General features: G+C 38.3%; 51 protein-coding genes and 1 pseudogene (1 of these 52 running past the window's edge). 24 read left to right on the top strand and 28 right to left on the bottom strand.

Annotated elements, in window-relative coordinates:
* From I6F44_RS09410 to I6F44_RS09390, 5 genes are all read left to right on the top strand, one after another.
* Positions 1-529, top strand: the 3' end of a protein-coding gene (locus I6F44_RS09410; protein WP_165735776.1) for an SAM-dependent methyltransferase. 734 nt of this gene lie to the left of the window's left edge; only the last 529 of its 1,263 coding nucleotides appear in the window; its start codon lies off the left edge, out of view; its stop codon occupies positions 527-529.
* Positions 507-1,007, top strand: coding sequence for a DUF2878 domain-containing protein (locus I6F44_RS09405; protein ID WP_007580697.1), 501 nt, complete (start codon positions 507-509; stop codon positions 1,005-1,007). The genes I6F44_RS09410 and I6F44_RS09405 overlap by 23 nt, the downstream gene beginning before the upstream one ends.
* 54 nt (positions 1,008-1,061) lie before the next feature.
* Entirely contained in the window at positions 1,062-1,550 is a 489-nt protein-coding gene (locus I6F44_RS09400) for a chalcone isomerase family protein (protein WP_010552972.1), read from the top strand.
* A 1-nt stretch (position 1,551) separates the two neighbouring features.
* Positions 1,552-2,091: a DUF3833 domain-containing protein gene (locus I6F44_RS09395; RefSeq protein ID WP_024592211.1), complete on the top strand. Its 540-nt coding sequence runs from the start codon at positions 1,552-1,554 to the stop codon at positions 2,089-2,091.
* 210 nt (positions 2,092-2,301) lie between these two features.
* The gene (locus I6F44_RS09390; protein ID WP_002962474.1) at positions 2,302-2,577 is read left to right on the top strand and encodes an HU family DNA-binding protein; all 276 of its coding nucleotides are present in this window, start codon (positions 2,302-2,304) and stop codon (positions 2,575-2,577) included.
* A gap of 92 nt (positions 2,578-2,669) precedes the next feature.
* Here the strand turns inward: I6F44_RS09390 and ilvN are convergent, their stop codons facing one another.
* Complete coding sequence (gene ilvN / locus I6F44_RS09385; RefSeq protein WP_007580691.1) at positions 2,670-3,167, bottom strand: acetolactate synthase small subunit; 498 nt, start codon at positions 3,165-3,167, stop codon at positions 2,670-2,672.
* A complete protein-coding gene (locus I6F44_RS09380; RefSeq protein WP_010552970.1) occupies positions 3,167-4,891 on the bottom strand; it encodes an acetolactate synthase 3 large subunit in 1,725 nt (574 codons plus the stop codon). Before I6F44_RS09380 ends, ilvN begins: the two co-directional genes overlap by 1 nt.
* Positions 4,892-5,380: 489 nt before the next feature.
* Here I6F44_RS09380 and I6F44_RS09375 point away from each other — a divergent pair.
* Positions 5,381-8,400 (top strand): annotated as a pseudogene (locus tag I6F44_RS09375) (immune inhibitor A domain-containing protein).
* Between the two features lie 66 nt (positions 8,401-8,466).
* Here I6F44_RS09375 and I6F44_RS09370 read toward each other — a convergent pair.
* The 6 genes from I6F44_RS09370 to I6F44_RS09345 all read right to left on the bottom strand — a co-directional run bounded on the left by I6F44_RS09370 (position 8,467) and on the right by I6F44_RS09345 (position 15,562).
* Entirely contained in the window at positions 8,467-9,474 is a 1,008-nt protein-coding gene (locus tag I6F44_RS09370) for an isocitrate dehydrogenase (protein WP_007580684.1), read from the bottom strand.
* Between the two features lie 206 nt (positions 9,475-9,680).
* Positions 9,681-11,369 (bottom strand): hypothetical protein, encoded by a 1,689-nt coding sequence (locus I6F44_RS09365; RefSeq protein ID WP_197173654.1) that lies wholly within the window; start codon positions 11,367-11,369, stop codon positions 9,681-9,683.
* Between the two features lie 11 nt (positions 11,370-11,380).
* Positions 11,381-11,764 (bottom strand): DUF3192 domain-containing protein, encoded by a 384-nt coding sequence (locus tag I6F44_RS09360; protein WP_024591078.1) that lies wholly within the window; start codon positions 11,762-11,764, stop codon positions 11,381-11,383.
* Between the two features lie 69 nt (positions 11,765-11,833).
* On the bottom strand, positions 11,834-12,607 hold the full coding sequence (xni, locus tag I6F44_RS09355) for a flap endonuclease Xni (RefSeq protein WP_197173653.1): 774 nt from the start codon (positions 12,605-12,607) through the stop codon (positions 11,834-11,836).
* 10 nt (positions 12,608-12,617) lie between these two features.
* Positions 12,618-13,961: a nucleotide 5'-monophosphate nucleosidase PpnN gene (gene ppnN / locus I6F44_RS09350; protein ID WP_007580678.1), complete on the bottom strand. Its 1,344-nt coding sequence runs from the start codon at positions 13,959-13,961 to the stop codon at positions 12,618-12,620.
* Between the two features lie 65 nt (positions 13,962-14,026).
* Entirely contained in the window at positions 14,027-15,562 is a 1,536-nt protein-coding gene (locus tag I6F44_RS09345) for a GGDEF domain-containing protein (RefSeq protein ID WP_165741235.1), read from the bottom strand.
* Positions 15,563-15,766: 204 nt separating this feature from the next.
* Here I6F44_RS09345 and I6F44_RS09340 point away from each other — a divergent pair, with 204 nt between their 5' ends.
* The 3 genes from I6F44_RS09340 (at position 15,767) to I6F44_RS09330 (ending at position 22,095) form a co-directional block, all read left to right on the top strand.
* The gene (locus I6F44_RS09340) at positions 15,767-17,554 is read left to right on the top strand and encodes a M61 family metallopeptidase (protein WP_024609154.1); all 1,788 of its coding nucleotides are present in this window, start codon (positions 15,767-15,769) and stop codon (positions 17,552-17,554) included.
* 180 nt (positions 17,555-17,734) lie between these two features.
* The gene (locus tag I6F44_RS09335; RefSeq protein WP_197173652.1) at positions 17,735-19,825 is read left to right on the top strand and encodes a bifunctional diguanylate cyclase/phosphodiesterase; all 2,091 of its coding nucleotides are present in this window, start codon (positions 17,735-17,737) and stop codon (positions 19,823-19,825) included.
* Positions 19,826-19,923: 98 nt separating this feature from the next.
* A complete protein-coding gene (locus tag I6F44_RS09330) occupies positions 19,924-22,095 on the top strand; it encodes a S46 family peptidase (RefSeq protein ID WP_197173651.1) in 2,172 nt (723 codons plus the stop codon).
* Between the two features lie 130 nt (positions 22,096-22,225).
* Here the strand turns inward: I6F44_RS09330 and I6F44_RS09325 are convergent, their stop codons facing one another.
* Together I6F44_RS09325 and I6F44_RS09320 are read right to left on the bottom strand one after the other, a co-directional pair.
* On the bottom strand, positions 22,226-22,675 hold the full coding sequence (locus I6F44_RS09325; protein ID WP_197173650.1) for a hypothetical protein: 450 nt from the start codon (positions 22,673-22,675) through the stop codon (positions 22,226-22,228).
* Complete coding sequence (locus tag I6F44_RS09320) at positions 22,672-23,523, bottom strand: GTPase domain-containing protein (RefSeq protein WP_197173649.1); 852 nt, start codon at positions 23,521-23,523, stop codon at positions 22,672-22,674. The genes I6F44_RS09325 and I6F44_RS09320 overlap by 4 nt, the downstream gene beginning before the upstream one ends.
* Before the next feature lie 372 nt (positions 23,524-23,895).
* Between I6F44_RS09320 and I6F44_RS09315 the strand changes: the two genes are divergently transcribed.
* The 4 genes from I6F44_RS09315 (at position 23,896) to gntR (ending at position 28,648) form a co-directional block, all read left to right on the top strand.
* The gene (locus tag I6F44_RS09315) at positions 23,896-25,167 is read left to right on the top strand and encodes an O-acetylhomoserine aminocarboxypropyltransferase/cysteine synthase family protein (RefSeq protein WP_197173648.1); all 1,272 of its coding nucleotides are present in this window, start codon (positions 23,896-23,898) and stop codon (positions 25,165-25,167) included.
* A 256-nt stretch (positions 25,168-25,423) separates the two neighbouring features.
* The gene (locus I6F44_RS09310) at positions 25,424-25,804 is read left to right on the top strand and encodes a BlaI/MecI/CopY family transcriptional regulator (RefSeq protein WP_024594324.1); all 381 of its coding nucleotides are present in this window, start codon (positions 25,424-25,426) and stop codon (positions 25,802-25,804) included.
* 11 nt (positions 25,805-25,815) lie between these two features.
* Positions 25,816-27,432, top strand: a complete 1,617-nt coding sequence (locus tag I6F44_RS09305; protein ID WP_197173647.1) for a M56 family metallopeptidase — start codon at positions 25,816-25,818, stop codon at positions 27,430-27,432.
* A gap of 205 nt (positions 27,433-27,637) precedes the next feature.
* Positions 27,638-28,648: a gluconate operon transcriptional repressor GntR gene (gntR, locus tag I6F44_RS09300; protein WP_197173646.1), complete on the top strand. Its 1,011-nt coding sequence runs from the start codon at positions 27,638-27,640 to the stop codon at positions 28,646-28,648.
* A 110-nt stretch (positions 28,649-28,758) separates the two neighbouring features.
* Here gntR and gntU read toward each other — a convergent pair whose 3' ends face one another.
* Complete coding sequence (gntU, locus tag I6F44_RS09295) at positions 28,759-30,102, bottom strand: gluconate transporter (protein WP_010552956.1); 1,344 nt, start codon at positions 30,100-30,102, stop codon at positions 28,759-28,761.
* 150 nt (positions 30,103-30,252) lie between these two features.
* On the opposite strand from gntU, the gene I6F44_RS09290 reads away from it, so the two are divergent.
* Complete coding sequence (locus I6F44_RS09290; protein ID WP_076924707.1) at positions 30,253-30,786, top strand: gluconokinase; 534 nt, start codon at positions 30,253-30,255, stop codon at positions 30,784-30,786.
* 55 nt (positions 30,787-30,841) lie between these two features.
* On the opposite strand, the gene I6F44_RS09285 is transcribed toward I6F44_RS09290, so the two are convergent.
* From I6F44_RS09285 to hisG, 10 genes are all read right to left on the bottom strand, one after another.
* Positions 30,842-31,030, bottom strand: a complete 189-nt coding sequence (locus I6F44_RS09285) for a DUF1289 domain-containing protein (RefSeq protein ID WP_002960277.1) — start codon at positions 31,028-31,030, stop codon at positions 30,842-30,844.
* A 2-nt stretch (positions 31,031-31,032) separates the two neighbouring features.
* Positions 31,033-31,593, bottom strand: a complete 561-nt coding sequence (locus I6F44_RS09280) for a hypothetical protein (protein WP_197173645.1) — start codon at positions 31,591-31,593, stop codon at positions 31,033-31,035.
* Positions 31,594-31,703: 110 nt separating this feature from the next.
* Complete coding sequence (gene hisIE / locus I6F44_RS09275; RefSeq protein ID WP_197173644.1) at positions 31,704-32,318, bottom strand: bifunctional phosphoribosyl-AMP cyclohydrolase/phosphoribosyl-ATP diphosphatase HisIE; 615 nt, start codon at positions 32,316-32,318, stop codon at positions 31,704-31,706.
* Positions 32,309-33,088 carry an imidazole glycerol phosphate synthase subunit HisF gene (gene hisF / locus I6F44_RS09270; protein ID WP_007580654.1) on the bottom strand — a complete coding sequence of 260 codons (780 nt, stop codon included), beginning with the start codon at positions 33,086-33,088 and terminating at the stop codon, positions 32,309-32,311. The genes hisIE and hisF overlap by 10 nt, the downstream gene beginning before the upstream one ends.
* A complete protein-coding gene (locus I6F44_RS09265) occupies positions 33,070-33,804 on the bottom strand; it encodes a 1-(5-phosphoribosyl)-5-[(5-phosphoribosylamino)methylideneamino] imidazole-4-carboxamide isomerase (RefSeq protein ID WP_010552951.1) in 735 nt (244 codons plus the stop codon). The genes hisF and I6F44_RS09265 overlap by 19 nt, the downstream gene beginning before the upstream one ends.
* Before the next feature lie 33 nt (positions 33,805-33,837).
* Complete coding sequence (gene hisH, locus I6F44_RS09260) at positions 33,838-34,428, bottom strand: imidazole glycerol phosphate synthase subunit HisH (RefSeq protein ID WP_002960265.1); 591 nt, start codon at positions 34,426-34,428, stop codon at positions 33,838-33,840.
* Positions 34,425-35,486, bottom strand: coding sequence for a bifunctional histidinol-phosphatase/imidazoleglycerol-phosphate dehydratase HisB (hisB, locus tag I6F44_RS09255; RefSeq protein ID WP_007580650.1), 1,062 nt, complete (start codon positions 35,484-35,486; stop codon positions 34,425-34,427). Before hisB ends, hisH begins: the two co-directional genes overlap by 4 nt.
* Positions 35,483-36,592 (bottom strand): histidinol-phosphate transaminase, encoded by a 1,110-nt coding sequence (gene hisC / locus I6F44_RS09250; protein WP_197173643.1) that lies wholly within the window; start codon positions 36,590-36,592, stop codon positions 35,483-35,485. The genes hisB and hisC overlap by 4 nt, the downstream gene beginning before the upstream one ends.
* Positions 36,582-37,883 carry a histidinol dehydrogenase gene (hisD, locus tag I6F44_RS09245; protein ID WP_007580646.1) on the bottom strand — a complete coding sequence of 434 codons (1,302 nt, stop codon included), beginning with the start codon at positions 37,881-37,883 and terminating at the stop codon, positions 36,582-36,584. The genes hisC and hisD overlap by 11 nt, the downstream gene beginning before the upstream one ends.
* 5 nt (positions 37,884-37,888) lie before the next feature.
* Positions 37,889-38,788: an ATP phosphoribosyltransferase gene (hisG, locus tag I6F44_RS09240; protein ID WP_007580644.1), complete on the bottom strand. Its 900-nt coding sequence runs from the start codon at positions 38,786-38,788 to the stop codon at positions 37,889-37,891.
* Positions 38,789-39,207: 419 nt separating this feature from the next.
* On the opposite strand from hisG, the gene I6F44_RS09235 reads away from it, so the two are divergent.
* Positions 39,208-39,444: a hypothetical protein gene (locus I6F44_RS09235; protein ID WP_007580641.1), complete on the top strand. Its 237-nt coding sequence runs from the start codon at positions 39,208-39,210 to the stop codon at positions 39,442-39,444.
* A gap of 112 nt (positions 39,445-39,556) precedes the next feature.
* Here I6F44_RS09235 and I6F44_RS09230 read toward each other — a convergent pair whose 3' ends face one another.
* Both I6F44_RS09230 and I6F44_RS09225 read right to left on the bottom strand, forming a co-directional pair.
* Positions 39,557-41,413 (bottom strand): cytochrome c/FTR1 family iron permease, encoded by a 1,857-nt coding sequence (locus tag I6F44_RS09230; RefSeq protein WP_197173684.1) that lies wholly within the window; start codon positions 41,411-41,413, stop codon positions 39,557-39,559.
* A gap of 283 nt (positions 41,414-41,696) precedes the next feature.
* Positions 41,697-42,980 (bottom strand): cation:proton antiporter, encoded by a 1,284-nt coding sequence (locus I6F44_RS09225; RefSeq protein WP_010552946.1) that lies wholly within the window; start codon positions 42,978-42,980, stop codon positions 41,697-41,699.
* A gap of 332 nt (positions 42,981-43,312) precedes the next feature.
* Between I6F44_RS09225 and I6F44_RS09220 the strand changes: the two genes are divergently transcribed.
* The 3 genes from I6F44_RS09220 to I6F44_RS09210 all read left to right on the top strand — a co-directional run bounded on the left by I6F44_RS09220 (position 43,313) and on the right by I6F44_RS09210 (position 46,338).
* Entirely contained in the window at positions 43,313-45,229 is a 1,917-nt protein-coding gene (locus tag I6F44_RS09220) for an ATP-dependent DNA helicase (RefSeq protein ID WP_101163490.1), read from the top strand.
* Positions 45,230-45,238: 9 nt separating this feature from the next.
* Positions 45,239-45,940, top strand: coding sequence for a tRNA (adenosine(37)-N6)-threonylcarbamoyltransferase complex dimerization subunit type 1 TsaB (gene tsaB / locus I6F44_RS09215; protein ID WP_197173642.1), 702 nt, complete (start codon positions 45,239-45,241; stop codon positions 45,938-45,940).
* 68 nt (positions 45,941-46,008) lie between these two features.
* A complete protein-coding gene (locus tag I6F44_RS09210; protein WP_007580633.1) occupies positions 46,009-46,338 on the top strand; it encodes a hypothetical protein in 330 nt (109 codons plus the stop codon).
* Positions 46,339-46,595: 257 nt separating this feature from the next.
* Here I6F44_RS09210 and I6F44_RS09205 read toward each other — a convergent pair whose 3' ends face one another.
* Complete coding sequence (locus I6F44_RS09205) at positions 46,596-47,885, bottom strand: alkaline phosphatase (protein ID WP_007580632.1); 1,290 nt, start codon at positions 47,883-47,885, stop codon at positions 46,596-46,598.
* Between the two features lie 414 nt (positions 47,886-48,299).
* Here I6F44_RS09205 and I6F44_RS09200 point away from each other — a divergent pair, with 414 nt between their 5' ends.
* From I6F44_RS09200 to rnd, 3 genes are all read left to right on the top strand, one after another.
* Positions 48,300-49,151, top strand: a complete 852-nt coding sequence (locus tag I6F44_RS09200; RefSeq protein WP_197173641.1) for an alpha/beta hydrolase — start codon at positions 48,300-48,302, stop codon at positions 49,149-49,151.
* Between the two features lie 115 nt (positions 49,152-49,266).
* On the top strand, positions 49,267-50,919 hold the full coding sequence (gene fadD / locus I6F44_RS09195) for a long-chain-fatty-acid--CoA ligase FadD (protein ID WP_007580629.1): 1,653 nt from the start codon (positions 49,267-49,269) through the stop codon (positions 50,917-50,919).
* Positions 50,920-50,970: 51 nt separating this feature from the next.
* A complete protein-coding gene (gene rnd / locus I6F44_RS09190) occupies positions 50,971-52,101 on the top strand; it encodes a ribonuclease D (protein ID WP_197173640.1) in 1,131 nt (376 codons plus the stop codon).
* A 152-nt stretch (positions 52,102-52,253) separates the two neighbouring features.
* On the opposite strand, the gene minE is transcribed toward rnd, so the two are convergent.
* From minE to minC, 3 genes are read right to left on the bottom strand one after another with little or no spacing between them, the layout of a single operon-like run.
* Positions 52,254-52,517 (bottom strand): cell division topological specificity factor MinE, encoded by a 264-nt coding sequence (gene minE, locus I6F44_RS09185; protein ID WP_004334706.1) that lies wholly within the window; start codon positions 52,515-52,517, stop codon positions 52,254-52,256.
* 1 nt (position 52,518) lies between these two features.
* Positions 52,519-53,328, bottom strand: coding sequence for a septum site-determining protein MinD (minD, locus tag I6F44_RS09180; protein WP_007583272.1), 810 nt, complete (start codon positions 53,326-53,328; stop codon positions 52,519-52,521).
* Between the two features lie 5 nt (positions 53,329-53,333).
* Entirely contained in the window at positions 53,334-54,038 is a 705-nt protein-coding gene (gene minC, locus I6F44_RS09175; RefSeq protein ID WP_007583271.1) for a septum site-determining protein MinC, read from the bottom strand.
* A gap of 155 nt (positions 54,039-54,193) precedes the next feature.
* On the opposite strand from minC, the gene I6F44_RS09170 reads away from it, so the two are divergent.
* Both I6F44_RS09170 and I6F44_RS09165 read left to right on the top strand, forming a co-directional pair.
* On the top strand, positions 54,194-54,475 hold the full coding sequence (locus tag I6F44_RS09170; protein ID WP_007583270.1) for a YcgL domain-containing protein: 282 nt from the start codon (positions 54,194-54,196) through the stop codon (positions 54,473-54,475).
* Entirely contained in the window at positions 54,468-55,484 is a 1,017-nt protein-coding gene (locus tag I6F44_RS09165) for a lytic murein transglycosylase (protein WP_197173639.1), read from the top strand. The genes I6F44_RS09170 and I6F44_RS09165 overlap by 8 nt, the downstream gene beginning before the upstream one ends.
* 40 nt (positions 55,485-55,524) lie before the next feature.
* On the opposite strand, the gene I6F44_RS09160 is transcribed toward I6F44_RS09165, so the two are convergent.
* The gene (locus I6F44_RS09160; RefSeq protein WP_010552940.1) at positions 55,525-56,070 is read right to left on the bottom strand and encodes a GbsR/MarR family transcriptional regulator; all 546 of its coding nucleotides are present in this window, start codon (positions 56,068-56,070) and stop codon (positions 55,525-55,527) included.
* Between the two features lie 228 nt (positions 56,071-56,298).
* Here I6F44_RS09160 and adhP point away from each other — a divergent pair, with 228 nt between their 5' ends.
* The gene (gene adhP / locus I6F44_RS09155; RefSeq protein ID WP_197173638.1) at positions 56,299-57,309 is read left to right on the top strand and encodes an alcohol dehydrogenase AdhP; all 1,011 of its coding nucleotides are present in this window, start codon (positions 56,299-56,301) and stop codon (positions 57,307-57,309) included.
* The last annotated feature ends 362 nt before the right edge of the window (positions 57,310-57,671 follow it).

Here is a 57,671-nt window from a genome sequence, read left to right as displayed (position 1 = left end):
TAAGCTCGACTACAGACTACTAAAAGGTAAATACGACAAGCTTGTTTCTATTGAAATGATAGAAGCGGTTGGTCATGATTATTTGCCGAGCTTTTTCACTCAGTGTGGTGAGCTCCTAAAAGACGATGGTGCCATGCTTATTCAAGCAATTACTATTGGCGATCAGCGTTATAAGCATTATTTAAAAAACTCTGACTTTATCCAGCAGTATATTTTTCCGGGCGGATGTTTGCCATCGCTTAACGAAATGAGTGAGCAGATTAAAAATAATACCGATATGGTTATTCATACTGTTAATGATATTGGTGCTCACTACGCACGAACATTAGCAGATTGGCGAACTCGTTTTATAAAAAGCTGGCCTGATTTAGACCGCTCTAAATTTGATGAACGCTTTTATCGTTTATGGTTATTTTATTTTGCTTATTGTGAAGGTGCGTTTAGAGCCAGAGCAACAAGTACGGTACATTTAATGGCGCGTAAACCTCGTTTTACTAGTGATAACGATGATATTGCGCTCGGTTACTAATTTTGTTTTATTTCAAGCAGTGTGGTTTTTATCATTGCTGCTTGAAGCCAATTCGCTACTTTTTAGTGGCTTGATTATTGTTTTAATGTTTTGTTTGTCAAAGCAGAAAAAACAAGACTCCTTACTATTAATTAAAGCCCTACCTTTAGCACTATTGTTAGAATTTATAGCGGTAAAGTTAGGCTTGTTAGAATTTAAAGTTTATCCCTTCCCTCTATGGCTCGTCTTTTTATGGGCTGCATTATTACTTTCTTTGAATACCTCTATGGTTTTTTTGAGTAAATTAAAGCTTTGGCAGGCCTTTTTGGTATGTATGGCATTTGCGCCAGCAAGTTATTGGGCTGGAGCGCGCTTTGAAGTAATAAGTTTAGGTTTACCTTTATGGCAATTCTGGCTCGTTTACGGGGCGCTTTGGTCTACAGTGTTTACTGTTATTCTTTTCATAAACCAAAAAATCAAGTTATTCATCAATCGCTGATCTTCCACAATTTCTATTTCGTAACATTACCCATTGACTCAAAGGGAGCTTATTTTGAAATTTTTACTAAAGGCAGTTACTTTTTATTTGCTTACCACTTCAATTGTTTTAGCTAACACACAATTTAATAAAGTAGGCGAAGCACGAATGGAGTATTTATTTTGGGATGTATATGACGCTGTGCTATTTACCCCTTCAGGTAATTACAGCGCAGGAACACATCCTGTTAAGTTTAAGCTTACCTATTTGCGTGACTTTGACGCTAAAGAAATAGTAAAAGCAACAAATGAGCAGTGGGAACATCTTGGAAAAACAGGGCTGGCAGACAAATACGACAGTAAATTGTTGTCTATTTGGCCTGATATAAAAAAGGGTGACTCACTAACATTAGTGACAAATGAGCAAGGTATGAGCACTTTTTATCATAATGATGAAAAAATGGGTGAAATTGATGAACCTCAATTTTCGAGTGACTTTTTAGCTATTTGGCTTGATGAAAAAACCTCTGAGCCAAAATTACGAAAGCAATTATTAGGGAATTAATATGAACATATTAAACACGTTAAAAGCAGCTGTTATGAGCCTCTCGGCTCTACTTTTAATTAGCTGTTCGGCACCAAATGTTGAACATTATAAAAATACATCGCCAAATTTTGACTTTAAAACCTTTTTTAGCGGAAATTTGAAAGCCTATGGTGTTGTACAAGACTTTAAAGGCGAATTGACCCGAAAGCTTGTCGTAGATATGAATGCGACTTGGGACGGTAACCAGGGCGTTATTGAAGAAGACTTTATTTATGATGATGGCGAAACCCAAAAGCGAATCTGGAAAATAACGTTAAATGAAGACAATAGTTTAACGGGGACAGCAGCTGATGTTATAGGTACAGCAAAAGGCAAAAGTGACGGCAGCGTATTTCATTGGAATTATGATGTAGAGCTTCCATACGATGGCAGTACTTTAGAAGTGAATTTTGACGATTGGATGTACCTGGTTACACAATCGCGCTTGATAAACCGCACATCTATTGTTAAGTTTGGAGTCGAGGTCGGGGAAGTGACCTTAGTTATCGAAAAAATATAGCTTATTTACCCAGTTGTTTAACTTGCGCCAAAATTGTACTCAAATTAAGTCTTTGTTAACCCAACACGCTGTATTCTACCGAGAATTATTTAAATTTTACTCATTTTTTAAGAATTTAAGCAAAAAATGCAATTTGCTGTTGCTAACTCTTTAAAAATGCATAAAGATAGGTTTTGCGAAGGCAAAATAATAACGAATAGGAATCTAACAATGAATAAAGCTCAATTAGTTGAAAAAATTGCTACTGATGCAGAAATCTCTAAAGCCGCTGCTACTCGTGCTCTTGACGCGTTTACAGGTGCTGTAACTTCTTCTTTAAAAGAAGGTGATTCAGTAGCATTAGTTGGTTTTGGTACTTTCTCAGTAAAAGAACGTGCAGCTCGCACTGGCCGCAACCCACAAACGGGTGCTGAGATCCAAATCGCAGCGGCAACTATCCCAAGCTTTAAAGCAGGTAAAGGTCTTAAAGACCAAGTAAACCCTTAATAGGTTTAACGAATTAAAATAAAAAAAGAGCTATTTAGCTCTTTTTTTTTATGTTTAATAAAGACATCAATTGATGCCTTTATATTATAAATTTATGCTTTTAAGGCTTTATCGCCTCGGCCAATGCCAACAGCACCAGAACGTACAACTTCAATAATATCGGTTTCATGGCGAAGTGTGTCTAAAAACGATTCTATTTTGTCTGTACTGCTCACTAGTTGCAGGCTATAGCTTTGTCGGCCCATATCTAAAATAACACCCTGAAACACATCAACTACGCGGGTAACCGCTGCACGAGTCGTCTCGTCTTGAGCAAATACCTTAACAAGCAATAACTCTCGCTCAATGTGACTCATTTCTGTTAAATCGATAATTTTAAGCACGTCGACTAATTTGTTAACTTGTTTTGTGATCTGTTCAACCACTCTGTCATCACCCATGGTGGTAATGGTAATACGTGATAACGACTGATCATCAGTTGTGCCAACAGTTAGGCTGTCAATGTTGTATGCACGTTGTGAAAAAAGCCCAACAATACGCGACAGTGCACCTGGTTCGTTTTCCAATAGAATAGATAAAATACGACGCATTATGCTTTTACTCCTTTACGTAACCACATCTCATCAATGCCACCTAACTTGATTTGCATTGGGTATACATGTTCTTTCTCGTCTACAAGAATATCTAAAAAGACTAAACGATCGTTTATGCTCATAGCTTTATCGATTGCAGGTTGTAACTCATCAAGTGTGTTTACTTTAATACCCACATGCCCGTAGCTTTCAACCAACTTAACAAAATCAGGCAGCGAGTCCATGTAAGATGATGAATGACGACCGCCGTAAACCATATCTTGCCATTGGCGTACCATACCTAAAGAGCGGTTATTGAGTGATACAACTTTTACAGCTAGGTTGTACTGCAAGCAGGTAGATAGCTCTTGAATATTCATTTGAATAGAGCCATCACCCGTAATACATACAGATTCTTTATCAGGAAAGGCTAATTTTACGCCCATAGCAGCAGGTAAGCCAAAGCCCATAGTGCCTAGGCCGCCTGAATTTATCCACTGACGAGGATGCTTAAATGGGTAATATTGCGCTGCAAACATTTGGTGCTGACCAACGTCAGAACTTACGTAAGCATCGCCATTAGTGGCTTTATAAACAGCTTCAATTACGGCTTGTGGCTTAATTTTGTCGCCATCTGTGTTGTAGCTTAAACATTTTTGTTCACGCCAGCTGATAATTTGGCGCCACCAATCTTCTTGCGCGCTGCGATCTATTTTAATTGGGCTTTTATCAATACCCGTTTGTAGTTGTTCTAGTACTGTTGCTAAGCAACCTACAACCGGTATATGCGCTTTGATTGTTTTTGAAATTGAAGTTGGATCTACATCTACATGTACAATTGTGGCATTTGGACAAAACTTTTTAACGTTATTAGTTACTCGATCATCAAAACGAGCACCAAGCGCTAAAATCACATCGGCGTTTGCCATTGCTTTGTTGGCCTCAAGCGTACCGTGCATGCCTAGCATACCTACAAAGTTTGGATGTACACCTGATATGCCGCCAAGCCCCATTAGTGTATTGGTAATGGGCGCATTTAACGACTCAACTAAATGCGTTAATTGCTCTGACGTATTTGAAATAACAATACCACCGCCAGAATAGATAACCAGTTTTTTGGCCTCTAGAATAGTTGTTACCGCTTTACGAATTTGTTTTGAATGCCCTTTAGTATTAGGGCTGTATGTTCTTAGCTCTGTTGTTTTAGGAAATTCGTATTCAAACTTTATAGCAGGGTTAAGCATATCTTTAGGAAGCTCAACTACAACAGGTCCAGGACGACCTGTACTGGCTATATAAAAGGCTTTAGCTAAGATTGTTGGGATTTCTTTAGCACTTCTACAGTTAAAGCTGTGTTTAACTATAGGGCGAGAACAGCCAACAATATCAGTTTCTTGGAATGCATCGTCGCCAATTAAACTTGTAGGCACTTGGCCTGACAATACAACCATAGGAATTGAATCCATGTAGGCCGTTGCAATACCCGTTATACAGTTTGTAGCGCCAGGGCCTGAGGTTGCAAGTACAACACCAACGTCTCCAGTAGCACGAGCATAACCATCAGCCATATGTGTGGCAGCTTGTTCATGACGTACTAATATATGCTCAATATCATCTTGCTGAAAAAGTGCATCATATAAGTCTAAAACCGAACCACCGGGGTAGCCAAATATGTATTTTACCTTTAACTCTTTTAATGCCTGAACTACTAGTTCAGAGCCATTATATTCTTGTTTGCTCATCCTCATTCCTCTGTGCGCTTTTTTATGCATAAAAAAACCCCCGCGTAGTGCGAGGGTTTTTAAAAAGCAGTATCACCTTTTAATACATCCCCGCTGGGCTTATAACTAAGACCAGTACGAGTACGACTAAAAGGTTAATTTGTGTGTTCATAGTTTTTACTCTACTTAGCAAAACACTGCTTTTAAATTAAAAATTCTGTATATGTTTATTTTTAAGGGTTTTGAACCCTTATGTCAACCTTGAAAGTGGTTTTTTGCATTTTAAATTCGTTTTGTAGCTTTCTTTAATTTAAATCTGCAGAAATGCTGTATTTAACTGAGTTAACCAGCAGAAATTATGCGTTTTAGGTTGTGTGTTTGATTTTAGTTATAAAAGAGTGCGAAAGACCATTAACTTTTATTGCACATGTTAACTATATGTTTTTATCGCATGTTTAAATTTCTATTATTAGGTATGATTACTACATAATTATGTTTGAGGAAAACACAGTGAAAAAAGTGACGTTAATTGCGCTTTAACTACGCTATTAAGCCCTATAGTAGCGGCTAATAATTTAAGCCCGCATGATGTTGGTATAACTAACGAAGAACGTATTTTATATTGGCTTAAAAAAAGAGACCAAATATCCTCTAGTGAGTTAGATAGTTCATTTAAGTCATATATGAGTAACAAAGAAGTTGCCAATCACTCAATTAAAAATGGCTTTAGGCAATTTAAATCCTCCTCTACGGATTTTTCAAACACAAATAAACAACAAGCCGCTTTTTCAACGTCGCTAGTGCCTGATCAAAGCGTTAATGATGTAAAAGTGTTAGCTATCTTAATTGATTTTCCTGACCTCAAACATGACGATAATCGACTTGTAGAGCAAGACACAGACATGTTTTACGCTGATTATTCAACTGAACACTATCAGCAAATGCTTTTTAATACTCAAGGTTATGCGGGCCCTGATGGACAAAGCTTATCAACGGCTGCAGATTATTATAAAGCAGCATCTGGTAATAGCTTAAACTTTAACGGGCAGGTATATGGCTGGGTAACCGCTGATAGCAATGCAAAAATATATGGTGAACGCCAAGGCAGTACACGTGATAAAAATGCGCCCGCTTTAGTCAAAGAGGCTGTGGAGAAGGCGGTTGCAAAGTTTAATATTAATTTAGCGGACTATGATTTAACTGATTTAGATGATGTTGATGGCGATGGCATCCTCAACGAGCCTAATGGAATTATTGATCATGTAATGATTTTTCATTCAAGTATTGGTGAGGAGTCAGGTGGCGGTTACCTAAGCACCGACGCTATTTGGTCGCACCGCTACTATGTATTTGATGAAAATAGCGGGCCGAGCGAGATTGCAGGCAGCAGTATTAAGCTCTCTGGTTACACAATTAATCCAATTGATGCTGGGATTGGCGTGGTGGTGCATGAGTTTGGGCATGACTTGGGATTATTAGATGAATACGACTTACAATCTAACACGGTAGGTGAGCCTGTCGCGTCTTGGTCAGTTATGTTGACAGGAAGTTGGGCAGGTTCTCCACGAGGCTCTGAGCCTGTTATGTTTAGCCCTTATGCGCTTGAATATTTACAAAATCGATACCAGGGTAATTGGGTTAATCAGCTCACGCTTGATATGGATGCGATAGATGCTAACGCACAGCAAACATTAATTAATACTGCGAGTACTTCACAACTGCAAAGCCAAATAAAAATAACACTGCCATCTCGACTCGAAAAATTTAAAACGCCAGTAGAAGGCGATTTTCAATACTATTCAAATACGGGCGACAATATTAGTAATAGCTTAGTTAATACAGTAACGCTACCAAACACGACTGAGGCACTTACTTTAAGCTTTATTGCTTATTACAGTATTGAGCGCGACTATGATTTAGTACAGGTAAAAGTAAATGGGGAGCCTATTGCTAGTAATTATACGCAAGCAATAAACCCATACTATGGTGACATTGGTCCGTATATATCAGGTGATTCATTTTTTAATAGTGATGCTAAGCAACCTAACGGCTATTTAACCCATAAGTTTGATTTATCAGCTTATGCTGGGCAAATGATTGATCTAAAAATTGAATACATAACAGATGCGAACACACATTATTATGGTTTTGTTGTGGATGATATGCGTATTGAGCAAAGTGATACCTTAATTTGGCAAAATAATGCACAAGATCAAATTAACACTGAGTTTAATGGCTTTGAAAAAATAGGTAGTTACACATATGCATCGCCATCACATTACTATTTACAATTGCGTTCATACACTGGCGTTGACAGTAGTTTGCAAGCAGAGCAGTACTCACCGGGGTTATTATTGTGGTACAGCAATGAATCTCAAGCAGATAATAACACTACCGAGCATCCAGGTAGTGGTTTTGCATTAGTGGTAGATGCTGATCAGCGCTCGATAAATAAAGGCAGTACGCAAACTCCGGCTGCTTCAGCAATTCAAATTCGTGATGCTGCTTTTAGTTTATATCCACAGCGAGCTGGGTTAGGTGATGATGATTTATCAGCTATTACAGAGTTTACTGATAAAACCGACTATAGTTTTTCAGCGCAACAGCCATCGGGCGTTGCCCTTCCACAGGTTGGCTTTGGGTTTAATATTATAAGCCAGTCAGCTGATAGTGAAGATATAGAAGTAGAGCTTAATTACGATGTTACTAAGGGTATTAATTTTACCAAAACAGGTTTAATCGTTAATTTTAATGTAGAAGGTTTTGCACTCACGCCTGCGGATAAATTCACGTGGAATTTTGACGATGGTAGCTCAAGCACAGAGTTAACGCCTACTCATGAATATCAAGACTATGGCACCTATAGCGTTGAGTTTATGGCAAGTAATGATACTTCACAGCAAGTAGCTGTAGCTCAAGTTACATTAGTTGAGCCATTATCTGTAAATGAAATTGAATATGAAATAAACCAAGGAATATTAACAGCTCAAGCTTCGTTTACAGGTGGAGTCGCACCGTATACTTATAATTGGCAGCTAGGGGATGGAAGTACTTTAACGACGCAATCGCTCACTTATAATTATTTATACTCTGGTGATTACCAAGTAACGCTTACAGTGACAGATAACGAAGGCACGGAGCAAACTAAAGCGGTTGATGTAACGGCAACTGTTCCGCTTAGCATAGACGCAAACGTTACAGTAAATGATTTAAGCGCTCAATTTAATGCGCAAGTAACCGGCGGCTTTAATAGTTATAATTACAGTTGGGATTTTGGTGATGGCAGTGCGGTATCAAACTTACAAAACCCAAGGCATACTTATCAGACTGGCGGTGCATTTAGTGTAACGTTGAATGTTACTGATACTCAAACAAATGATACTTTTACTAAAGAGTTATCTCTTACAGTGCAAAAGCAACAAAGTAGTTCGGGTTCAAGTGGCGGATCATTGGCAGGTTTATTAGGATTACTACTGTTAAGTTTATTTAGGTTTAATACTAACCTGCATAAATACACCAGGTTGGTATAAGCTTAATTAACAAATAAAAAAAGCCCGCTAAATTAGCGGGCTATTTAAATTAATAACAAATATTAATTATAAACGGTCAATTACTGATTGAGTGAAATCAGTTGTACCGTGGCTGCCGCCTAAATCGCGAGTTGTACGGTCGCCTGATTTAATTACATCAGCAACAGCACTACGAATACGCTCTGCTGTATCGCCCATATCTAAATGCTCAAGCATTTGGATAGACGCTAAAATTACAGATGTTGGGTTAGCTAGGTTTTTGCCAGCAATATCTGGTGCACTACCGTGTACAGCTTCAAAAATTGCTGCATCTTCACCAATGTTAGCACCTGGAGCCATACCTAAACCGCCAACTAAACCAGCACAAAGGTCAGATAAAATATCACCAAATAAGTTAGTCGTAACAATTACGTCAAACTCTTCAGGTGTCATTACCAGTTTCATACACGTTGCATCAACAATCATTTCATTTGATTCAATTTGTGGGTAACGCTCAGCTACTTCACGTGCTACTTTTAAAAACAAACCAGATGTTGATTTTAAAATGTTAGCTTTATGAACAGCAGTTACTTTTTTACGACCTTCACGTACCGCTAGCTCATATGCAAAAGTTACGATTTTTTCTGCGCCTTCACGCGTAATTATCGATTTTGCTTCTGCTTCATTACCGTCTTCACTTACTATTTGGCCTGCACCTGAGTACATACCTTGCGTATTTTCACGAATAGTAATGATATCAATATCGTCGTAACGTGCTTTAGTGCCAACAAATGATTTAACAGGGCGTACGTTAGCGTATAAACCAAATTGCTTACGAAGTGTTACGTTAATAGACGTAAAACCTTCACCTACAGGCGTTGTTAATGGGCCTTTAAGAGTGATTTTGTTTCTAGCTATTGTATCAACCGTGTCTTGTGGAAGTAACTCACCTGTTTTTTCAAGTGCAGCTAGGCCAGCATCAACAAATTCATAATCAAAGTCGCAACCTGCGGCTTTTAATATTTCAAGTGCTGAGTCGATAATGCTCGGACCGATGCCGTCGCCTTTGATCACTGTGATGGTTTGTTTGGCCATTGACTTTTCCTTTAAAGAGTTTGATTTGCACATAAATTATTACCCTGAGAGAGTAATCGCTTGTTAGATCATTTATGTGAACGTGCTTGAAAATTTAAGGGCGCATTTATATCAACTTATCACCCATTTTGCTAGTTTATACAAGAAATACCGGGTATACACCAAAGTTATAATGGGTATAAAGACGTTAAATAGGGTCCCATAAATTAAATACTATTAAATAACGCGAGAGATTCTAATTTTTGATTAAAATCAGTTGGGTTTTGCCAATTTAGTATTTTCAGCTGTTCGTTTAATGTTTGCAGTTGCCACGCTGTTAGCGCAAGTTCTGGTTTAAAAACACTCTGTGCAACAATTTTAAGTGTGATCCAGAGTTTATGAGAATCAGTTAAGTGTTTTTTAGGTGTTTGCTCTGCTTCTAAAAGTGCCGTTGTCCATGGGTTGTCACTTAATAAATGAGTAAGCTGTTGCGTTAGTTGCTCGTTATTAATTGAATCCACACCAAAAAATGAGCAAATAGGGGCACTCAATGTTTTATTTGGTGTGTCGTCAATCAGCGTTTTACGAGAAAGCTGTGTACTGCATTGCGTTAATAAAAAATGAGCATAAGCATATAAAGGTAATGTAATGTGTTCAAACTGGTCATGTTTATTTTTACTGACTAATAAGGCCATTATTTTCACTAAACCATTTAATCTGTTAGTAACGTAGGCTTGCAGAGGGTGTGGGGTAACATTAACTAATTGCTCAAAAACAACTCTTTGAATTATCGCAGGCGCATTATAATAACCGACCATCGATAAACTATGCTTTAAGTCTTTAGCGGCCTGATGCTCCTTATTATAAGGTTTTACTGCCTCACATAAATTAGCAACTACCTGAGGGTGAGCCGCCATTAGCTGGCTTAGTCCTTTATAGCTATATTCGTGCTGTGACTTAATATTACTTATTAGTTCAAGTAAAGACTGTGCTTTATCAACGTCAACCACACTTTTTGACTTAACATGTTCACTGTTAAATACTTTAAAGCTAATGGTTTTATCAGCGCAATGCCATTGTTTTGGGTTGTCGTTAAGCGTTGCTTTAACGCTAAACCAAGCCAATTTATTTGGATTAGCGGTACTAATTAAAATATGTTTTTGCTGCGCATCAGTCGCTAAATAAATCATGGTTTGCTCGGCATAAAAAACGCGGCTTCCCGGTAACAGTGGCCCCAAATGAGCTATAAGTGATTTGATTAGCTGCAGTGCAAACAAATTTGGTGTGCGAATATACAAGTCAGTAAGTGCTTTAAATAAACTCATGTGTTTATTAGCCGTATTACTAGTAATGTTCATACTAATAATATTTGCTAAAGCAATTAGTGTTATGCCCCCATCGTAAAGCATTATTTTAGGAGCACTTACCAATGCTTGTTTATATTTACTTAACTTAGCTAATAATTGCGTAACGGGTTTGGCAGAATCGCCACTGGATAACATTACTTTTGCAGCTAACTGATGACGCATTTTCCATATGTTTTTATCAGAGTCTTGAAAAGGTGTTTGCTCACAGAGCTTGTTTAATTGCGCTCCAACACATAAATGCTCAATGAGTGAAGCCGTTATGTATAGCTCGCTTAGGGCATTGTTATAGTGTTGAGATTTACAAAGTGCAGCGGTTATTACACTCTGACTAACAACTAAGTTGGTGGCATAAGAATAATTAGGATTATAAAGTGTTAAACGAGCTTGTAATGCGAATGGCTGTTCACTATAGAGCACTCTATATTGCTCAGCTAGCTTACTTGCCATGGGGTATAAGGCTGTCCATTTTTGTTTATTGTTATAATAGCTTAAAAACAGCTGCGTATTATTAAGCAGCTGCTCTAAAGTAGTTGAAACAGCTTCATCCATTAAACCTTCACCTAATTTTGTTCTTGATATTTATTATATGCACTAGGACCCCATAAAAATAGCTGCCCATTTTTAAATAATAACCCAGTACATTCATCCATAGTGGTTATACCGTCAGATGTTTTATGCTGTGTGCGGTAAAAAACAATCTGAAATACCTGTTCACCATCTCGTTTGGCATAAGTAAGGTCGGGGCTGCCTAAATAATCAAGCACAGTATTTAGTGTTGTTGGCTGCTCAAGTGATAGTTTTTCGATATAACGTTTATTAAAAGCTTCTCGGTCTTGCCAGATCATAGCCTGAGGATCGTCTTTATAAAAAGTGATCACCAACGCTGCTATCAGTGCATATAGCCCTAAACCTAAGATTAAATATCGGATAAATTTTTTCAATATGGTTTACTCTGACTCCGGTAACTAATAATAGTATACGTTTTGTAATGTTTAGAGGCTATTAACTTGCGACTAATTAAGTCTTAACTGCTTTAAACTAAAGCCTAAATTTATATCGGTGCGTAAACTAACCAAGTGCTTTGAGATTACGTACATATCCATATTAGCGGCTAACTTTGCTTTAATACTCGGGCTTAGAGACTCATCTTCGGCCGCATGCTCAATTGAATTATAGTTATTAACTATTTGCTGCGCAGACTTAGTACCTATTCCTTTTACTCCCGGAATATCATTTGTTTTATCACCAGCCAAAGCCCAAAAATCAACGAGCTTATTTTGCTCAACACCAAAACGCTCTTTTATACTTGTCTCATCTAAATAGAGTTTTTTAAAGTAATCATAAACTGTAATGTAGGGGCCTAAATAGGGTAAAAAACCTTTATCAGTAGAAACAACAGTATTAGCTATTTGATTATTTGATGCCTTAAATGCAAGCGTTGCAATAATGTCATCGGCTTCATCGTTAATAGGCTCAAATACAACAATACCAGTTTCTTCTATTGCGGTTTTAAAGTGCTCTAAGGCATCTTTTAGCACTTGAGGCATTGGGGCACGGGAGTGTTTGTAGTCTTTATAAAAATGATAACGCCAGCTTTTGTCACCATCAAATACCGCAATCGCATGGGTTGCATTACTTGTATCTAAAAGCTTTTTACACGCATGAGCTATACGTGCACAGCACGTTTGTATCATTTGCTCATCACTGTGATGTTTTTGATTAGCGTCAACGGCGTAAATGCGCCTAATTAAATTAAGCGCATCAATAAGAAGTAAATGGGGTTTCAAACTATAAAACTCATGCTTTTATTTTGTAACACGGAATGTATTTGCTGCCAGGGAGTTTCATACGGCCTTGATCAACAAATGCTTGTAATAACGTATCCATATTTTCCATAAGGGCAGGCTCGCCACTTAAAATGTATGGACCGTTTTGCTTAATGGCTTTAACGCCTTCGTCTTTTACATTTCCAGCTACAATACCTGAAAAAGCTCTGCGTAAATTAGCCGCTAATAACTGCTTTGGTTGATCAAGATGTAAATCAAGACTTGCCATATTTTCGTGTGTTGGTGCAAAAGGTTGTTGAAAATCGTTATCGATTTTTAACGTCCAGTTAAAGTAGTAGGCATCGCCTTCACTTTTACGGTAATCACGAACATTGGCCATAGCCGATCTTAGCTTTTGCCCAACTAACTCAGGATTATCAATAATAACTTCAAACTTATCTAATGCTTCTTTACCAAGCGTCATTTCAACAAATTCACACAGCTCTTTAAAGTACGCTTCACTTTCTTTAGGGCCAGTTAAAATAACAGGCAAACATTGTTTGGTGTTATCTGGATGAAGTAATATCCCTAATAAATATAGCAATTCTTCAGCAGTACCTGCGCCTCCAGGAAAAATGATAATAGCGTGAGCTGTTCTTATAAAAGCTTCAAGGCGCTTTTCAATGTCAGGTAAAATAACTAATTCGTTAACAATAGGGTTTGGTGGCTCTGCAGCAATAATGCTTGGCTCTGTTAGGCCTAAGTAACGGTTATTGGTATTGCGCTGTTTTGCATGGCCAATAGTGGCACCTTTCATTGGGCCTTTCATGGCACCAGGGCCACAACCAGTACAAATATTTAATCCACGTAAGCCCAGTTCGTAACCTACTTGTTTTGTGTATTTATATTCAACTTCGTTTATTGAGTGTCCGCCCCAGCAAACAACCATACTTGGTTCGCTATTAACACGCAAAGCACCTGCATTTCTGAGCATATCGAACACCATATGAGTAATGGCTTTTTGCTCTTTTAAATCTTTTTCGTATTTTTGACAAATAAACAAAATATCGCGAATAACAGAAAATATATGCTCGTGAATTCCGGTAATTATTTCGCCATCAACAAATGCGGTTTCGGGTGGGTTTTCAAGCTCAATTTTAATACCTCGTTCGCGGCTTACTAAACGAATATCAAAATCTTTGTATTTGTCGTATATATCGCTACTTTCGTCGGTATGGCTACCTACATTAAGCACTGCTAGTACGCAGTTTCTAAATAACTTATAACGCTCACTAGCAGAAGATTGCTCTAATAAATCAACTTCTAATTGCGACAGTAAATCTAAAACCCCAGTTGGGTTTAACTGTATTAACATAGACGTTCTCCTTACTGCTAAATCGTAAAAAACTACTTGTCATAAAATTTATAATGGCTATGACATTATTTACTGGTACAAAGTCTATCTCGTCCTGAATTTTTGGCCTCGTAAAGAGCATCATCTGCTCGATCAAATGCCTTTAACAGAGTATCGCCTTTTTTAAACTGAGTTGCACCTACCGAGATAGTGATCTCAATTTGTTTTTCTCTAAATTTAAAAGGTATATTTTTAATTACCTTTCTTACTTTATCCAGAGGTAATGTTGCGTTTTCAAGCGACACACCTGGCATTAACAATACAAATTCTTCACCGCCGTAACGCGCTATAAAATCGGACTTTCTTACCGATTTTTGCAACGCTTTTGATATAACCTGTAAGGTAATGTCACCTGCGGTATGGCCAAATCTATCATTGATAGATTTAAAGTGGTCAACATCAATAACCGCAAGCGTAACATCTGATGGCTGCACATTAAACAAATGCATTTCGTGATTGTAACGTTCATCAAATGCAGCTCGGTTAGGCAGTTTTGTAAGCCCATCAAGTAAACTTTTAAAGCGCTGTTCGTTTAAGCGTTTTTTATACGTTGTTAACTTATCTTCTAAAGTAACAATTCGTTTGTTTATTTCACTAAAGCTAGTGCTAAGCATTTCTCTATCTTTTCGTTCTAACTTTTCTTTTGCTAGAAAATCTTCGCTTAGTGATTTTAATTCGTTATCTACGAGTTCTTTTAAAGATGAGATTGACGTTGCTTTTTGTGTTTGTTCGTTGAGGTTTTTAATTTTTAGTTCAATGCTTTTATTCAACGAATCAAACTCAATACTCATCGATTTTGAGTGTCTACTAGTAGAGACAATAGAATTATGTAGATCTTCGAGGGTTTGATTTAATGAAACTAAAAAGCTTTGTGCAGATTTACGCTCTTTGCTAATGTTTTTTACTACAACTTCAATTATGTTAATCGCAACATCGAGTAATGCGTCGATTGTGTCACTTTCTGTAATATTATTTTTTATACTATTAATTTGTAGTGTAGCTTCTTCTTCAAGTATAAGTTCGTTAGCCAGCTCAAGTAGTTTTTTTGCACGAGCCTGTTTTACAGGGCGCTGATTATCGGCTTGAGGGTCTTGCTTAGTTAGCAATGCTTCATGATAAAAGAGAATAAGTTGATCAAGTAGCGGAATATAGCCATGGGTTGATTGAACGTTATTAATCTCTTGATCGAGTAAATTTCTCAGGGCTCTGCGAGTATCGTCTGGTAAACCTTTAGTTTTTTGTAACTGTTTACCTGCATTTTGTACACTGTTGAATAAATCACGTTGCTGAGCTTGCTGAATCGATTCTTGATTTTTAAGTAATATCAAAGTTTCACTAACAAGAGGAGAGAGGTCTTCAAAGCTCATACCTTTATTGAGTGCACTTCTAAATTTAGCAAGGCGATTATCTAACTCAATATCAAGCCCTTTACAGCTTAGCGAAAGTTTAGCTGCAAAGTCGCACAAAATATCCACTTGATGTTTGCGTGCACTCTCAATAGCCATACGAGCATCAATTGCTTGTTTGAGTTTTTTATCTGTTGGATTAGATCTTTCAGACACCTAAGCGTACCGCCATCAAATTAATTTTATTATCTTCAGTTTACAACAAATTTTTATTATGTGTAGTTATCTAGTAAAAAACTTAGAAATTTTAATAAGCTACTACGTATAAACTCGTATACGGGGCAATTTGTCGTATTTAATTCACTTTTAAATAGGGGCTTGCTAGTCTTGCAGGCAATTAAGTTTCCACTAAGAGTCTCTATGAAAAAGTTATTAGCCCTATCTATTTTAGCTGCATGTTCAGCACCTGTATTTGCCGATGTAAATTATTCTTTAGAAATTTCGCAACCACAACATCATTTAGGCGATGTAAGTGTTGAGTTTCCAAAAACAGCGCAAGCACATCTTGATATAAAACTTCCTGCATGGCGAACGGGTCGCTATGAAATGCTAAACCTTGCCAATGGCATTCGTTACTTCAAAGCTAAAGATGAAGATGGTAAAGAATTAAAATGGGAAAAAATTGACCATAGTACATGGCGTGTACACCTTAATGAGCCAACCGAAGTTAATGTTGACTACCAGGTGTATGCAAATGAGCTTGGTAAGCGCGCTCGCCACATTGACGACAGCCATGCATTTATAGATGCATCAGGCTTTTTTATGTTTAGTGAATCATTTCGCCAAGAGCCAGTAACCGTTAATTTAGAGGTGCCTAAAAAGTGGCGCTCTGTATCGGGTATGGATAATTTAAAAGGCAAAAATTCATTTAAAGCAGCAGATTACGACGTGCTTGTTGATTCACCAATTGAAACGGGTATTAACCAACTACACACATTTGAAGTAGATGGCCGTGAATACGATTTAGTTATATGGGGCGACGGTAACTACGATGTAGAGCAAATGCTTACCGATCTTAAAAAATTAGTTGCTACTGGTAATGTAATTTGGGATGGCTATCCATATGAACGTTATGTATTTATGGTTCATGCTACGTCGGGCGCAGGTGGAGCAACAGAGCATTTAAACTCAACAATTATTCAACGTCCACGCGATAGATTTGGTAGCCGCGAAGATTACCTAGCCTTTATTAGCACCGCTGCGCATGAGTTTGTTCATACGTGGAATGTTAAAGCATACCGCCCTCAAGGTTTAGTGCCGTACGATTACACTAATATGAATTACTCTAAACTGCTTTGGATTGCAGAGGGTTCAACAAGTTATTTTGAAGATCATTTAATGGTTCGCTCTGGTATTGAAACCACAGATGAATTTTTTAAAGTGATGAGTAAAACCATTAATCGTCATTTACAAACACCGGGCCGTGAAGTGCAAAGCGCAAGCGAAACAAGCTTTGATAAATGGATTAACCAAGGTGGCGATCATGCACGTAACTACAGCACTAATATTTATTCAGAAGGTTCGTTACTTTCATTAGTTTTAGATATCGACTTGCTAGAAAAAAGCCAAGGTAAAATAAGCTATCGCGACGTACACAAAGCACTTTATAACAATCATAAAATGCCAGCTGGTTTTACAGATATAGATGTACTTAATATCTTAAAAGATTTAACAGGGCGTGATTACTCAAGCTGGTGGCAAGAAAATGTTGAGTCGCCTGCAAGTATTAACTTTGACGACTTACTTACTAAAGTAGGCTTGAAATTTGAACGTCCTGAAAAAGCAAAAGCGCTTGCAAGCATTGATGCTACCGCTAAAAACACAGGTGAGCTACTTACATTAAGTTACGTTCGCCGTGGTGGCAGTGCGTGGAAAGCAGGTTTAACTACCGATGATAAAATTGTCGCTATAAACAAACATCACGTAGGTAAAGATTTAAAAACCAGCTTAGAAACGTTTAAAAAAGGCGATAAAGTAACCATTGACTATCTTCGTCGCGATGCTCTTGAAAGCTTAACATTAGTATTATCAGAAGATTTTGATAAGCCTAAAAAAGTAGTTGCTGATAAAGAGGCAACGCCTGAGCAAAAAGCACTATTCAAAGCATGGATTGGCGTGGAACATCCAAATGATGTGACAAAAAAATAAATTCAGTTTTTATAGCGTTTAAATATAGTTAACAATTATTAAAAAAGAGCTTCGGCTCTTTTTTTGTTTTGCATAATGACGTATATAATGTACATGGAAATTTAATATTAAAATTAAATTTAATTATTATTTAGTATTTCTCTATTATTAAATAAAATTATTTATGGATATAGCCTCAAAATGAAATTAGATAACCCGACCTCAAACTTAACCCATCAATTTGTAATTAACGACTATTTGCATCAATTATTTGATGCGGTAAATGTTATTTCTGTTCAAGGTTATGACAATGAACGTCGTGTTATTTATTGGAATGAAGGCAGTGAGCGACTTTATGGATATACCAAAGAAGAAGCCATAGGACAAAAAATAGAAGACCTTATAATTCCAGAGCCAATGTGTGAGTTAGTTATTAACGCACATAGTGATTGGGTAAAAAAAGATATAGAAATTCCAGCATCTGAAATTATCTTACAAGACAAAGATGGAAACAACGTATCGGTTTTTTCCAGCCACGTTATGTTTATAAATCAATACAATACAAAACAAATGTACTGTATTGATATCGATTTGTCGGATGTGAAAAAAGCACAAGCAGAGGCTTCATTTAATGAGGATATGCTAAAAACTATTTTTGGGGCAATCCCTGATTTATTTTTCCTGATGGAAAATGATGGAACTATCCTAGAGTATCATGCGAGCAATGAAACCGATCTTTATACCAAGCCAATGCAGTTTATTGGTAAAAAGATGGGAGATGTATTACCTGAGGAAGTAGCCAAAAAATTTGAAACTTATATCAGCCTTGTATTAGAAAAAGAGCAGATGATGAGCTTTAAATACGAGCTAGCTTTGCCCCATGGGCTCGTTTTTTTTGAAGCAAGAATAAATAAAATAACAGAACATAACCAGTTAATGGTTATTATTCGAGATATTACAGAACAGCATAAATCAGATGAAGTAATTAGACATCAAGCGTATTACGATAGTCTAACTTTACTCCCAAATCGTTTTTTAGCACTTGATCGTTTGTCGCAATTACTTATTGAAGCACAAAGAAATAACGAGAAAGCGGCAGTACTGTTTTTGGATTTAGATGATTTTAAAAAAATAAATGACTCTTTAGGCCATGAAACAGGAGACAAACTTTTAATTGAATCAGCGCAAAGGCTGCAAGAGGCACTGCGAAAAGACGACACGGTAGGGCGCCTAGGTGGAGATGAGTTTATCGTATTACTACGAGGTATAACTGATCACCATGCAGCGCTAAAAATCACTGAAAAACTGGTCAATAACTTTAGAGCCCCTTTTAAGATTGAGGGCCGGGAACACATACTAACAGCGAGTATTGGTGTAGCCATATACCCAGAAAATGGTACAACCGTTGCTGATTTATTACGAAATGCTGACACTGCAATGTATCAAGCAAAATCATATGGTCGTAATACTTATTCATTTTTTACTAAAAAGATGAACGTAATTATTCAGCGCCGACTAGTAATAGAAGAGCAGATGCGTGGCGCCCTTGAGCGTAATGAATTTGAGTTATTCTACCAGCCCCAATTTGACGCCAAAAATAAACACATCATTGGTGCAGAAGCGTTATTACGCTGGCATAACCCTGTGCTAGGTAATGTAACACCCGATGAGTTTATACCTATTGCCGAAAATACAGGATTAATTGTACCTATTGGCAAGTTTGTAATTAGCCAAGCATTACACTTTTTAAACACATGGCAAAGTACCTGTAAACGCCAACAAAAATATACAATGGCTGTTAACTTATCTCCTCGCCAATTTAGAGACGTAGGGTTGCTCAGTTTCATTCAAAACTCATTGAGTGAAGCAAACGTAAATCCCGAAAGTTTAGAGCTTGAAATAACTGAAGGTGTATTGATGAGTTGCCACACTAATGTTGTAGATATACTGACTGAAATTACTGCATTAGGCATTAACTTATCAATGGATGACTTTGGTACAGGTTATTCATCATTAAGTTATTTGAGAGAATACCCTTTTAATGTACTCAAAATAGATAGAAGTTTTATTGATGGCATTGTGCTAAACAATGAAGACTGTAATCTCGTAAAGGCAATTATTGCTATGTCGCACAGCTTAGGACTGACAGTGGTAGCCGAAGGTGTAGAAACAAAAGAGCAGCATACTTTATTGAACGAGTTGGGTTGTGATTTTATGCAAGGCTTCTATTTTAGTAAACCAATACCAGCAAAACAGTTTCTTGATTTTTCGATGAATTTTGATAAAAAGTAAGATTAAACACTCGATTGTAACAATTCATTGCACGGCTATTGACCTTATTGTCCCATCGCGAGTAACCTGTTATAGAAACAAATAAAAAGGATTCTATAATGCGTTTAAAACCTCTTGTAGCTACATTAGTAGCCACATTTTCTTTATCACTTTCAAGTAGTGCCATAGCCGACGAAGGCATGTGGCAACCACACCAACTTCCAGAGTTAGAATCAATTTTAAAAGCCAAAGGGCTTGAAATTGATGTTGAATCTATTTCTAAATTAACCGAATTCCCAATGAATGCGGTAATTAGCCTAGGTGGCTGTACAGCATCGTTTGTATCGCCTAAGGGTTTAGTTGTGTCAAACCATCACTGTGTTTATGGCTCGGTACAATACAACTCAACACCTGAAAACAATATTTTAGAAAATGGCTTTTTAGCTAAAAGTCCTACAGAAGATTTACCTGCAGCGCCGGGCTCACGCGTATATGTAACAAAAACGGTTACCAATGTAACAGATGAAGTAATTAAAGGTACTAACGAGCTAACAGCAAAAGCACGCTACGACGCACTCGAAAAAAATGAAAAAGCGCTAGTAGCCCAGTGTGAAGCCGACGAAAGCTATCGTTGTAACGTGTATTCGTTTCATGGTGGTTTAGAATTTTACCTAATTAAGTCACTTGAAATTAAAGACGTACGCTTAACTTATGCACCGGCAATGGGCGTAGGTAAATACGGCGGCGATATAGATAACTGGATGTGGCCGCGCCACACAGGCGACTTTGGTTTTTACCGCGCTTATGTAGGCAAAGATGGAAAACCTGCAGAGTACAGCGAAGACAACGTACCTTACGTACCTGACTCTTACCTAAAAGTAAGTGCCAAAGGCGTGCAAGAAGGCGACTTTGTAATGGTTACAGGCTACCCAGGGCGTACTAACCGCTACCGTATAGCAACAGAGGTAGATAACGTATTTAACGACAGCTACCCTAAAGCACGCGTTCATAACTCAAAATACGTGTCGCTTATTGAAGAAAACTCAGAAGACGGCAGTAAAGCGCGTATTGCTTACGAAAGCACCATTGCAGGTTATAACAACTATATTAAAAACTATGGTTCGATGATCGAAAGCTTCAAAAAAGGCACTATGCTTGAGCGCAAAAAACAGTTTGAGCAAGAGCTAACACAATGGATCAATAGTGATGGTGAGCGTAAAGAACAATACGGAAGCGTATTAGGTGAGCTATCTGAGCTAATTGCGCAATCACAAGAGCACAGTGAACGCGACCGAATGTTAGGTTATGTACATCGCTCACAAATGATCAGCACAGCACGACGTTTATACCGCCTAGCTTATGAAAAGCAAAAGCCAAATAGCGAACGTGAATCTGGTTATCAAGAACGTGACTTACCTCGCATTAAAGCAGGGCTTGAGCGCATGACGCGCCGTTATGATAGCAAAGTAGACAAAGCTATTTTACTGCACTTTTTAGAACTGTATGCAGCACTTCCAAAAGAAGATCGTTTTAGCGACGTTGATAACGTATTTAAAGTACAAAATGGGTTTGATAAAGCAACTCAAAGCGCGTTACTTGATAGCATGTATGAGCAGTCAAGACTCGATAATGCCACTGTTCGTAGTTCATTGTTTGAACAATCGTTTAGCCAGCTAAATCAAAGCCAAGACCCATTTGTGCAGTACGCTAAAGCAATCTTTAAAGTAATGAAAGCACAGGAAGATAAATCAAAGGCACTGGCAGGTAAATTACAAGCCGCTCGCCCAGAGCTAATGAGCGCAATCATTGCGTTTAACAAAGCTAAAAACAAACCGGTATACGCCGATGCTAACAGCACATTACGAGTAACCTATGGCACTGTAGGTGGCTATTCACCTCAAGATGGCTTGGTAGCAACACCGTTTACATCGCTTGAAGGATTACTTGCTAAAAACACCGATGTTGACCCATTTAATGCACCTGAAAAGTTACAAGAGCAAATTAAAGCCAAGCTTTACGGTGATTACACGGGTGGCATGAATACAGTACCCGTTAACTTTTTATCAAATGTAGACACTACCGGTGGTAACTCAGGTTCGCCAACACTTAACGGTAAAGCAGAGCTTGTTGGTTTACTGTTTGACGGTGTTTACGAAAGTATTATTGGTGATTGGGATTACAACCCTGAGCTTAATCGCTCAATCCACGTTGATTCACGCTACATGCTGTGGGTAATGGATAAAGTAGATAATGCACAAAACTTGTTAGACGAAATGACAATCGTAAAATAAGTAATTAGTGAGATAAGAGAAGGGCGCTTACCGTAAAGGAAGCGCCTTTTTTGTTGGTGTTTGATTCGGTTTCTTTACTTGCTCACAGGATTTCAAGCGCTGGCGCAGTTTACACTGCCCAAGAGGTTTGTTACCACTTGTTAGAGTATCTTATTCTCTGTAACCTCAGATCTAATATGGCTCTTTCGACATAGCTCATTTCTTCATTAAATATATTTTCTTGGTACTCGTGAACCATATCCAATAACCTGAGAAGGATCTTAACTTCAGCAGCTAGATTTCTCCTATATGTACGAATATTTATAGAGTATTTATATATATAAAAGGAGGAGCCAACGCAAAGAAATATTGCTAGTACTATCAAGCTTAAATAAAAAGCCATTGGAAGGTTTATTAACCAATCAGGTCTATTGAAAATAAAGTAGCTAGAGCCTATTGCAGCATATAAACCAATAGTAGAAATCATAAACATAACTCGTAAATTCGCGATTTTAGCGTGAAATGAATTTACAGTTTCAGATACTTCCTCAGCCATATTTACAAGCTTTTCTAATTCGCTTGATCCACGTTTATCCATCATTTAACACCATTTTGTACCAGTGAAACTTTATCAATGAAAACACGAAGATAGTTTCGTTGCTTAGTTATGCTATCAACCTGAGGTGCAACAATTTCTCCATTCCATTCAAAAGGCTCTGGCATTGGGCAAACTGGTAGGTGGATTATTTTTATATTATTTGCACCCACAGTCTTTAAAAATGAGTTGATTTTATTTGTAAATGGGCTCTTACATGAAGGATTGTAGTAGCGCTCGGCATCTAAAAGATCTTTCTCAAACAAGTCAACTTTATTAACCGCTATCACAAGCCATTTAGGGCCTCTGCCATTAGCTTTTGACATCGCCAATTTATCAAGCATTGATTCAAAATCATTTAGCTCTAGAGATAGATGATGCTGCCTAATTTTATAAATAGTATCTATCCCTCTGCTTTCAACCATTTCTTTTTTTACAGCAGCTTCACGAATAGAAGTAAATCCCCAATCTACTACATGAATTACGCCATCTAGTTCATCTGTTTTATTCAATGCTTCATCGAGTGATCTAGCTCGTTCTTGGCTATTTTGTCCTGGAATTACAGCTACAACTTTCGTCCAATCTCCAATTGTGATTGGTTTTATTTCAACATCTGTGCTCGTGCCTGGTTCATTCCAATCCTGCGTATTTGCTTCACCGTGATAATGGGAAGCAAGAACACTTTTTCCAACACCGGCTCTACCTGTAACGATTACGCTAGGCTTACCCATACCTACTTTAACCTGTGCTTTCTTCCAATACTCTTGAATAAACTTTCTATATTTATAGGCGTAAACAACTGGTTTTGCTATGGTCGGCACTAAATCAGTCCATGATTCATTTTCATTTGTCATAATTAATTAAACCTTACTTCATAAATCTAAATGGCACATAACAGCTTTATCAAAGTACATATTCTCTGTTTTAATGTGAAAACGCCCTTATTTTGCTAGTGTCTATTAATAGCAAATTACGTAAGCTATTGCCAATTATAAATTTTATGTTCGGAGTAGGCTATATTACTATGTAAGAAAGAGAAAATTCCTCATCATATTACTCAGTTAGTGATTATTTAATTTAAGTAGGGTTCTGGTATGAATGAGTCTATACTTTTTTTAGCCACCTTAACTTGTAACTAATCACCTCAACACCCTTAAATATATTTCATGTGCATTTTATAGCCAAGAAGTGCTAGCTTAGTGGTAAATTAATTGAAGGAAATAATTATGAAATTAGAGTCATTAGCACTGCACCACGGTTACGAATCTGAGCCTACGACCAAATCGGCAGCCGTACCTATCTATCACACTTCTTCTTATACATTTGATAACACGCAGCATGGTGCTGATTTATTCGATTTAAAAGTACCTGGGAATATTTACACCCGCATAATGAACCCAACCAATGCCGTACTTGAACAACGTATTGCCGCGATGGAAGGGGGCATTGGTGGGCTGGCTGTTGCCTCTGGGATGGCTGCTATTACGTATGCTATTCAATGTTTGTGTGAAGTCGGTACTAATATTGTAAGCACCAGCCAAGTATATGGTGGCACGTATAACTTATTTGCACATACACTACCTAGGCAAGGTATTGAAGCACGCATGATTAAAGCCGATGACTTTACCGCGTTTGAGAATGCAATTGACGACAACACCCGCGCTGTTTTTTGTGAATCTATTGGTAATCCTGCAGGTAATATTGTTGATATTGAACGTTTAGCACGTATTGCACACAGCAAAGGTGTGCCGCTTATTGTTGATAATACCGTGGCTACGCCGTATTTATGCCGCCCATTTGAGCTGGGCGCCGATATAGTGGTTCACTCACTTACAAAGTATATAAACGGGCACGGTACTGCTATTGGCGGCATGATTGTCGACTCAGGAAAATTTGATTGGAAAGCGAATGCTACACGTTTTGCAATGATGAACGAGCCCGATCCGTCGTATCACAATGTGGTTTATACCGAAGCCTTTGCTGAAGCTGCATTTATTGGGCGTTGTAGAGTAGTGCCACTTAGAAATACCGGCGCAGCGCTTGCGCCTAAAAACGCATCTGACATTTTAATCGGCCTTGAAACTTTAGGCTTAAGAATGGATCGCCACTGCGAAAATGCACAGCACCTGGCTGAGTATTTAGAAAATCATCCAAAAGTGCTTTGGGTTAATTACGCAGGATTAAAATCAAGCCCGTATAACGAAATGAGTCAAAAAATTACCAGTGGTAAAGCATCGGGTATTTTAAGCTTTGGTATTGCTGGTGGTCTAGAAGCAGGCACGCGGTTTATTGATTCGCTAAACATGATTTTACGCTTAGTTAATATTGGCGATGCAAAGTCGCTTGCGTGTCATCCTGCATCAACTACACATCGTCAATTAAACGATGATGAATTAGCAAATGCCGGTGTAAGTCGCGATTTAATTCGTTTGTCGGTTGGTATTGAAAACATTGCAGACATAATTGCCGATGTAAGCCAAGCGCTCGATAAAGCATAGTTACCTCACTACCTTTCATAAAAAACTTTAAAGCATAAAAAGCGTTAGTTGAAAATAAACTATCGTTTTTTATGTTTTTCTAAAATCGATTAATAAGTATATCTCTGTTTTATATGCCTTTTTTATAAAACCTTCCTAAGGCTTTTATATTTTTACCGCTTGTTTTTTATTCACATGTAAATTTTGTATTGACACTAAGATTACTTACTACTACATTTGTAACAGTATCACTACAAGTGTAGTAATAGGAGCGACAATGAAACTTAGTGATTTCGAAATGGATATTATGCAGCTGCTCTGGCAGGAAGAACCCTGTACCGCGAGTCAACTACATAAGGTGCTTTTAGCTGATAAGCAAAAAGATAAAAAAGTAGCCTATACAACTGTTAAAACTATTGTAGATAGGTTAGAACATAAAGGAGCGATTGAGCGTTGTGGACATGAAGGGCGAGCTATTGTTTTTAAAACAATAGTTACTCAAGACACATTATCGGAGCAAGCTATGCCTAGTTTTATGCAACGATTTTTTAAAGGTAATTCTCGTAGTTTAATTGCCCACTTTATCAAAGAAGAAAAGCTAAATGATGAAGATATAGAATATTTACAAACGCTTTTAAAAAATAAGAAGTTAGATTAAAGGAGAGGGTAATGACGGATTATTTACTAACTTGCACACTTATTAGCTTATGTATTTTGCTTACAGTAAAAGGGCTTAAAAATGCCCCAGCACGATTAAACTTTTACATTTTAATGATTGCCTTGGCATGTTGGTTTGTCCCTTGGCAATATTTTTCCCAGTTATCCTTATTTGAAGGGGCAAATCGTTACACATTTAACGTGGCGCAATTGATTCCCGATGTTAAAGCACTAATACCAAATGCTGAACAAGTAGCAATTAAGGACGAATTACAAAGCGATATGGGTATATGGGACTTATTGCCATCACTTAGTAATGTTTTTATAGTTTTAGTTTTAGCTGGTTTTGGATTGTTTTTATTACGCGTGGGCTTATATGTAAAGCTTATAAAAAATTTATACATTAACTCAAAGCCAAGTCCTGAACTTAACCACATCAACAATCAGTATCCAATTAGACTAACAACCCATACAGAGCCTGCTTTTGCTACCGGGTTAATAAAGCCTGTTATTTGGTTAGAGTCGACGATGACACACCGTAAAGAATTAGATTCAGTCATTCAACACGAGGTAACTCATTTACAACAAGGTGATATTTATTGGACGTGGGTTATTTGTTTTATAGAAAGCGTTTTTTGGTGGAATCCTATTTGCTTAAAGTTAACTGGTTTAGCAAGAGAGCAACTCGAACTTAGCTGTGATGAGTTGTGTATGCAAAAGCTAAAAGGTAAATACCAATTGGATTTAGCAAGTTTATTGCTACAAGAGCAAAGTGCTAAAAGCTCGCCTAACTTTTTTACCCCCCCACTTTTGAATATTGCTCATTCTAAGAGTTTTAATGTTCAGAGGATCAAAATGTTAAACAAGGAAAAAACAATGAAAAGTAAATATTTGGTTATGGTTGCGGCGGCAATGTCTTTTAGTGCTTTAGCTGCAGCGCAAATTGTAGATGGTAGTTCAGATAACAAGCAGCAAAGTAATAATACGTCTCAGGCTCCTGTTAAAAGTGAAGAATATAAACAACAACTTGCACAGCTTCTAAAAAGTGCTGCTGGGGCAAAAAGTGATACCCCTGAACTTTTAAACCAAGCTGCGCAAGGCATTCAAGATTGGCACTTGAATAGAGACAAACTTACTGGTTTTGAAGAAGCTGAAATCAAACTACAAAGCTTTAGGCTGCTAAATCACGTTTACTCTAAACTTGAGCAATATGAAGACATATTGAGTGCTTACGAAAAATGGTACGAGCCGGGCAGTAACCCACCTTACTTTTTAAAAAATTCACTAGCAACGGCCTATATACAGCTAGGGCGTTATGAGCTTGCTGTTGCAGAGCTTGAAGATTTAGCAAAACAGCTTGAAGGTAAGCTACATGTTGGCTCTGCTGATAACTTAGCACTGGCATACATTTACCTTGCTGATTACGATAAAGCATTAAAAACCCTAGAGCAGGTTGATGCAAAAGACAATGTATACGGAAATATCCTTAAATATTATGTTTATGATAAACAAAATAACCGTAAAAAGATGGATGAAATTAAAAGTAAAATTCCAGAAGTATTTGCAGTTACCCCCGCGTTATTACCACAAAGCGGCGTACCTGGTTCGCAATTGTTGAGATTGCTATAAGTTTTCAATTACGATGAGGCTCGGAGTATCTGAGCCTCTGTTTAATGTTATTGGTACAAATACAGTTTTATTCATTAAAATAGATCTAGGTTATTTAAATCTCTTGGGTAATCGCTTAGCGATAACCTAAATAAAAATGGCTAAAAGTAGTGATTTTTCGCAATAGTTGGTATGTTACAAGTAACATTTTATTTAATTGTGTGTGATGAAAAAAAACAAACGTTCTTCTCTTCAAGATATTGCCGATGCGGTTGGTGTAACCAAAATGACGGTGAGTCGTTATTTACGTAATCCCGAAAAAGTATCAGAGTCTACTCGCACTAAAATTAGTGCAGCTATTGATACGCTAGGCTACATTGCAAATAAAGCCCCTGATTTACTCTCTAATGCTAAAAGCTATTCTATTGGTGTACTAGTCCCATCGTTAACGAATCACGTGTTTGCTCAAGTTATAAGAGGGATTGAAGATGTGACAGGGCCTGCAGGATACCAAACAATGTTGGCCCATTATGGTTACAACCCTGAAATTGAAGAAAAACGGGTTGAGTATTTATTGTCGTACCACGTTGATGGTTTAATTTTATCAGAAACCTCACACACAGACAGAACGCTAAAAATGATTGAAATGTCAGGCGTACCTGTGATTGAAATAATGGATACTCATCACTCTCCTATGCAGCAAGCGGTTGGTTTTGATAACGTTAAAGCAGCTTTTGATATGACGACAGCACTTTTAAATAAAGGCTATCGCAATATTGTTTATATTGGAGCAAGGCTCGATGTACGAACACGCCTAAAATTTCAAGGCTATTCAGATGCTATGTTAGCTAAAGGCTTTACGCCTAAAAGTGTGATGACTGATCAAGCTTCATCTTACAGTTTAGGCGCTGAACTTTTACAAAAAGCGCGTACTGACTACCCAAATACTGACTGTTTGTTTTGTACTAATGATGATTTAGCAATTGGGGCTATTTTTGAGTGCCAGCGAAACAATATTTTAGTGCCTAGCCAAATGGGGGTTGTGGGTTTTCATGGTCATGATATTGGCCAAGCAATGGTGCCTCAATTAGCAAGTGTGATCACCCCTCGTTATCAGATAGGTAATGTTGCGGGAAGAGAGTTGTTGAGCCGGATTAATTCCGATTTGGATACTAGCATGGATTATAAGCAAGTAATTGATACTGGTTATATAGTTCATCTAGGTGAGAGTGTTTAAATACTCTAATTATATGAGCCTAATTACCTGAGCTTAATTACCTGAGCCTAAATAACAAAAGGCTCAGGTAAATTTTTATATGTGTGATGATTGCTCTACGCACTGTAAATTTACAAAAACAGAGAAATAATCATAGCGACAAGTGCGCCAACAGTACCAATAATGGTTTCCATTACTGTCCATGTTTTAAGAGTTTGCATTTCGCTCAAACCGAGATAGCGACTCGCTAACCAAAATCCTGAGTCGTTTACATGAGAGAGCACAATAGAGCCCCCACCAATAGCGATGGTAACAGCGGCAAGCTGCGCTCCATCAAGGCCTAAAGGCTGAAGCATTGGAATAATTAAGCCACACGCTGTAAGCATAGCTACTGTCGCTGAGCCTTGAATAACCCGCACAGCGGCTGATAATACAAAAGCGAGTATTACAATCGGTAAGCCTGATCCAGCTAAGTAATTACCCAGTGCCGTACCTACTCCTGAATCAACTAATACTTGTTTAAATACCCCACCGGCACCAGTGACAAGAATAATAATTCCTGCAGGTTGTAAGGCACTACCACAAATTTCCATGATTCTAGCATTAGGGACACCGCGCCTTGCGCCGAGCAAATAAAATGCCATTAGGCAGGCAACTAAAATTGCTGTAAATGGATGACCTATAAAAGCTAACCAATTATATAAATCAGAGTCTTTTTCAACAAAGCGACTACCAATAGTATTTAAACTAATCATAATTAATGGCAAAGCAATCAAACCTAATGCTAATCCAAAACTAGGTGTGCCTTTACCAACTCTTTGGTTATCGTCGATTTGTTCGTGCTGTGGGAGTTCTACATGAATAGATTTAGAAATAATAGAGCCCCAAATTGGACCTCCTATAATCATTGCCGGTATGGCAGCAATAAGGCCAAATAAAATCATATAACCATAGTCAGCGCCTAATTGAGAGGCAACCAAAATCGGCCCTGGCGCAGGAATAAGAAACGCCTGACAAGACGCTATCCCAGCAAGTAGCCCAATACCAATTTTAACAACGCTGCCACCGCCTTTTCGTACCACAGCAAAAACAATACCGATTAAAAGTACAACGGCTACATCAAAAAACAGGGGGAGGGCACAAATAAAGCCCGTAAAGGTAAGCGCCCAATTAGCGTTTTTTTCTCCAAAACGGTGTAAAAGTGTGTGGGCAATACGATCCAGCGCGCCGGTTTCTTCCATTACTTTGCCAAACATGGCACCTAAAGCGACCACAACAGCTACAAAGCCTAGTGTTCCGGCCATTCCCTTTTGAATTGTAGCGGCAATTATTTCAGGGCTCATTCCTGAGAATAATCCTGCAATCATAGAAACAAGGATTAAAGAGACGACAGCATGTAGTCGCACTTTCATTACTAAGAAAAGCAATAAAAATATGGAGCCTGCCGCTGTTAGTATTAAAGATAGATCTGACATTTTTCCCTACTTATATTCAGTGTGAATTATGATGTTTAGTGTGTGTTTAACTTCACTTTCGTATTTGTTACGGGTAACATGTTACCCGTAACTCAATATAATATATACATTGAAAATAATTAATTATTAAATTAAGGCGAGGGTAAATACATGAGTAACACAAATGTAGGTCGTGTTTATATTGTAATGGGGGTTTCAAGCACAGGAAAGTCAAGTGTGGGTGATGCATTAGCAAAGCGCATTGGCGCTAAATTTATCGACGGAGACGACTTACATCCCAAGGCTAATATATTAAAAATGTCATCTGGGCAGCCTTTAAACGATGCTGATCGTGTGCCTTGGCTAGAAAGAATACGTGATGCTGCATTTAGCATTGAAAAGAAAAATGAAATTGCGGTAATAGTCTGCTCTGCATTAAAAAAGAAATACCGAGAACAAATATGTGACGGAAATATAGGTATTACCTTTTTACATCTTTATGGTGATTTTGAACTGGTTAAAAGCCGTATGCAGGACAGAAAAGGGCATTTTATGCCTGTTGATTTACTCAAAAGCCAATTTGAAGCGCTAGAAGTACCAAAAGAAGATGAGCCCAATGTTATAAATATAGATATTAATAACTCATTTGAGCAAGTAGTCGAAAGTTGTATTAGCGCAACTAAAATGAATAGCCACAACAAGTAAAAAGTTTTTAGTTAATCAGTTAACTGTTACTTTTAACCTTTAGGGGCTTTATTTGTTATGAGTTAGCATCTGCTCGTGGTGTTTCTAAAATCGCTTTTTTTTCATCTTCAGATAATATTATCCAATCAAAAATTTCTTCGTTGGTACGCCCACACCCGGTGCAGTAACCGCTGCGCCTTTCGCATATTCCTAGGCAATCGGTTTTAAATTTAGATGGTTTTTTGTTTTGATTTAATTGGCGCATTATTAAAGTCCTAACGGTGGAGCAATTTCAAAGCGAGTAGAAAACCCATTACCTTCTTGATTGGTAGAGAGTGTAATTACAGGGGTTTTAGTATCAAGTACAAAGGTGCTGTAAATTGAACTTGCTGTTTCTTTTTGGCTTTCAAACCAACCTGTTTTGGTTAAGCATTGGCGTAATTGCTTAGCCAGTTTTTGATGAGACTTTACGGTTTGCGTTTGTGTATTAATAGGTGTTTGGCATTGGTAGCTTGTTTGCTCTGACTTATTAAAAGTAACTGTACAGGTTGCCTCAATAATATGAGTATTAGTACGCCATTGATTAGTAAACTGGTTATTTACTTTATCTGTTTTGATTGAATTAAAACCAGACTCATAACCATTTATTAGGTTATTTATGGTGCTGCATTCATCGAGTGTTACTGTGGTTTTTACAGACTGATTCGTTGTAGTAGTGGTTGCTGTAGTTGTAGTTGTAGTCTGATTAGTTTTGCTGGTACAGCCCGCTAAAATAAACGCGATAACTAAAATAAATGCGACAATAGAAGGAGTAATATAGTTTTTCATAGTTCACAGTAACCGATTAATTTAGCCACGCACTATATCACACGTGATTTACTGTAAAAATAAAAAGGCCCATATAAATATGAGCCTTTTTCAATTTGCTTTAGCAGGTGCTATTTATGGCGACCTTGCAAGCATTTAACTACATCTTCAAGGGCTAAGCCTTGGCGTTGTAGCAATACAGTCAGGTGATAAATTAAATCAGCAGATTCGTTTGTTAGCTCATCGTTATCGTGTTTCATAGCGGCAAGGGCAACTTCTACGCCTTCTTCACCTACTTTTTGACAACTACGGCTTAAGTCTTTTGCAAATAATGACGCTGTGTAGCTTTTTTCAGGGTCGTCATTTTTACGCGCTACAATCACATCTTCTAACTGTGCTAAAAAGCTTAAACTTGGTTTTGCTTCATCACCAAAACAGCTTTGTGTGCCTAAGTGGCACGTTGGGCCTTCTGGGTTGGCAAGTACTAAAATTGAATCGTAGTCACAATCGGTATGCACAGATACTACGTTTAAGTAGTTTTCTGATGACTCGCCTTTAGTCCATAAACGCGATTTTGAGCGGGAGTAAAATGTCACTTTATTACTCTCAAGCGTAACGTTTAGTGCTTCGCTGTTCATAAAGCCTTGCATTAAAATAACACCAGAGCGGGCATCTTGAATAATAGCAGGGATCATGTCACTTTTAGCGAAATCGACTTGAGCTTGGTTTTGTTGTGTTATTTGCATAATCTTGCTGCCACTTGGTTATCTGTTAAAAATTGTTTTAGTTCGCCAATGTTAATCACATTTTTATGAAAAACGCTGGCGGCTAATGCACCATCTACTTTGCTTTGTTTAAATACATCAACAAAATCTTGCATGCTACCCGCACCGCCAGAGGCGATTAAAGGAATGTTACATAGCTCGCGAATTTTACTGAGTTGCTCGTTGTCGTAACCGTTACGAACGCCATCTTGGTTCATACAGTTTAATACAATTTCGCCTGCGCCTAAATCTTGTACACGTTTAACCCATTCTTGTGTTTTATAACGCGTACGGCTTGATGCATTAGGATCGCCAGTTAATTGATACACTAAATATTCACCGGTCGTTTCATCAAAAAAGCTGTCTATGCCAACAACAACACATTGCTTACCAAACTCATCGTGTAATTCTTTAATAAGTTCAGGGCGTGCAATAGCAGGGCTGTTAATACTTATTTTGTCAGCACCGCGCTCTAAAACACGCGCTGCATCAGCGACCGATTTAATACCGCCAGCTACACAAAATGGAATATCGATATTGCGTGCAATGCTCTCTACCCAGTTTACATCAAGTAGGCGTTTTTCAACGCTTGCACTGATTTCGTAAAAAACCAGTTCATCGGCGCCAGCTTCGCTGTAGGCTTTAGCCATTGTTAAAATATCGCCAACTATTTCATGGCCTTTAAACTTAACGCCTTTAACTACTTGACCGTCTTTAACGTCTAAACATGGAATTATGCGTTTTGATAACATGCCAATGCCTCCTCAACGCTAAATGCGCCATCAAGCAGAGACTTGCCTAAAATAACGCCGCCGACACCTAGCTCTTTAAGCTTTTTAATGTCGTCAAGTGAGCTTACGCCCCCTGAGGCTTGCACTTTAATTGTGCTGTTATGGCGAGTTAAGTCTTCGTAAAGCTCAAACGATGGACCCGTCATGGTGCCATCTTTACTGATGTCCGTGCATAAAAAGTCAATAACACCTAAGCCCACGTAAAAATCTACCAGCTCAAGTAAACCAAATTCAGATTCACTTAACCAACCGTGCGTAGCAGGTGCCCAGCCCGTGGCTGTTTTATTTACATCAAGAGCAATTACAAAATGCTCTGCGCCAAATTGTTCAATCCACGCTTTTACTTGTTCGCGTTTTTCTACTGCCATTGAACCAATAACAACTTGGTTTGCACCGGCTTTTAGCCAATCACTTACATCTTGCTCTGAGCGGATACCGCCGCCCACTTGGTACGGTACATTAAGTGCTTTGGTTGCAGCTTGGATATGTTTCCACTGTTTTTTACTTGGATCGCGTGCACCTTCTAAATCAACAAGGTGCAGTTTACCTGCGCCGCTGTCGGCGTATTCTTTTAAACGCGCGCCAAGTTCGAAAGGGTAAAACTGTGCTGTGTCGTATTTACCTTGATACAAGCGCACAATTTGATTTTGTAATACGTCTAATGCTGGAATAATCACAAATAATCTCTTTTTTGTTAGTTAATGGGCAGCTTACAACTGCCAATCAACAAAATTTTGTAATAAACGTGCGCCAACTTTTGCGCTGCGCTCTGGGTGAAATTGCATGCCTGCGTAATTGTCTTTAGCAACAATGGCTGAAAAGGTTTGACCGTATTCGCCGCTTACAAGTGTGGCGTCGTTTACGGTGTGCGCAAAGCTATGAACAAAATACACTTGCTCATCAAGCGTTAGCCCTTTAGTTAGTGCATGCTCTTTGTTAACGCTTAAGTTATTCCAACCCATATGCGGCGACGTTAAATTGCCTACATCAAGCGCTTTTACTTGCCCTGGTATTTTACCTAGGCACTGTACGTTACCTTCTTCGGTGCTTTCGCACAGTAACTGCATGCCTAAACAAATCCCCATAAGCGGGCGCTGGTATTCATTTATAGCTTGTTGCCAGCCGTTATCTACTAGGCGTTTCATAGCAACCGATGCATGACCTACACCTGGCAATATAGCGCGCTCAAAACCCGCTAATTGCTCTGGTGAAGTAATTACTGTTGGTGTTTGCCCTAAGCGTTCAAACGCAAAACGTACTGAATTTATATTGGCACAACCGGTATTAATTATGGCAATCATAAACATCCCTTAGAGCTGGCTGTTTGTTGGGTCGTATCTTGTGCTACTGCCATGCGAAGTGCACGTGAAAACGCTTTAAATAAGCCTTCTACTTGGTGATGACAGTTACCGTCGCTTACCGATAAAATAAGGCTAATAGCGGCGTTATCACTTAAGCTTTTGAAAAAGTGCTCAACCATTTGTACGTCTAAATCGCCGGCTTTTTCGCGACTAAAGTTAGCGTTTAATACAAATGATGCACGGCCCGATAAATCAATTTGTGCTTCAGCTTTACACTCATCCATAGGAAGAGCAAAACCATAGCGTGCAATTTGCGATTTAGTGCCTAGGGCTTGTTTAAGTGCGACACCTAAGGCAATACCAATGTCTTCAACAAGGTGGTGCTCGTCTATGTGTAAATCGCCTTTGGCTTTAATGTTTAAACCAATGTTTGCGTGCGTGCGAATTTGATCAAGCATGTGATCAAAAAAGCCAAGTCCGGTGTCTATGCTGCCATTTTTAGTTTGATCTAAGTTTATGGCTACATCAATTTGGGTTTCTTTGGTATTGCGTGTAACACGACCTTCGCGGTTTGCAGTGGTCAATTTAGTCACTATCGCACTCCAATCACCGTCGTATAAAATACCTTCACAACATAGGTTTTGAGCAAGGCCAATATCAGTTTCACGGTCGCCAATAACAAAAGAGCGTGCTAAATCTACTTTGCCTGAGCGCATAAGCTCGGTAAGTAAGCCTGTTTTAGGTTTACGGCAATCGCAGTTTTGCTCGTTAAAGTGAGGGCAAATTAATACTTCGTCAAAGCTAATGCCTTGGCTTTGCATTATGTCCATCATTTTGTCTTGTGCAATATCAAAGTCAGCAGTAGGAAAGCTATCTGTGCCCAAACCATCTTGGTTAGATACCATAACTAAACGGTAACCTGCAGCTTGTAATTGTAATAACGCAGGAATAACACCAGGTAAAAATGCTAGCTTTTCAAGGCTATCTACCTGTTTGTCGGTAATTGGCTCTTCAATGATAGTGCCGTCGCGGTCGATAAATAAATAGGGGTTACTCATGATACTTCGTTTCCTGCTAAAGATGCTGTGGAAGCTGGCGTTTGTAAGCCATCTAACCAAATTTTTACTTGTTCAAGTTCTTGTTCACTGCCAATTGAAATTCGTAGCCAGTCGTCTTCCCCGTATAGCGTAAAAGCGCGCATAACCAAACCTTGCTCAAGTGCAATTTTAAAATAGTTTTTATCGGCTAATTTTAAAGTAACAAAGTTACCTTCACCAGTGAGAATTTTTAATGCAGCAGGGGAGGCGTTTAGCCAATCCACTAATTTAGCTTTTAAGCTATTTAAAATAGTCACTTGGCGACGCATTGATGTAATTGCATCAGGTGTAATTGCTTGCGCTGCAATGCTTGCTACTACGCCAGATACCGGATACGGCGCAATGACTTTGCGGATTGGCGCAAGAGTTGCTGCTTGTGCAAGGGTAAAGCCGGTTCTAAGGCCCGCTAGCGCAAAGGCTTTAGAAAGCGTACGCAAAACCACTACATTACTAAACTCATTAATAAGCTTAGTCGCGCTTTGCTCTGGGCAAAACTCTATATAGGCTTCATCAACAATAACTAATGCAGAACCCGCAAGTGCTGTAGCAATCGCTTTTACTTTATCAAGTGGTGTTAGGCTGCCCGTTGGATTATTTGGGTTACAAATAAACACCAGTTTTGAGCTGCCAACAGCTGCGATTATTTCGTCAACACTGCCATTTAGTAATAACTCTTGGGTAAGCGCATTAATGCCAACGTTGTGTGTATCGGCCGTTACTTTGTACATACCGTAGGTTGGTAAAAATAGCGCAATACTATCTTTAGCTGTTTCACAGTATGTGCGCACTAAAAGCTCAATGCCTTCATCTGCGCCGCGCGTCATTAATACATTTTCGCTTTCAAGCTCTGTATAAGTGGCGTACCTGTCAATAACCAGTTGCGGTTGTGGATCGGGGTAGCGATTTAAATCTTCAATACTCAGTTCAAGATTTTTAGCATACGGGCTTTCGTTAGCATTTAGCCACGTAGTACCGGTTAGCTTTTCACTTTTTGCAGAGCTGTATGCAGCAAGGGCTGCAATATTTTTAGGTAATAAGCTAGACGCTTGTGCGCTCTCATTGCTCATTTTTAATTGCCTCTAAACGAATTGAAACCGCATTAGCGTGGGCATCAAGGCCTTCTGCATCTGCAAGTGGTAAAATTGCTTTTGAAAGCTGCGTTAAACCACTTTTAGTAATTGTTTGCACTGTGTATGTACGAAAAAAATCAAGCAAGTTTAAGCTCGAGTATGTTGCACTGTAACCATATGTTGGTAACACGTGGTTAGTACCCGATGCGTAATCGCCTGCAGATTCTGGCGTGTAGTCACCTACAAATACTGAGCCTGCGTTTTTAACTTTATCTAGGTATGGCGTTGCATCGCCTAGTTGTAAAATTAAGTGCTCTGGTCCGTATTGCGCCGATACATCAAATGCTTGCTCAATTGAATCAACTAAAATAAGCGATGAATTAGCGAGCGCTTGCTCGGCTGTTTCTTTGCGACTCAAATTAGCCAACTGGCGTGTAAGTGCCTGCTGAGTTTGTTCTATTATACTTTCGCTGTTACATAATAAAATAACTTGCGAGTCTGCACCGTGCTCTGCTTGTGAGAGTAAATCGGCGGCTATAAATTCTGGGTTTGCACGTTCATCTGCAATAACAAGTACTTCAGACGGACCTGCTGGCATATCAATTGCCATACCTGGAATAGTTTGCGCAACGAGCTGTTTAGCCATTGTTACAAAGCTATTACCTGGGCCAAATATTTTGTTTACTTTAGGAACCGATTCGGTACCATAAGCCATTGCGGCAATTGCGCCTGCACCACCACTTTCTATTAATGTAGTAATGCCACATAACTTAGCTGCATATAAAATAGCAGGGTTAATCGCTTTATCACCTTGTACTGGTGTAGCAAGTACAACGGTTTTTGCGCCGCTTAACTGCGCTAATACACCCTGCATAATAACCGACGATGGCAGTGGAGCACTGCCACCGGGTACATAAATACCGACTGCTTCGATGGCTTGATATTTCAGTTCACATACAACGCCTGGTTGGGTTGATAATTTAATATCTTTCGGCAATTGTGCTTCGTGAAAACGTTTAACGTTTGCATAAGCGGTATCAATTGCGTATTTAAGCTCTGCACTTAGTGCTTGCTCAGATGCGTTAATTTCATCAAGCGGAACACATAAGCGAGGGTTAGATCTATTATCAAACTCTTTAGCCATACTAAGTAAGGCTTCATCGCCTTGCTCTTTTACGTTAGCTAAAATAGTTTTACATATAGCTTCAACCTTGGCACTGGCAGAAACTGCAGGGCGCATTAGCGCCGCTGCTTGTACTTGTGAAGATTCCTCATTCCAACGAAGCATGGCACTTACTCCATCATTTTTTCAATTGGCATAACTAAAATAGAGTTAGCGCCTAAGGCTTTTAACTGCTCCATTGTTTCCCAAAATAATGTTTCGCTGCTTACCATGTGAAGTGCTACGTATTCATCGTTACCCGCAAGGGCAAGTAGAGTAGGTTGACCAGAACCTGGTAAAATTTCACAAATTTCATCAAGTTTGTTTTTTGGTGCGTGTAGCATGATGTATTTGCTTTCTTTAGCTTGTCTAACACCACGTAGGCGCGGCATAAGCTTATTGATTAGTGCTAGTTTGTCAGCATCTTGAAGATCTTTATTTTGAATTAAACACGCGTTTGATTCTAAAATTGTTTCGCCTTGAATCAAGCCGTTAGCTTCAAGTGTTGCGCCAGTAGATACTAAATCACAAATTGCATCAGATAAACCTGCACGCGGTGCTACTTCAACAGAACCCGTAAGCATCACTGTACTTGCGTTAATGCCTTCGCGCTTTAACCACTGAGTTAAAATTTCTGGGTAGGTAGTCGCAATACGTTTGCCTTCAAACCAGCTCTTATCGCGAGCGCCAAGCTCTTGTGGCCATGCAAGTGCAAGACGACAGTAACCAAAGTCTAGTTTTGAAAGTTTGGTTACTTCACTTGGAACACCTTGTCGTTCACGTTCTGCTTGAACTTCTACAAGTACGTTTTCGCCAACTATGCCTAAGTCACATACACCGTCCATTACTAAACCCGGAATATCGTCATCGCGCACACGTAGTACGTCAATTGGCATATTAGTTGAGTGTGCAATTAAGCGTTGTTCACGAAGGTTAAGTTTAACACCTAACTGTTTAAGCAGATCTTGACAATCTTTAGATAGGCGGCCGCCTTTTTGGATGGCGATACGTAGACGATTACTGTTGTTCATTATTCATTTTCCTTTAATTTAAAAACTAAAAACCCCGAGGGGAACCTCAGGGCGAAAATGAATCAATGTTATTTGAATCGCCAGAGGTTCCTTTTAGGAATAACCTCTCAGCGAAAGACCTGACAGGTTATTCCGGTGAATGGTGGTGATGATGTACTGTTGTCAGGTTTAAGCGCATTTTTTATCCTATGTAACTGCCCGTTGTTTTGTTAACGTGCAGTTGTTATCTGTTTAAATAAATTTCGCATTCATAAAAACATAAACAGCTATATTATGGCAAGTTTTTTTTAGCTTAATTAAAGCATATGTTATAACTGTCGATAATATTAAGATAATAAGCGCAATTTTCGCCAACAATTGGTTGTTTATCACTCAAACCAAGTGGTTAATGAATAAAATGAAAAAATAAGGAAGTACTTATGGATATTATGATCCCTTATTTAGGAAGAATAACTAGGCTAGAAGTTGAGTCAAAAAGTGCTTTTCATATTGCGGGTGTGCAAAGTGGGGCTGCCGCTGAAAAAGTTGAATTAGAGAATAAAAAAAGGCGTGAGTTACAAAAAAAGAAAAAGCTCAATATGCTTGATGATCAAAATAATAAAAAAAAGTCTAACCTAGATGGTGACGAAAACCCCCATTTAGATACATGGGCTTGATAATACCAACTTTACTAAATACATAAGCAATCAACTCAAAAAGGCCCTTGCGGGCCTTTTTACTATGTATTTTGCTTATGCCAATTAGCTTAAACTTTTAAGCAGATTGGCATTACTCTTGGTTTTTGCTTTTAAATATATAAAAGCTAAATATAGCGAACACACATACTTGAGCCACAATACCTTGCCATGTTGACTTTATACCAAGCCATGCAATATCAAAGCTCATTGGTAGCGGCGTAATACCTATTATGTCGGCCTCTTGTAATGCAATAACAGCTTTGCCCATAAGCACAAACGAGAGTGCAAATAATAGGTAAGTGGTAATTGCAAAAAACTTAGCAACCGGTAATTTAATTGAGTACTTAATTAATACCCACGTAATAATAGCCAGTATTGCTACAGCTATCGCAAAACCCGAAGCAATAGATGAATATTGAGCAGGCGAGCTTTGCGTTAATAAAGATTGATAGAACAGTACTGTTTCGAATACTTCACGGTATACGGCAATAAAAGAAAGCCCTGCTAAACCCCATAATGTACCCGACTCAAGACGCTTATCTATATTGTCTTTGATGTATTTTTGCCATTGCTGCGCACTGGTTTTACTGTGCATCCATACGCCAACATAAAGTAAAATTACTGCGGCAAACAATGCTCCAGCACCTTCCATTACTTCGCGACTTGCACCACTTATTTCTATTAATGTTTGCGCCGCAGCCCATGTTAAACCACCAGCAATAAGTGCTGTTATCCAACCAATATGTACATATTTTAGAGCATCTTTGCGTTTAGTTTTAATAAGTACAGTCATAAGGGCAATAATAACGAGAAGTGCTTCTAGGCCTTCGCGTAGTAATATAACCAAACTTGCTGAGAGGAGTGCACCATCAGTTAGTTTAGTTTCGTTTAGCATGCTATCTGCTTTAGCGAGTTGAGCTAGCGCTGCACTTACTTTTTCGCCAACGATGGCTGCATCTTTCTCGTTTTTAAATGTTTGGCGCAGGTTCATCAGTTGTACTTCGATGTTTTTACGCAAAGTTTCGTCGTAAGCATTTAAGTTATTTTCAACAAGCTCAAAGCCATCTAGGTATGCACTAATTGCTAAGTCACTTGCTTGTGAGTAATTGCCTTTAGCATGCGCGGCTTGCGCTGCAAGCAACTGCGTGCGAGTAACCGTTATCGGATTCTTTTTACCGGTAAATAGTTGCTCTGGATTACCACGAAGCCATTTAACGTAATGTGCTTGTGTTTCACTTTGACCTGCCGATAATTGTGCAGGGTTTAGGTTTACAATCTGCGAAGCGGTAATGTTTTGCTCTAAATTTTGTGGTTTTTGAACATCTTTAAATGCCAAGCTGCCTACATAAAAAGCTAAAGACCAACGTTGTTGTTCGTTAAATTGTGTAAAGGCAACCATTGGTGTGTCGTTAATGCCGTTACTTACAGCGTCAAATAACCCCATTAATGAGCGGTTGGTTGCGCGCTCTTCATCGCTAAAGTTGGTAGGCTCTGGTGATAAGTTTTTTGCAAGCGGGCCGTCGCCTTGACCACTTGGGCCGTGACACATTGAACAGTTAGCAGCAAAAAGCGCTTTGGTTTGCTCAACAGGAAGTAGCGATGTAGGTAACGATAGTTGTGGCATAAAGGTAAGTAGTGACTCACGAAGTGCTGAGCTTGCTGCACGTACATCTACAACACTCGCTTTATTAGCAATCGCTGTATGCAGTGCTTTAGCGTATGCCTTTACTGTATCAAACTCATTTGTTTGGCTTGATAGCTGCCCAGCTTGGTCAATAATGACGTTCGAAAATTCAGTCATTTCTTGATATTCGTCGGGGTCGAGTATTTCACCATTCCCAACAGCTGCCACGTAATCAACACCTACATACTCTGCAAGCTGTGCAATTTGTTTTATTTTTGTTTGCTCATTAGGCGAGGCTGAAACACTAAAGCTTGCCATGACCATTATAAAAAGCATAAAAAAACATTGAAATTGTCGTTTGCTCAGAGACACCAAATTTAAAAACACGTGAGAATTATTTATGGACATCGAAAAGCCCTGTAGAGGAAAAGTCAAAATTATAATTGTTTTCATTTGCATTTCAAGCGGATTAATTTAAACAAAGCAGATAAATAAAAAGGATAACAATTTATAGAACTTTAAAGTGTTTTTGTAACACATGAGTAACAGTAACCAAGTGGTTTTTATAATAACTTGGTTACTGAATGTGTTGCAGACAAAGCATTTATTACTTGGCTTGCTCAGCTGACTTAATGCTGCTTTGAATAAGCGGCGAAATAGTTAAGCCTTGTACAATAATAGAAAATATAACCACTACGTAAGTAACAATAACGATTAGGTTATGTAGGTCTGAACCGCCTACAAAAACTTGCTCGCGTGGGATTGCTGCCGCCATTGCCAGAGCAAGTCCACCACGTAGTCCACCCCAGGTCAAAATTTTAACACTGTGTTTATCGTAAGTTCTAAAGCGTTTAAAAATTACAAATGGTGCACCTACACTTATAAAGCGTGCTAGCAGTACAATAGGTACCATTAATAAGCCTAAACCAATTTCTCCAAGCGTGATTGGCATAGTGACTATTAGCATACCTATTATTAAAAACAGTAGAGCATTTAGAAAACTGTCGGTTGCATGCCAAAAATCTTTTACGTAGCGCGTGTCTTCGGGACCCGTACGCTCGGTTGCTTTAGTGCGGGTAATATTACCCATTAATATGCCACTGGTTACCATGGCAAGTGCGCCAGATATTTCCCAAATATTTGCTGCTGCAAAACCTGCTGTTGGGATAGTTAAGGTAATTAATAAGCGAATATTTACATCGCGGCTATTAATAATTAAAAAGTGGCCAACTAATGCAATGACTAAACCAAACGCAATGCCTCCTATTGCATCAACAAAGAATAGCTCTGCTATGTCACCAAATTGTGCATCGGTGCCATAAAAAGCAACAGAAAATATAGTGGTAAATATAACTAAACCAATACCATCGTTAAATAGCGACTCACCTTCTACTTGAACTGAGATGCCTTCTGGCGCTCGCATTTGTTTAATAATAGCAAGTACAGCGATAGGGTCGGTTGGGCTAATAAGCGCGCCAAACAGTAAACAATAAATAAAAGGGACATCAAAACCAAAAACTGAAAATAAATAAAAGCTTAAATAACCCACAATAAATGTGGAAGCAATAGTTGAAAACAATACTAGAGCAGTAATTTCCCACCGCTGCTTACGCAGGGCAAGTAGGTTTATTTCGAGCGCACCCGCATAAAGTAAAAACCCCAACATGCCTTTAAGTAGTAACTCGTTAAAGTCAATACTGGAAACAATTTGGGTCATTGCTAATGCGTTCTGATCGCCTAATAATTTTACTGCAATAATCAGTAATAAAGAAATAACCACAGAGCCGGTAGTAATGGCAATAGTAGTTTGCATTTTGAGGATGTACTGGTTTGCAAAGGCTATAAAAATTGCAATTGCAGAGAGAAAACAAATGAGGTACCAAGCATTCATTGATTAACCTTAACTATTTTTTAAACGACACACAAAAAGGAGGATTATAAACCCGCATATGTTACTCCTGTAATATTTGAGAGTCACAGTATTTATGCCTAAATATAGCTTTTAATGAGGATTGTTTTTAGTAAGAGTTAATAGGAAATTAGGCTTTGTAAATATTGTCATTATTAAATTAAATGTACGTTATAAATACAGTGTTTGTTGTAAACTTTAGTGGTTAATCACATTATTGAAACGTGTGTTGCATCATAAAATAAAAGTCGATTTTGTAATTACTTGCCCTAAATGCTTTGCTTACGTAAAATCCCGCTATTATTTATTTTAAAGTGATTGGTATTATCAAACAGCTGTTTAGTGCAACCGGGCCTTTGGCGTCATCGTTAGATGGATATACGCCTCGCCAACCACAAATTGATATGGCAGTAGCTGTTGCAGATGCATTAAAAAACAGTTCGCAATTAGTTGTTGAAGCAGGCACGGGCACTGGTAAAACATTTGCATATTTAGCCCCTGCACTTAAATCAAAAGGCCGAACGATAATATCGACTGGTTCTAAAGCCTTACAAGAACAGTTATACCACCGCGATTTACCTCAATTAGTGAAAGCGCTTGGTGCTTCTAAAAAAACCGCCTTATTAAAAGGGCGTGCCAATTACTTATGTACCTACCGACTTAATCAGCATGTTGCGCATGTACCTACTGATGACTCCGACGTAATGCACCAACTAGCGATGGTGGCTAAGTTTGCCAGTGAAACGCAGTCAGGCGATTTAGCCGATTGTATTGGTATAGAAGATGACGCGAAAGTACTGCCTTATGTAAATTCAACAGCCGATAATTGCTTAGGTAAAGAGTGTCCAGATTTTCAAAGCTGTTATATACGCAAAGCACGTTTAACTGCGGCCGATGCCGATGTAGTTGTGATTAATCACCATTTATTTTTTGCCGACATGGCTGTAAAAGAAAGTGGCTTTGCTGAGCTTATGCCAAAAGCTGACGCGTATATATTTGATGAAGCCCACCAGTTAAGCGAAATTGCCAGTGATTATTTTGGTGAGAGTATTAGTACTAAAAAGCTGGTGGATTTAATTAATGATTTACGTGCTATTTATAGAGCCGAAATTCCCGATATGCTGCAGCTAGGTAAAAGCTTAAATAAGCTTGAAACAAGCGTTGCTGATTTACGATTACAGTTTGGTGTTGATGGCAGTAGAGGCGATTGGCGAGAAAAGCTAAGTGATAAACAAATATGCGCGGCGCTTCACCGCGTCATTAGTGATTTAGATTTTGTTTATCAAGTACTTAAACTTTGCCTAGATAGAAGCGACAAAATTGAGCACCCGTTTGAGCGTGCACTTGCGTTTAAAGGGCAGTTAGAGCGGGTTTTTGATACAGCCCAAACCGGTTTTAGTTACTGGTATGAAACAACGCGCCGTTATTTAACTATTAATATAACGCCATTAAATGTATCAGCTAAATTTGCTCAAATGATGCAAGACACGGGCGCAGGCTTTGTATTTACTTCAGCAACACTTTCGGTCGACAACAAACTAGAGCATTTTAATGCAAGCCTTGGTTTAAAACCAAAACAAAGCATGATGGTAGATAGCCCATTTGATTACCCTAATCAGGCGTTGCTGTGTTTACCGCGTTACTTACCTGAATCGCACGCTGATAATATGCCGCATGCGATTGTAAAATTAACACTTGAGCTTATAAAGTCAGCGCAAGGGCGTTGTTTTGTGTTATTTACGAGCTATCGAATGATGCACTTAGTTGCCGAAGGGCTCACTACACAAATAGACTACCCAGTTTATATGCAGGGGCAAATGTCTAAGCGTATTATTTTAGAGAAATTTACCCGCCATGGTAATGCGGTATTACTCGGCACGGCTTCTTTTTGGGAAGGCGTTGATGTACGCGGCAGCACGTTAAGCTGTGTTATTATAGACAAATTGCCATTTGCAGCCCCTGACGATCCATTGCTTCAAGCTAAAATGCAAGATTGCCAAATGCAGGGAAAAGACCCTTTTTCACACATACAATTACCGCAGGCTGTTATTGCGCTAAAACAAGGTGTAGGGCGTTTAATTCGAGATAGTAAAGACAAAGGCGTACTTGTAATATGCGATAATCGCTTAGTTACACGCCAATATGGCCAAGTATTTTTAAAAAGCTTACCGCCGATGCGCCGCACGCGAAGCTTAGAAGATGCCAATACATTTTTAAAACAAATTAATTAGAGTAATAAAATGATCAAAAGTAATATTCTTGCCCTTGATGCTTCAACTGAAGCACTTTCAATTGTTTTATATTTTCAGGGCCAAACATTTCATCATTTTGAAGAATGTCCGCAGCAACATAGCCAAAAAATACTTCCACTTGTGGATGAGCTATTAACTAAAGCAAACTGTAAATTAAAAGACTTAGATGTCATTGGTTTTGGGCAAGGCCCGGGTAGTTTTACTGGTGTGCGTATTAGTGTAGCAATAGCACAAGGTTTAGCGTATTCAACTAATTTGCCGCTTGTAGGTGTGTCTACTTTGGCTATTATGGCGCAACAAGCATTTGAACAAAACGGTAGTCTTAGTGTTTATCCAAGCATAGATGCACGCATGGGTGAGATATACTTTGCACATTACCAAGCGCAAAATAATCTAATGCTTTTAGTTAACCAAGAATGCGTTATAAAACCTGATTTACTAAACAATGATTATATAACGACCAGTGAGCAATCTGTAGCGGTAGGCACGGGCTTTAAAACCTATCCTGATGCGCTTAATGACTTTGAAAACGTGACAATTAATACTGATATTACATTGCCTGATGCGCGTTATATGTTAGCGCATGTTGAAGCCGCGTTTTTAGCGGGTGACGTTGTAAAAGCGAGTGACGCTCAACCTAAATATGTGCGCGATACGGTAACGTGGAAAAAGCTACCAGGACGTGAGTAATCATATTATTTGCAAATTGGTTGTTTTTAAATCATAATTTTATGCAATATTAAGGTTGGAGACGCGTAATGACGCTGCCTATTGGTTCAGGTTTTTTTACCGGAGATATTCCGGGTAGGGTTAGCCCTACTAAAGTTGTTACTAATAAACCACAGAGTTTATTAGACCAGCCGGCTGCTCAAAAAACGAATACCGATTATGTAAAAAGCAGTGTCGAGGGCGTCGAACTGGCTAATCAACTGTTTAAAAGCAGTGCTAAAAGCAATGAATACAGCCAAACAATTTACGACCAACCGACAGCTCAAGTAAGTAAAGCGATTTCTACTTATACTGAATTTGCCAATTTAGAACGCAGAGCCGAAGTACAAAATTTAATAGGCGTTGATATATACGCTTAAAGCTCATTCAAACGTTTTAGATAAATACAGCGATAAAATTCAATAAAAAGCCCGAACATGTGTTCGGGCTTTTTGTGTTAAAAACGAGGTGAAATTATACCAATTCGCTTAATTAAGTGATCTATTTTGAGGGAAGAAAATCGTGTCGATAACAAGGCAAAAATTTCGTTATTTAGTTGTTCTATATCAGAAATTTTTAACGTAGTTAACGTCAGATTTAACCCCTCAAATTGATTAAGTATTATTGCGGATTGGTATTACTGTTCAATAAAGCCAATTAGCTTATCGGCAATATCAGTATTATTTTGTGAGCCAATAAATTGCTCACTGCCTTTGCCATAGGCAAATACTTGAACGTCTACAGCGGTGTGTCCGCCGGTTGTCCAGCCAGTAAAGCTCGCATCACTAATAATACTTTTAACAGCTAAATTAAGCGCTTTTTCGCCCATTTTTTTAGCTTGCTCTAGTTTGATTTGGTTTTCGGTTGTAAATTCAATATTGGTGTTAGCAGTCCATACTGGTTTTAAGTCTTTAGACTCCATAAGTTTGTCTGTTAACTTACTAGCCGTTGCCTTAACACCTTTAATTACGTCTGTTTCCCATTTAAATTGGCCGTGCGAACCAATAGTTAAACCGCCCGTTGAGTGATCGGCTGTAACTACAAGTATCGTGTCTTTATTTTTATCAACGTACGCTTTTGCTTTTTCGATTGATTTAGCAAAGTCGTCCATTTCAGCCATCGCACAGGCTATATCGTTAGAGTGACCACACCAATCAATTTGGCTGCCCTCAATCATCACAAAAAAGCCTTCTTCGTTCTGGTTATCTAGTAAACCAAGCGCTTTAGATGTTAACTGAGTAAGGCGAGTTGGGTTTATATCAAGTGCAAATGGCAGGCCTTTGCTTGCATACAAACCTATGGCAGGTATTTGTGTAATTTGGCCCAGATTATTAATATCGTCACCGTATTGGTAACCTGCCGCTTTAAATTCTTCAACTAAATTCCGGTCATCACGAATAAAATATTTAGTACCGCCACCTAGCATTAAATCAACGGGTAATTTACCAGCAATCTTATTATCAATATAATCGTTAGCAATATCATCGTAGTTGTAACGAGATTCATTGTGAGCTGTAAAGCTAGCAGGTGTTGCATGGTTTATTTGTGACGTTACAACAAGCGCTGTTGTCATACCACGCTCTTTTGCTATTTCAAGCATAGTTTTAACTGGTTTCTTGTCTGTATCTACAGCAACTGCGCCATTATAACTTTTATGACCGCTACTAAGCGCTGTAGCACCCGCAGCACTGTCTGTTACATAAGTATGGTCGTCAGGGTAGGTATGAGCCATGCCTTTTAAAATAGTGTCAAAAACCGTGCCTTCTACTTCTTTTGTTGCAGGGTCATCTTTAAAATAGCGATAAGCCGTGGTGTAAGCCGGACCCATGCCGTCACCAATCATATAAATTACATTTTTAGGTGCTGATTCTGCGTAAGCACCAGAAGCGGTGCATAAAAGTGCCAATAAGCTGATCTGTTTTTTCATGGTTGTACCTTATGAGTGTACCTTATTTAATAGCCGCTGATATTGTATACAGATAGGATGATAAATAAATGAATATCTGAGATATTTATAATTTATACTTTGATTTTATATACATAGAATTGTAGTTAACGCTGTTAGTTCTATTTATTTAAATTATACTAGTTATAAGCTATCTATATATGGTGCTCTCACCTTTTATTTGTTTAAAAGGTACTCAAAATTAATATGTTAAAAAAACTTTGCTTATTACTCCATTTTTAAGTTATTGAAAATATTGAGTTTGATTTTCATTCTTTGCTTTTTTTGACATCACAAAGATAATTAAATTGTGAATTTGGCACCATTTTCTAAGTTAGTGGTCTGACAACTTGTATGCTATAAATAATGATGCTCTAAATTAATAAAGGACTTACCGTGCAGCCATTTAATATTGAAACAAATAATTTAAATATTCATGGCTTAAAAGTAGGTTCAGGGAACGAAATAGTCATAGCGTTGCATGGGTGGTTAGACAACTGCCATAGCTTTATGCCAATGTTAAACAACGTTTACCCAGAGCACACTTGGTACTGCATTGACTTTGTTGGGCACGGTTTATCGTCTTGGCGAAGTGATGATGCACACTATTATTTTATTGATTATATTGATGATGTGTACCAACTTATAAGTGCGCTTGGTGTTAAAAAAGTACATTTAGTAGGTCATTCAATGGGGGCTATGGTTGCAGGTCTTTTTGCTAGCTGCTTTAGCGATTATGTAAAGTCTGTTACCTTTATTGAGGGAATTGGTTGTGTTACAACCCCTAGTGAAGGTGTGTGTGAACAGTTAAAAAGTGCAGTACTAAATAGAGCGCGTTTAAAAAATAAAAAGTCGAGAATTTATAAATCGAAAGAACTTATTTATGAAGCACGCGCTCAAACAACCGATTTAGATAGCGAGCTTATTACGCTATTAATGCAGCGAAATATAAAACAGGTTTTAGATGGTTTTGCGCTAACAACAGATCCAAAGCTCAAAAATCACTCAGGTTTTAGGTTTGATGAGGCGCAATGTATTGGTGCAATAAAAGATTTAATTGCACCATGTCAATTAATTTTAGGTAACGAAGGTTATTCGTTTGTAAAACAAAATTTGGCAAAGTATATTAGTTATTACAATAGCTTGAAGGTCATTAATGTAGATGGTGGGCATCATTGCCACATGCAAAGCAGTGAACTATGTTTTGAGCATATTCAAGACTTTATGCTGCAAAATGGTGCATGTTAATTGTAAGTTTGTGTTAAATGTGGGATTATTCCTGCATTAGAGTATTTGCTCAATTGTTAAAGCGCCTTACTTAGATTAAGGTTAATAAAAATATAATTATAAACAGGGGCTAAGAGTGGAAAAAATCTGGCTTAAGCGCTACCCAGAGGGTATGCCTGAAACAATCGATCCTGAGCATTACAACTCGTTACTCGAAGTGTTCGAAAAAAGTTTTAGTGACTACACCGATTTACCTGCATTTACGAATATGGGTAAAACGATGTCTTACGATGAAATAGACACAGCAACAAAAAAAGTTGCTTCCTATATTCAAAATGATTTGGGTCTTAAAAAAGGCGACAAAGTTGCCGTAATGATGCCTAACTTACTACAAACACCAGTCACAATTTTAGGTGTTTTGCGTGCAGGTTGTGTGGTTGTAAATGTTAACCCACTTTACACAGTACGTGAATTAGAGCATCAGCTAAAAGACTCTGACACTACGGCTATTTTCATCCTAGCAAACTTTGCTGACACACTTGAAAAGTCACTTGCTCATACTGATGTTAAGCATATTGTGGTCACGCAAGTAGGCGATATGGTTGGCGGGCTTAAAAAGCATGTAGTTAACTTTGTCGTGAAGCACATTAAAAAAATGGTGCCAAAGTTCAACTTGCCTAACACAATTAAATTTTCAGACGTTTTAGCTGCAGATGAAGCTAAATATACGCGCCCTGAAATGAGCTTGTCTGATCTTGCATTTTTACAGTACACCGGTGGCACAACAGGTGTATCTAAAGGGGCAATGCTGAGCCATGGCAACATGGTTGGTAACCTTGAACAAGTTTCAGGTTGTTTAGACAAAGTGTTAAACCGTGGTGAAGAAGTGGTTGTTACTGCTTTACCGCTTTATCATATATTTGCCTTAACAGCTAACTGCCTAACATTTATGAAGTACGGTGGTTTAAATATATTAATTACAAACCCACGAGATATGCCTGGGTTTGTTAAAGAGCTGGGTCAACATAATTTCACAGCTATTACCGGTGTTAATACATTATTTAATGGTTTATTAAACACACCAGGTTTTGCTGAACTTGATTTTAGTCATTTAAAAATGTCTTTAGGTGGCGGTATGGCCGTTCAACGTCCTGTTGCTGAAAAATGGCAAAAAGTGACTGGCTCAAAATTAATGGAAGGTTATGGCCTTACAGAATGTTCTCCTTTAGTTACTATTAGTCCTTTTGATTTGAAAGCATATAATGGCTCTATTGGTTTACCTGCGCCTAACACTGATATTAAATTGGTTTTAGATAACGGCGAAGAAGCCGCTAAAGGTGAACCTGGCGAGCTTTGTGTTAAAGGCCCGCAAGTAATGGTTGGCTATTACAAACGACCAGATGCAACCGCTGAATGTTTAAAGGACGGCTGGTTTGCTACAGGTGATATTGCGACTTATGATGACGAAGGTTTCTTCTTTATTGTAGATCGTAAAAAAGACATGATCATCGTATCTGGCTTTAATGTTTTCCCTAATGAGATTGAAGAAGTAGTGGCTATGCACGAAGGTGTGCTTGAAGTAGCTGCTATCGGTATTCCTCACGATGTAAGTGGTGAACAAGTTAAAGTTTTTGTTGTGAAAAAAGACCCTTCTTTAACTGAAAAAGATATAATAAGTCACTGTCGTGATAATTTAACTAATTACAAGGTCCCCAAGCTGGTAGAGTTTAGGGATGAGTTACCTAAGACTAACGTAGGTAAGATACTCCGAAGAGCCTTGAAAGATTAGCAACCTATAAAAAAGCCGACATATGTCGGCTTTTTTATTGTAGGAGATTAAGTGCAATACCAATTGATCGAAACCCAAAATCAACTGAACACTTTTGTTGAACAAATAAAAAATAAACCTATTTTAGCTATTGATACTGAGTTTATGCGTCGTCGTACTTTGTATCCAGAAGTTGCACTTATCCAAGTTTTTGATGGTGAGCATTTAGCGCTTATTGACCCATTAGCGGAACTTTCACTATTTGATTTTTGGGAAATACTTAAAGATCCTGCAGTTTTAAAAGTACTGCATTCTCCTTCAGAAGATATTGAAGTTTTTCAAAAGTACGCAGGCTTTGTCCCAGCCCCATTATTTGATACACAATTTGCGTTGCAGCTACTCGGTGAAGGTAACTGTATGGGTTTTGCTCTTATGGTAAAAGAGCTGCAAGGTATTGAAATAGATAAAAGCGAGTCACGCACTAACTGGCTGCAACGCCCGTTAACTAAAAAACAATTAGACTACGCGGCTGCTGATACTTTTTACTTATTACCGTGTTTTGAGCTGATTATCGATCGCATTAATGCCGCTGGCTTCTTTGACATTGTAATAAACGAAAGTGAATTGATTGCCAACAAACGTGCATTTCAAACACCTGACGAGCTTTTGTATAAAGATATTAAAAATGCATGGCAACTTAAACCGCACGAACTAGCGGTGTTAAAAGAGCTTGCTGTATGGCGAAGAAATAAAGCTATCAAGAAAAATTTGGCGCTTAATTTTGTGTTAAAAGAACATAACATGACTGAAATTGCCAAACGTGGTCCTTCAAGTTTAAACGCTCTACGTCAAATTCCAGGAGTTGAAGCTATTGAAGTTAATCGCTCTGGTGTCGATATAATAAAGTGTATTGAAGTTGCTAAAGAAGTTCCAGATGCTCAGCACCCTGATGTACTTAAGCGCTTAATTGATTTTCCTACTTATAAAAAAGTAGCAAAAGATATAAAACAAAAGATCACTAAAGTAGCTAAAGAGCACAATATACCAGAAGATGTTATGGCCTCTAAAAAGCAAGTCAATCAACTGATTAGTTGGAATTGGAAGCTAACTAATGAGCAAAAAAAGAGTCATATAAAGCCTGATTTACTTAGCTCTTGGCGATATACCTACGTTAAAGACGCTTTAAAAGAATGGGATACTTAAGACTAAATATTTTCTTTAACTGTGTAATACTTATCTATAGTTTTTGTGTTACATAGTTAAAAGTTTTAGTTGCACAAAGGGGATTAAAACGTAGATATTTAGAAAGTTATTGCGAAAATAAAGAGGGCGCTTATAAAGCGCCCTTTCTTCAATTACTTCTTTTCTTCATCAGGTAGTGTAACGTTTAGCTCAAGTACGGCTAAATCGTCTTCGTTCTGATCAAACTGAACCTGAACTGCATCGGTACTTACGTTCACGTATTTACGGATCACATCTAAAATGTCTTGTTTTAATTGTGGTAAGTAATCCGGCGTTCCTCGTTGAGAACGCTCGTGCGCGACAATGATCTGCAATCGCTCTTTTGCTAGTGACGCACTGTTTTTCTTTTCTGAGCGGAAGTAGTCAAGTAAAGACACGTTAACCTCCAAAAATCCGTTTAAATAAGCCTTTTTTCTCAACGTCTAAGAAGCGAAAATCGACGGTTTCACCTAGTAAGCGGTTAATTGCATCAGAATAAGCTTGGCCTGCATCAGATTCTGTATCCAATATAACAGGTTGGCCTGAGTTTGAAGCACTTAATACCGCTTGCGATTCAGGAATAACACCTAATAGTGGGATTGACAGAATATCTTGCACATCTTCTACCGATAGCATTTCACCTTTTTCAACACGACTAGGATTATAGCGTGTTAATAGTAAGTGTTCTTTAATGTTTTCTAGGCCTTCTTCAGCACGTTTTGATTTGCTGTGTAAAATACCTAAAATACGATCTGAATCTCGAACTGACGACACTTCTGGATTTGTTGTCACGATTGCTTCGTCAGCAAAGTACATTGCCATCATAGCGCCAGCTTCAATGCCTGCTGGTGAATCACACACAATGTAATCAAAGTCTTCTTTTAATTCGTTTAATACGCGTTCAACACCTTCACGAGTTAATGCGTCTTTATCACGAGTTTGTGAAGCGGGTAGTAAAAATAATTTATCTACACGTTTATCTTTAATAAGCGCTTGGTTAAGGTTTGCCTCACCATTAATTACGTTTACAAAGTCATAAACAACACGGCGTTCACAACCCATAATTAAATCTAAGTTACGTAAACCAATATCAAAGTCGATAATAACTGTTTTATAGCCTTTTAACGCTAAGCCTGTGCCAATTGCAGCACTTGATGTTGTTTTACCAACACCGCCTTTACCTGAGGTAACGACAATTACTTTTGCCATGAGATTTATCCTTTAACCAAAGCTGAAATTTCTAATGATTCGTCTTTTTGTTGTATTTGCACTGCATTTCCCCAATGTTCACCTTGTAGTGAATCACTGATCCAGTAGTTACCATCTATTGAAACCAGCTCGGCCTCAAGTTTTTGGCAAAAAATGTGTGCTTCTTTAAAACCTTTTGCGCCTGCAATAGCGCGACCGCGTAGCGTGCCATAAATATGCACATTTCCATCGGCAATAACTTCAGCACCATGACTAACCGCGCCAAGTACTATCAAATCTCTATCTTTTGCATACACTTGTTGTCCAGAGCGAACTGTACCGCTAATAATTTGCGCTGGTAAATGCACTGTTTTTTCTACAATCGACGTATTAGCCTCTTGTTTAACAGGTTCGCTCTTAACGTCTTGTGAATAATTCAAAACAGATAAGCCAGCAGCTTTAGCTTGTGTATGTTGCTCATCTGAGCCATTACATACACCAACAGCGTTAAAGCTCATACGCTCGATTAATGACTTTAAGTGTACAAAATCAAGTGAACTGTTTTTAATTTCAATTAAATTAACAACAATAGGAGCACCCTCAAAAAACTTAGGGGCCTGGGCTATTTTTATATATAGTTGTTCTGCTAAAAGGTTTATATCAGTACTATAAAGATGCAAAACTGATAACGTAAAAAGATTCCCTTTTAACTCAAAAATTTGGTCCGACATACACGCTCAATTGAATTGTCTGATTAGAAATTAATTTTAGATAAACGTAGGCTGAATAGGGCCTTTATTGAAATTTCTAATCTAATTTTTCTAACTTATTATTACTCTCATGTTATAGTGTGCGGCATTGTTAAGCAAGAATTTATAGGGTCATAATGCTCACTGCAGTATATAAAAGTAAGAAAAAAGCGGATACGTTCTTATTTGTTGAAAAAAGAGATGATTTTGACAAAGTTCCGGAACCTTTAATGGCTATGTTTGGTCAACCTCTTTATGTGATGATCATCAACTTAGCAAAACGTGAGCATTTAGGTGGGTCTGATTTAGAAGCAGTAAAAGGTGCACTAAGTGATCAGGGTTATTATTTACAACTTCCTCCACCGGAACAAAATTTGCTAAGTCAGTTACGAAAAGAAAATGGAGTTGATAGTGATTAAAAAACTTATCGTTATATTATGTGGTGTATGTTTAAGCTCATCTGTGATGGCAAAAACACAGGCCGAATTTCAAGATTATTTAGCAAATTTAAAGCAAGAAGCCATCTCAAAAGGCTATGAAGCAAAACTTATTGATGATGCTTTTGCAACAGCAACATATAAAGAAAAAGTGGTTTCGGCTGATAAAAACCAGCCAGAAGTAAAAGAAACCCTTGAAACGTATTTACCAAAACGCGTACCTCAGTGGAAAATAGACCGCGCCCGCAAGCTTTATACAGAAAACAAAGATGTACTTGAAAAAGTTGCTAAAGAGTTTGGCGTACAAGCACGCTTTATAGTGGCATTGTGGGGACTTGAAAGTAACTTTGGCGCCATTCAAGGTGGCCATAATGTTATTTCGTCACTTGTTACACTTGCTTTTGATGGACGCAGAGAAGCGCTTTATAAACGCCAACTTTGGGCTGCACTGGATATTTTAAAATCGGGCCATATCACGCTTGATAAATTTAAAGGCTCTTGGGCAGGCGCAATGGGTCAAACGCAATTTATGCCAACTTCATTTAATGCTTACGCGGTTGATTACAATAATGATGGCCGTAAAGATATTTGGACCACAAAGGAAGATGCTTTTGCTTCAATTGCTAACTATTTAAAGCAAGAAGGCTGGAACGACTCTCTTACGTGGGGTCGCCAAGTACAGTTACCTGAAAACTTTGATAGTAAATACGTTTTAGTGCGTGGTACAAAAACGCGCAAGCAGTGGCTAGAATATTGGAATGATTCTGAGCGCTCATTAGCTGATTGGCAAGCACTGGGTGTTCGTAAAGCTGATGGCTCTGATTTACCTAATGTAGACGTACGTGCTGCGCTGGTTATGCCTGATGATATAAATGGCCGTATGTACTTAGCGTACGATAACTACAAAGTGTTTATGCATTGGAATCGCTCGTATTACTTTGCTACTAGCGTAGGTTACTTGTCGGATAGAATTGGTTATCCAAAAATCTAATTATTAAAATATACCTATAAATAAAGCCGCAATTGCGGCTTTATTCTTTTTTGAATATCTTATCTTTTAAGTCAATAACTTTACCAATTCCAGAACCTAGCTTCATCAGCTTATTAAGTTGCTCTGGCGTTAAACGTTGCAGCTCTGATGACCATTTAGTGACGGTTTCAAGCAGGTTGTGAATTTCACCCATTTGTTTTTGTGCATAAAGCTCATCGTCGTTACTGGCTTCGTCTAATAAATTATCGCGTAGTAATGTTAAGGTGGGCTCAATTTCGCGCTTTTTACGTTCTTCAAATACGCGATTAGCCATATCCCAAATATCGCCAGCAGGGGCGTAGTACTCTTTTCGATCGCCAGGAATATGCTGCACTTTAATTAATTGCCACGATTGCAACTCTTTAATACCCATGCTTACATTACCGCGAGAAATACTAAGCGCATCTGCAATCTCATTGGCTGTCATAGGATTTTTAGTAATAATCAGCAAACCACACATTTGCCCAATCGTACGATTGAATCCCCAGCGGCTGCCCATCTCTCCACAATGCATTACAAAGGCAAAATTCTTTTCGGATAAACTCATAGCTTAGTAACTTTCAGTAATTTCAGAAAGTAAATGCTAGCACGCTCATTTTGGATAGCAAGTTCTTAGCCATTTTATAAATTGATTTTAACGACTAAAGTATGATTTAGATTAATATTTATACATCTATATTGGGATATGTTGTACACAAAAATACGTAAATAAATCCTTATTTTTAATTTTTTATAAATCCTTATTTTTAATTTTTTCACATACGATGGAATGACTATGAAAGCTGCAATTAATAATGAATACAAAGGTAAATTACAAATAACAGATCTGCCAATTCCTGAGGTTGGAATAAACGATGTTTTAGTAAAAATAGCCGCTTGTGGCGTTTGCCACACCGATTTACATGCCTGTCATGGTGATTGGCCGGTAAAGCCAAAAATGCCATTAGTTCCAGGGCATGAAGGAGTTGGTGTTATTGATAAAGTTGGAAGCAACATTAAGCACTTAGAAGTTGGCGATAGAGTGGGTATTCCTTGGCTCTATAGTGCATGTGGGCACTGTGAGTTTTGCCTAGATGGCAAAGAAACACTGTGTTTATCGCAGCATAATACTGGCTATTCTATTGATGGTAGTTATGCAGAATATTGTTTGGCTCACGGTGATTACGTTGTAAAAATACCTGAGGGATTAGGCTTTTCTGAAGCTGCTCCATTATTTTGTGCAGGTGTTACAACCTATAAAGCATTAAAAGTATCCGGTGCTAAACCTGGGGAGTGGGTTGCTATTGTTGGTGTAGGCGGGCTTGGTCATTTAGCAGTACAGTACGCTAAAGCAATGGGTTTTAATGTAATAGCTGTTGATACAGGTAAAGAAAAACTCGCGCTTGCTAAAGAGCTAGGCGCAGATATTACCCTCGATTTTAAAGAAGTTGTTCCTAGCGAAGCTATTTTTGAACAAGTAGGTGGCGCGCATGGCGTTGTGTGTACTGCGGTATCTAAAGCTGGGTTTGAACAAGCTTATAAAAGTGTACGCCGTGGTGGTAAATGTGTATTAGTGGGATTACCTCCAGAGGATATGCCGCTTCCTATTTTTGATACTGTGCTTAATGGCGTGTCAGTAGTGGGCTCTATTGTTGGTACACGTAAAGATTTGCAAGAATGCTTGGAATTTGCCGCTCAAGGTAAAGTAAAAGCAATTATTGAAGAAAAACGCTTAGAGGACATTAACGAAATTTTTGATGATATGCTCAAAGGTGAAATTAACGGTCGCATAGTGGTTACTATTTAATTTAGATTAAGCGTTGATCAAACACAAAAAAGCACGGCTTCTAAATTAGAATACCGTGCTTTTTAAGTATTTAACTAACCTGAGCTCTGGTTAAGAGATTTACCAACGTATTGAATTATAGTGATGTTTAAATTTATTTTCTCTAGCCAGAGATTTTCAGTGAAAACAAGGCGAATTTACGCGTCAATAGCTGGCCTATTGCAAGTAAATTCAACGTAGTGAGCGCTGAAAATAGCTGCTTGAGATAGATTTATTATCCAGAGTTCATATATGGTCTCCTCCAGTATTGCAAGGTGTCATTCAACGATAGCAGGGACAGGTTTGCTGTCATATATACGGTCTTTTAGTGAAGATTATTACTT

Source organism: Pseudoalteromonas sp. NZS11_1, assembly GCF_015864275.1.
In the GTDB taxonomy this organism is placed as follows: Bacteria; Pseudomonadota; Gammaproteobacteria; order Enterobacterales; family Alteromonadaceae; genus Pseudoalteromonas; species Pseudoalteromonas arctica.
The sequence above is the reverse complement of the archived record's forward strand: the minus strand, read 5'-3'. Positions and strand labels throughout refer to the sequence as shown.

Excerpts from the sequence above, each read along its gene's own strand:
- I6F44_RS09405 (WP_007580697.1), top strand. The coding sequence starts at position 507 with ATGATATTGCGCTCGGTTACTAATTTTGTTTTATTTCAAGCAGTGTGG.
- I6F44_RS09395 (WP_024592211.1), top strand. The coding sequence starts at position 1,552 with ATGAACATATTAAACACGTTAAAAGCAGCTGTTATGAGCCTCTCGGCT.
- I6F44_RS09390 (WP_002962474.1), top strand. The coding sequence starts at position 2,302 with ATGAATAAAGCTCAATTAGTTGAAAAAATTGCTACTGATGCAGAAATC.
- ilvN (WP_007580691.1), bottom strand. The coding sequence starts at position 3,167 with ATGCGTCGTATTTTATCTATTCTATTGGAAAACGAACCAGGTGCACTG.
- I6F44_RS09380 (WP_010552970.1), bottom strand. The coding sequence starts at position 4,891 with ATGAGCAAACAAGAATATAATGGCTCTGAACTAGTAGTTCAGGCATTA.
- I6F44_RS09370 (WP_007580684.1), bottom strand. The coding sequence starts at position 9,474 with ATGGCCAAACAAACCATCACAGTGATCAAAGGCGACGGCATCGGTCCG.
- I6F44_RS09365 (WP_197173654.1), bottom strand. The coding sequence starts at position 11,369 with ATGGATGAAGCTGTTTCAACTACTTTAGAGCAGCTGCTTAATAATACG.
- ppnN (WP_007580678.1), bottom strand. The coding sequence starts at position 13,961 with ATGTTAATACAGTTAAACCCAACTGGGGTTTTAGATTTACTGTCGCAA.
- I6F44_RS09340 (WP_024609154.1), top strand. The coding sequence starts at position 15,767 with ATGAAAAAGTTATTAGCCCTATCTATTTTAGCTGCATGTTCAGCACCT.
- I6F44_RS09335 (WP_197173652.1), top strand. The coding sequence starts at position 17,735 with ATGAAATTAGATAACCCGACCTCAAACTTAACCCATCAATTTGTAATT.
- I6F44_RS09330 (WP_197173651.1), top strand. The coding sequence starts at position 19,924 with ATGCGTTTAAAACCTCTTGTAGCTACATTAGTAGCCACATTTTCTTTA.
- I6F44_RS09325 (WP_197173650.1), bottom strand. The coding sequence starts at position 22,675 with ATGATGGATAAACGTGGATCAAGCGAATTAGAAAAGCTTGTAAATATG.
- I6F44_RS09320 (WP_197173649.1), bottom strand. The coding sequence starts at position 23,523 with ATGACAAATGAAAATGAATCATGGACTGATTTAGTGCCGACCATAGCA.
- I6F44_RS09315 (WP_197173648.1), top strand. The coding sequence starts at position 23,896 with ATGAAATTAGAGTCATTAGCACTGCACCACGGTTACGAATCTGAGCCT.
- I6F44_RS09310 (WP_024594324.1), top strand. The coding sequence starts at position 25,424 with ATGAAACTTAGTGATTTCGAAATGGATATTATGCAGCTGCTCTGGCAG.
- I6F44_RS09305 (WP_197173647.1), top strand. The coding sequence starts at position 25,816 with ATGACGGATTATTTACTAACTTGCACACTTATTAGCTTATGTATTTTG.
- gntR (WP_197173646.1), top strand. The coding sequence starts at position 27,638 with ATGAAAAAAAACAAACGTTCTTCTCTTCAAGATATTGCCGATGCGGTT.
- gntU (WP_010552956.1), bottom strand. The coding sequence starts at position 30,102 with ATGTCAGATCTATCTTTAATACTAACAGCGGCAGGCTCCATATTTTTA.
- I6F44_RS09290 (WP_076924707.1), top strand. The coding sequence starts at position 30,253 with ATGAGTAACACAAATGTAGGTCGTGTTTATATTGTAATGGGGGTTTCA.
- I6F44_RS09285 (WP_002960277.1), bottom strand. The coding sequence starts at position 31,030 with ATGCGCCAATTAAATCAAAACAAAAAACCATCTAAATTTAAAACCGAT.
- I6F44_RS09280 (WP_197173645.1), bottom strand. The coding sequence starts at position 31,593 with ATGAAAAACTATATTACTCCTTCTATTGTCGCATTTATTTTAGTTATC.
- hisIE (WP_197173644.1), bottom strand. The coding sequence starts at position 32,318 with ATGCAAATAACACAACAAAACCAAGCTCAAGTCGATTTCGCTAAAAGT.
- hisF (WP_007580654.1), bottom strand. The coding sequence starts at position 33,088 with ATGTTATCAAAACGCATAATTCCATGTTTAGACGTTAAAGACGGTCAA.
- hisH (WP_002960265.1), bottom strand. The coding sequence starts at position 34,428 with ATGATTGCCATAATTAATACCGGTTGTGCCAATATAAATTCAGTACGT.
- hisB (WP_007580650.1), bottom strand. The coding sequence starts at position 35,486 with ATGAGTAACCCCTATTTATTTATCGACCGCGACGGCACTATCATTGAA.
- hisC (WP_197173643.1), bottom strand. The coding sequence starts at position 36,592 with ATGAGCAATGAGAGCGCACAAGCGTCTAGCTTATTACCTAAAAATATT.
- hisD (WP_007580646.1), bottom strand. The coding sequence starts at position 37,883 with ATGCTTCGTTGGAATGAGGAATCTTCACAAGTACAAGCAGCGGCGCTA.
- hisG (WP_007580644.1), bottom strand. The coding sequence starts at position 38,788 with ATGAACAACAGTAATCGTCTACGTATCGCCATCCAAAAAGGCGGCCGC.
- I6F44_RS09235 (WP_007580641.1), top strand. The coding sequence starts at position 39,208 with ATGGATATTATGATCCCTTATTTAGGAAGAATAACTAGGCTAGAAGTT.
- I6F44_RS09230 (WP_197173684.1), bottom strand. The coding sequence starts at position 41,413 with ATGGTCATGGCAAGCTTTAGTGTTTCAGCCTCGCCTAATGAGCAAACA.
- I6F44_RS09225 (WP_010552946.1), bottom strand. The coding sequence starts at position 42,980 with ATGAATGCTTGGTACCTCATTTGTTTTCTCTCTGCAATTGCAATTTTT.
- tsaB (WP_197173642.1), top strand. The coding sequence starts at position 45,239 with ATGATCAAAAGTAATATTCTTGCCCTTGATGCTTCAACTGAAGCACTT.
- I6F44_RS09210 (WP_007580633.1), top strand. The coding sequence starts at position 46,009 with ATGACGCTGCCTATTGGTTCAGGTTTTTTTACCGGAGATATTCCGGGT.
- I6F44_RS09205 (WP_007580632.1), bottom strand. The coding sequence starts at position 47,885 with ATGAAAAAACAGATCAGCTTATTGGCACTTTTATGCACCGCTTCTGGT.
- minD (WP_007583272.1), bottom strand. The coding sequence starts at position 53,328 with ATGGCAAAAGTAATTGTCGTTACCTCAGGTAAAGGCGGTGTTGGTAAA.
- minC (WP_007583271.1), bottom strand. The coding sequence starts at position 54,038 with ATGTCGGACCAAATTTTTGAGTTAAAAGGGAATCTTTTTACGTTATCA.
- I6F44_RS09170 (WP_007583270.1), top strand. The coding sequence starts at position 54,194 with ATGCTCACTGCAGTATATAAAAGTAAGAAAAAAGCGGATACGTTCTTA.
- I6F44_RS09160 (WP_010552940.1), bottom strand. The coding sequence starts at position 56,070 with ATGAGTTTATCCGAAAAGAATTTTGCCTTTGTAATGCATTGTGGAGAG.
- adhP (WP_197173638.1), top strand. The coding sequence starts at position 56,299 with ATGAAAGCTGCAATTAATAATGAATACAAAGGTAAATTACAAATAACA.